This is a genomic window from Anaerococcus sp., assembly GCF_030825785.1.
Taxonomy (GTDB): domain Bacteria; phylum Bacillota; class Clostridia; order Tissierellales; family Peptoniphilaceae; genus Anaerococcus.
On record NZ_JAPJPG010000002.1, the window covers coordinates 1 to 57,671 of the forward strand.

Here is a 57,671-nt window from a genome sequence, read left to right on the forward strand (position 1 = left end):
GAATACTAGCTATTATTTCTTACTTTATTTGTTACTCCTTCTGTACTGAAAGAGTTGACATAGAAAGAGAATCAGCTGGTCCAAAAGAAAACGCCCTTAAGGGAATCGGAAATGTAATTAGTAAAAGATCTCTACTATCAATCATAGTAGTATCTATATGCCTCCTTCTTGGGATGCTTTTAGTTGGCTCAATGAATATATATGTATATTCTACCTACTTCCAAGATACAACTGGAATGGCTCTAGCTGGTCTTTGTGGTACAGTTCCAATGCTATTTACAGCTCCAATGGCTATGAAGCTTGGACAAAATATAGGTAAGAAAGAAGCATCATCTATTGGACTAATAGGTGCAGGTGTAACTTACTTTATACTTTTCATCTTAAAACTTGAAAATATGTATCTATTCCTAGCTGGAACTGTAATAGCTTATATCTTCCTAGGAATATTTAATACCCTAACTTGGGCCATGATTACAGACGTAATCGACGACTTGGAAATCAAAAATGGAGTAAGAGATGATGGAAAAGTTTACGCTATTTACTCATTTGCAAGAAAGTTAGGCCAAGCCTTTGCTGGAGGACTTGGTGGATTTGCAGTAGCTTCAGTAGGATATGTTGCAGGAGCTGCGAGTCAAACAGCAGAAGTTGCTCAGGGAATATATAATGTAGCAACACTAATACCAGCTATAGCACTAGGACTTGGTGGCTTAGTAGTCTTTTTAATATATCCACTCAATAGAAAGACTGTAGAGAAAAATAATAAGACTCTAGCAGAAAAGAGAGCTCAATTATAATAACTTAAATTTTTAATTAGCAAAAGCTAAGAGCTAGAAATTAACGAAAGACCTCCAAGAAATTGGAGGTTATTTTTCCAATATCTTAGGGTAAATTTATAAGGAAATAGGAGGAAGATATGACAGAGCAATTAAAACTAGAAGTAAGAAATAAAAAATTAATCGAAAATGAAGGATTTGAGTTTAAAGATTTAAATGGTAATGGTATCCTCGACCCATACGAAGATTGGCGTCTTCCATCATCTGTCCGTGCCAAGGATTTGGCTTACAGGATGACTATAGAAGAGCTTTGTGGCAATATGATAATTAAGTCTCAAAGAATGGGTCTTGCCCAAGAAGATAAGGAAAAGACAAGTCACGATAGTATTCTTGATGAGGAAGTTTACGAGGATAAAAATATCTTTATAGGTCAGATTAACCACGGTTCAACAGGACACATAATTGACAAAAACCTACGCCACTTTATCTTAAGGGATAACTTCTCAGAAGAAGAAATAGCAAAGTGGACTAATGCTATGAACGAAGTAGCTGAAAGCTCAAGATTAGGTATTCCTGTTATTATTGCCTCAAACTCAAGGAATGAAAATGCTGAAAGAACCTTTGGTATGAACGATGCTGTAGGAGTATTTACTACCTATCCATCAACCCTAGGACTTGCTGCAGCTTATCTTGGAGATAAGGCTAGAAACTACCATCCTGACGGAGATTATGAATACTCAATCTTTAAGGAGTTTGGAGAAATAGCAAGAGACGAATGGAAATATTCTGGTCTTAGAAAAGGCTATATGTATATGCTTGATACTGCTACAGATCCTAGATGGCAAAGATTTTATGGAACCTTGGGTGAAGATACAGACCTTATTACAAAGGCAGGAGAAGACTTAATCGAAGCCTTTCAATCAGATGAGCTAAACAGCGAATCAGTTGCCCTTACCATGAAACACTTCCCAGGCGGTGGAGCTAGGGAAAATGGCTTTGACCCACACTACAAGGAAGGAAAATTCAACGTATATAGAACACCCGGTTCGCTAGAGAAGTATCACCTTCCACCATTTAAGGCAGCTGCTGAGAAAAAGGTTTCATCAATTATGCCTTACTACTCAATTCCTGCCCACGATAAGTCAGCAGTCCAAAACTATAAGGGAAGTAAGATTCCTTTCGAGCCAGTAGGTTTTGCCTTTAACCAATACTTTATCCAAGATATCCTAAGAGAGGATATGGGCTTTAAGGGCTATATAAACTCAGACTCAGGAATTTTAGATAACATGGCATGGGGCATGATGCACCTAGAAAAACAAGACCGTGCAGCTTGTGCTATAAATAATGGAGTAGACCTTATATCTGATACCAACGAAGTAGAATGGATAATAAAAGCCTACGAAGAAGGTAAAATTAGTCGTGAAAGATTAATCGAAGCAAATATCAGACTCCTTACAGAAATGTTTGACCTAGGCCTATTCGATGACAAAACTTATGTTGACCCACAAAGGGCAAAAGACTTTGTAGCAGATGAAGATAATAAGAAAAAAGCCTACTCTGCCCACCAGAGATCTGTAGTACTTCTCAAAAATAAAGAGAATACCCTACCTATGAAAGATAAGGCTAAAGTATATGTAGACTACCTCCACAAGGAAGCTGATAAGGCAGAAATATTTAGAAAAGAAGCTATCGAAGATCTAAAAGAAAGAGAAGATATAGAACTTGTAGAAGATGCTAAAGAAGCAGAATATATTTTTGTACAAATCACACCAAAATCAGGTAACTATTTTTCTGCAACCCCAGGCCTTCTAGAGCTTGATCTTTGTGAAAACAAAACAAATAAGGCGATAGATGGTACACAATACTCAGAAACGACTGTAGCAAATATTGATAAACTAGAAGAATTTAGAAAAATTGCCGATGAGAATGGGGCTAAAGTTATAATTTCAGTAAACTCTACCATGCCTTGGCTATTAGAAAAGGCAGAGAAAAACTCAGATGCCCTCTTGGCTCATTTTGAAACCTTCACATCCGCTCAAATGGATGTCCTTAGTGGAAAATTCGCCCCAACAGGCAAACTACCATTCACCTTCCCAAAAGGAGAAGAAGTAATAGCTGTAGATGAGGATGGAATCTGCATAAGTCCTAACGACGTACCAGGCTACGATAAGGATAAATATATGCCAAAAGGAATGACTTACGCTTACCTTGATGAATGCGGCAATCAATATAAACTCGGATTTGGATTAAGCTACTAAGATTATAGATTAGCAATGAAGGAGCCAAGATGCTTAAGAACTTCATAAAGAAAATACCAGCGGGAAATATGATGGTTCCTTTGATATTTGCTGCTTTAATCAATACATTCGTTCCTAGTATCTTGCACTTTGGTGTTTTTACTGAGGCGCTTTTTACAAGCCATGGGATGAAGACTTTGATGGGGATCAATTTGCTTGCGGCAGGTTCTCAGGTCAGGATTTCCTCTGTGGGGGAGATTTTTAGGAGATTTTCTTTTATGGCTCTAGCTCGAATAGGAGCGGGTTTAATAATAATTTTTCTAGTTTCTTCTATTTTTGGCAGGGAGGGAATATTTGGTATTTCTATCCTTGCCCTGGTTTGTGCTAGTCTTAATCACAACAACTCTGTCTTTATTACTTTAAACATCGACTACGGGGATGATTGTGACCAGGCTTTGGCAGGCTTTACTAGCCTTATTACAGGACCCATGCTTTCTATGCTGGTCCTTGGCATGTCTGGTATTGCAAATATTCCTATAAGAGCTATGATAGATGCTCTTCTTCCTGTATTTATTGGTATGGTTCTTGGTAATATCGATAGGAATATTTCAAGCTCTCTTAAGCTTGCCCAAAAGGCCATTATTCCCTTTTTAGGGTTTTCTATGGGTTCTGCTATTAATCTGACAGATATTTATAGGGCAGGATTTTCTGGAATAATTCTTGCTTTTATAGTGATTTTTGTAATAGGCTCTCTTACTGTTCTGGCAGATATTTATATTAACAAGAGACCAGGCCACGCTGCTTGGGCTCTTTCCTCTACTGGAGCCAATGCTGTTGCTGTGCCACAAATTATAGGAGAGATTGATCCTTCTTATCTTCCGCTTGTAGGAGTGGCGACAGCCCAGGTGGCATCATCTGTAGTTATTACTATAATACTTACACCCCTTATCACTTCTTGGTGGGCTAGGGGAAGAGTAAATAATAATTAGTAAAGATTGCCTTAAGCAAGTATTCACATGGATTTTATAAATTATTTTAAATTTTTATTAGAAAAAAATTGACAAAGTAAAGAGATGGTCCTATAATATAGTCAACAGTAATTATTTAGAAAAATTATGAAAAAAAGAGTAGGCTTATAGAAGAGTACAGAGAGTTGGAGTTAGGTGAGATCCAATCTTTGAAGTAAGTTCGAAAATCATTTTTCTTTTGCACGTCTGAACTAAGTAAGATGTGTCGCCATGGTTGGCGTTATCAAAACCCGGCATTGTTTGATGCTTGAGAGCTTATATTTTTATATAAGAATAAAGGTGGTAACGCGGAATTTTCGTCCTTTGTCTATTTTAGACAAGGGACTTTTTTAATGGAAAAGTATTGTTAATATATTTTATGGAGGAAATAATGAAAAAATTATCAAGAAGTCAATTTTTACAAGTGAGCATAATGCTTTTCGGTCTGTTCTTCGGAGCAGGAAACTTAATCTTCCCACCTTTATTGGGTAACATGGCAGGAAAAGCAACATTTATTTCTCTATTAGCCTTTAGCGTTACCGCTGTAGTATTTCCTGTATTAGGAGCCATAGTAGTAGGAAAGACTAATGGTCTATCTAACTTGGCTAATAGGGTAGGACCAGTATTCGCCCTAGTTTTCACAACAGCTATATATCTATCAATAGGACCAGGACTCGGTATACCAAGGGCGGGATCAGTTCCTTTCGAAATGGCCATAGCTCCATACATACCAGAATCTTTCAATATGAATATAGCAAGATTAGTTTATACTTTTATCTTTTTCGCAATTGCCCTAGCTATATGCCTAAGACCAAGTAAGCTTGTAGAAAGAGTGGGGAAATTCCTTACTCCAGCCTTACTCTTATTGATAGCGTTTATGTTCTTTAAGATAGTTACAATGGATAAGAGTGTAGGAGCTCCTACAGGAGATTATCTAAAATCTCCAGTGACAAAAGGATTCCTCGCAGGTTATGATACAATGGATGCCGTAGCAGCCCTTAACTTTGGCTTCGTAATAGCCCAAGCTATAAAAAGATTTGGTATAGATGACGAGAAGAAAGTTACAAAATATGAGGTGAAGGCAGGGCTTGTCGCAGGTAGCGTATTGTTTGTAGTTTACTGGATGCTATCAACTATAGGTATGATAGGAAGTGCTAAGTTTGTTGGTCTTGAAAATGGGGCCCAAGTTCTTACTGAATCTATAAAACTTGTCCTAGGAGATTTCGGTCTAGTTCTACTGGCCTTTATATTCACCCTAGCTTGTCTTACAACTTGTGTTGGCCTAATAAGCTCTGGTGGAGAATATTTCGAGAAGTTATTTAATGAAAGACTATCCTACAAGGCTTGGGTTTGCGTGTGGAGTCTATTCTCATTCATAATGGCAAACTTCGGTCTAAACAAGCTCTTAGAGTTTTCTGTACTATTATTACAAATAATATATCCAGTTGCCCTAGTTCTCATAGTTATGGGCATAAGCCAAAGCTTCCTTAACTTTACTAGAGAATCCTACCTTGCAGGAGCTGCTGTATCAGTTGGACTTCCTTTAGTAGAAGTAATGGATAAAACCTTCCACCTAAGCTTAGGACCTGTAACAAGGCTAGTACAAGGCCTACCAATGTATGAGGCAGGACTTTCTTGGCTCTTACCAACCCTAATAGTAGTAGAACTTACAAGCCTATTAGTAAAAGTTTTTGCTAGAGAAGTAGAAGTAGAAAAAGTTAGACAAAAATATTAAAAGAAAAAGAGTGCGCATCTTAAACGATGAGCACTCTTCTTTCTTTGCACTTACTTAGCAAAATCAGAAAGTTCTACAAAAACAGGCATGCCGTTTTCGTATCTTTGCTCTACCTCTCCTTGGATAAGAGGGAGGGCGTAGGCTGTGATTTTTTCTCTTAGGATTTTTCTATCTTTGAGCCAGGCTTCTGGGATTTTCATCTCCTTGTTGGCGATTAGGTCTGGTTCTACCTCTGTGTAGAAGACTTCGTAGGATTTTCCTTCTTTTCTTCTAAGAACTGGAATTAGATTTGTCTTATCAAGACCGAGCTTTAGGGCCAAGTAGCCTAGCTTAAAGGCCTCATCCGAGTCGGTTTTTGAGATGTGATTGGAAGTTCTTTGGACTATGTTTAGCTCCACTGCCCTTGATTTAACGTCGAGTTTATCTCTAAGATAGTCTGCAAGTCTTTGGGCAACACCACTTACTATAGGGTGGTTGAAGCCATCATCACTATTGGAAAACATAGGCTTATCAAGGAAGGAATCTGTATCACGGAAGCCTTCTGCCATAGCTATTATGAGGTTTTTCTCGTACTTTAGTTTATCCTTGACCTCTTCTTCAATTTCCTTTAGGGACTTGCTCTCTTCTGGGACGTAGACTAGGTTTACTAACTCCTTATGGTAGCCGAAGTCTGCCAGAAGGGATGAAGCAGCAAGCCAGCCTGCGTGGCGACCCATTATTTCTACTATTGTAACAGATTCGAGGTCGTATATATCGACATCGGACCTGATAGTTCTTAGACTTTGGCATATGTATTTGGCAGCAGATCCAAAACCTGGGGAATGATCCATACCATTTAAGTCATTGTCTATGGTTTTTGGACAACCTATAACATTAATTCCTTCAATATTATTAGCTAGAATATAGGCGTTTAGCTTCTTTACTGTATCCATTGAGTCATTGCCGCCTATGTAGACAAAAACATTTATTTCTTTTTCTAACAAAAATTCAAAAATCTTCTTGTAAATATCATCGTTGAGGTCTTCTGGAAGCTTGAACCTGCAAGATCCTAGGATAGAAGAAGGACGAGCCATTAGCTTTTCCTTAACACCTTCTCTAACAAATTTTTTCTTATCTACTTCTAGAATATCTTTGTTAATAATTCCCTCAATTCCATGAAGACTTAGGTAAATATTGTCGAAATTATTATCAATCCCTCCCTGGATTACTCCAGCAAGAGATGAGTTGATAACACTGGTAGGCCCACCGGATTGGGCTATGATACAATTCATAAATTACTCCTTTTACTTAAATTCACTACTAGTATACAGAATTTCTTCCTATTTTGAAAGTCTTCCTACAAAATAAACTTTTCTATATAGGAGGCTATCCCGTCTTCGTTGTTGGAAAGAGTTACATAATCGGCAATTTCCTTTATCCCCTCTACAGCATTTCCCATAGCAACACCGATTCCTGCTGCTTCAATCATAGAATAATCATTCATCTCATCTCCGAAGGCTATGGTGTTTGCTGGGTCTGTCTTGTAATAATCGGCAATTTCCATAAGGCTCTTTCCCTTATTGATTCCCTTTGGCATAATCTCATAATACCAAGGAGTTGACTTAACTTGCGTACTCACATCGCCGAATTTCTCGTAGATTTTCTGTGATGGAGGATCAATCCTTGAAGGATCCTGGGAAAGAAGGATATTATTTGGCTCAAAATCAATATCATCTATCAAATTCTCCCTTAGGACAATCTCCATATTATTCATACTAGCCGTCTCATGAAGCCAATATGTGTCCATACTATTGGTAAAAATCTTTCCCTCGTTGTAAATCATTATATCTATATAGAGATCCCTAATAAAATCGAGAAACTCCTTTATAAAATCTAGACTTAAAGTGTGGTTAGCTATAATCTCTCCTGTATGATAGTCAGTAATCCTTCCACCATTAAAGTTTGATAGAAAGCCTCCGTAAGTGTCAAAATCAAGCTCTTTGGCTATAAACTCAGTCCCAGAATAATCTCTCCCAGAAGCTATAACAAGTTTATGACCAGCTTCTCTAAGCTTAATTAAACTATCCTTAGTCCTTTGAGTGATCTTCTTATCATCATTAAGAAGAGTCCCGTCTACATCAATTGCAATGATCTTTTCCATATCAATTCCTTTCTTTTCTATTATAATTATAAGATAAATAAAAAGAAAGTCCAAAGATGGCTATAAGAAAACTAATAGGGAGGAAAGGAAATCCTTCGACTGCGCTCCACTACGCCCGAAATAAGAGGGTGAGAGAGGAATCGAGTAAAATCTAGGACCACCCTACCCTTGCTTCGACCGAAGTGGAGAAGCCTCTTGTGATATTTTTAGAATCATATAATGCCTTCTATATTTTATTTCTTTACTTAAATTTATTTCCTCATTCTTTGCCATAAAATATAAGGGTGGCAAACTCCTAACACAAGAAAACAAATGCAAAGGGAAAATGTTTGTGTGGAGGTTTAAGTCTAAATTTCTTATAATAATATCGAAGGGTGATTAAATGATTGAAACAAGAACTAAAGAAATCTTCGATTATCTCACAAGTGACTATGGATGTCATAGTTCAGAGGAGATAGGAGAAGAATTGGAGTTAAGCTCCAAAACTGTTCAAAAAGAAATCGGAATACTAAACTCATTTATAAAAGATAAGGGGGCGATAGTAGAATCAGAGTCTGGGAAAGGATATCAATTTAGAATCTTAGATGAAGATAAATTTAAGAATTTCTTAAAGCATGATTGGTTCAAATATGCTTATTTTCAACAAGAAAATCCCAACAAAGATTTTAGGATAGAAAGCATAATGAAGCTCTTTCTTTTTTCGAATTCCTTCATCAAACAGCAAGAGCTAGCCGATATGTTTTATGTATCCCTATCTCAGATTAACAAGGATATTAAAAAGGTAAGGAAGCTCCTTAAAGCTTATAATATCGAGCTAATAAGCAAGCCCTACTATGGGATGAAGATTAAGGGAAGTGAAAAAGACATAAGGCTTGCCATAAGAAATGAAATTGGAGAAGACCCCGCTATCTTTGCTAGGGACAGCGACAAGGAACTTTTCACACGAATTCAAGCTATAATTGCAGATGTAGATTTCCCTGAATCTTTCTATATGCCTTACGCCAACTTCAAAAACTTAGTTGTTCATATCTATATATCTATCCTTCGCATCAAAGAAGGAAAATATATAGACTTATCTGATGAACTTTCCAAGAGAGTTATCTCCTATGATGAATTTAATATAGCAAATATGGTGGTCAAAGAATTAAGTAAGAAACTAGACCTGACATTTCCTGAAGACGAAATTCTATATCTAACCATGCACCTCATAAGCAAGAATGCTGTTACAAATTACGAGAAAGTCTCTCCGGAAATATCAGAGCTTGCCCAGATAATGATTGATGAGATATACAAAGTAACTAAGTATGATTTTAGATCTAATATAGACTTATTCTTTGCCCTTTCCTTGCACATTGGTCCTCTTATTGAAAGACTACGATATGGGCTAACTATGAAAAATCCGATACTTGAAGATATCAAGAAAAATCAAATAGCCTTTATGCTAGCTACTATTGCTACAAATCCAATAAGTAAGATTTATAAAAAGAAGGTATCAGAAGATGAGATCGGATATATTGCCCTACACATAGCAAGTGCTATGGAGAGAAACTTTTTAGAAAAAAGAGATATCTTGGTAGTTTGCGGATCAGGTAATGCATCAGCTCAAATAATGAAAACACAAATAGAAAGAAGATATAAGGAAGAGATCAATAGCATAACTCTTACAGATATTAGCAAACTTGACCTATATAACCTAGATAAATTTGATTTTATAGTATCTTCCATAGAAATAAAGGAAAAAACTCGAACACCTATTGTCTATGTAGATGTTATATTTAAACAAAAAGATTTTGACTTGATTGAAGATGCTATAAATATTGACGGCATGGTTGAAATCAATAATATATTCATCAACTCTATATTTGTTAGAGATATTGATATAAAAGATAGAGGTGAAGCTTTAGATAAATTGTCGGAAATTGCATCTGAAAAAATAAATCTTTCAAATGATGAGATAAGAGATCAATACGAGAAAAGAGAGAAGATGGCATTTACCGCTTATGGAAAAGTTGCAATCCCTCATATTCTTGAACAAGTCGAAGAAGAAAGCTTTGCAATCATTCTAATACCAAAAGAAAGTATCAAATGGAATGATGAAGATGTTAGCCTTATCTATTCCCTATTTGTCAAAAAAGATATGGGAGGTATGAATGCCTACTATGAAAAGCTAGGAGATTATCTAAATAACGATGAACTCATAGAAGAATCAATTAAAACAAAGAATAAAATCGAATTTATGAATATATTTTTAGGAGGAAAGAATAATGGATGATGAAAAATTGTATGAATTGGCCTTTCAAATCATAGTTCATGCAGGCGAATCGAGAAGCTTATCTAGTGAAGCTATGGATGCTGCAGAAAACTTTGACTTTGACAAGGCAGAAGAGCTTTTAAAAAAGGCAAACTACGAGTTTCTAGAATGTCACCAAGTTCAAACAGATCTTTTGACAAAAGAAGCTAACGGTGAAAAAGCAGATATAAATATTATCTTGGTTCACTCACAAGACCACCTAACAATGGCAACAATGGCAATGGACAATGCCAAAAGATGGATAACATTGAACAAAAAATTACAAAAAATGGAGGAGAAATAATATGAAAAATGTAATGTTGATATGTAACGCAGGAATGAGTTCTTCAGTAATGGCAAAAAAGACTACTAAGTTTTTGCAAGAAAAGGGTGAAGATATACAAGTAGACGCAACAACAATGGCATCTGCTGATAAAGTATTTACATCAGATAAGTATGATTTAGTATTAGTAAGCCCACAAATTAGAATGAAATTTGATGAATTTAGCAAAAAAGCAGAAAAAAATAACAAGAAAATAGCTCAAGTTCCATTCAATGCCTACGCACCAATACCATCAGGTGTAGAAGCTATGGCAAAAATTGTTCTAGAAAACATCTAATGGCTAAAATAAACGATAAGATAGAGAAAAGTTTTAAGATACGAAGGTACACCCTTCTTAGATATCTAAACGCTTTACTTTTCTTTATGTGTTTACATTGGAGTATAGGATTATTTGTCTATGAAAAATATCTACAATTACTTACCCCAGTAATCATTATGGTTTTAATCCTTGTTACAGTAAAAGACCAATATGAGTCATTTACTGATAAGAAAGTAGATATTAGTAGATCTAAAAAAATATACTTTATTATCGTAATCGGACTTTTGCTAGTGGCATTTGTATCTATTAGTAATTATAAAGTATTTTTCCCATATCTTGGGCAAAGAATGTATTTTTATATCATTTATTTTCTAATGATTGTTATAGCTGTTAGTTTATATATAAAAGCCAAGAAGATATATGAAAATACTGATTCGACATATAAAAAGTATATAGAAGTATTAGATAAAGATTATAGTAAAATCAAAAATTTAAAAAGAAAGTGAAGGAAATTATGTTTGAATTTTTAGAGAAATATTTGATGGGGCCTTTGACTAAACTGTCTCAATATAAATTAGTTAGAGCTATCCAATCTGCAGGTATGGCATCCATATCTTTTGTGACAATTGGTTCCCTATTTTTAGTATTAAACGTTTTGCCTATGGTTATTCCGGGGCTAGAAGGCTTTTATGCAAGCACTTTTGATAAAGTTACTCCTTTATACATGTTAGCAAATGTTGCTACTATGGGAGTGATTGCCCTATACTTCTTGTTGGTTATAGGTTTTGAATATACCAGATTTATAGCAGAGGAAGAAGATTTAGATTTAAGTCCTATTACAGGAATGCTTTTATCATTGTTTGGATTCTTTATGCTAGTTCCTCAACTAGTAAAAGGACCTGAAGGCATATCTAAAGTAAATGATGCAGAATCAGGAATAATAAATGGTTGGGCTATAGGAGATGCTCCAGCTAGATTTGGAGCTACAGGTATATTTACAGCAATTATAGTTTGTTTTGTAACTATAAATATTTATAAGTTCTTTATAAAAAGAGATATCAGAATAAAAATGCCAGATTCTGTTCCAGAAGGTGTTGCCAACTCATTTTCTGCCTTGATACCAGTAATAGTAATTGCAATATTATTTATACTTGTAAATGGAATACTCGTATCACTTGGAACTGATATATTTGGACTAATTGCTATACCATTTGGTTTTGTAGCTAACCTAACAGGATCATGGATAGGAATGATTATAATTATACTTTTTATCCAAGCTTTATGGCTTGTTGGTATTCACGGTGCAACTATAATAGGCTCAATACTTACTCCAATTTATCTATACAACATGGAATTAAATGGATCAGGATCTCACATACCTCTAGCAGGTGAGTTCATGAATGCCTTTTCATATAATGGTGGATCAGGTGCTACACTTGGTTTAGTTATAATGATGGCTTTTCTTGCTAAATCTCAACAGTTTAAATTATTAGGTAGAGCTTCAATAGTACCTGGAATCTTCCAAATAAATGAACCAATCATATTTGGCTTACCTATGGTTTACAACCCAAACTTTGCAGTTCCATTTTTATTATCACCAATGGTATCAGGAAGTATTGCTTATTTTGCTATCTCATCAGGTTTAGTAAGACCAGTTATTGCTCAACAACCTTGGCCAACTCCTGTAGGAATAAATGGATTTATAGCAACAGGTGGAGATTGGAAAGGTTTAGTTCTATCACTAGTATGTGCTGTTGTTAATGCTTTGATTTACTATCCTTTCTTTAAAAAACGTGATAACGAACTTTATAAAGAAGAATTAGAATCTGAACAATAAATTAATAGGAGGAGAAATGACATTTAGAGAAAATTTTCTATGGGGAGGCGCTACTGCTGCCAACCAATGTGAAGGAGCTTATGATATAGATGGAAGAGGTCTTGCGAATGTGGATTTGTGTCCAGTAGGAGCTGATAGAGAGGCTATTATAACTGGTCAAAAGAAGATGTTTGACTTTGATGAAGACCACTTTTACCCTGCTAAGCACTCTATAGATATGTATCATTCTTACAAAGAAGATATAGCTTTGTTTGCTGAAATGGGTTTTAAGGTTTATAGATTTTCTATAGCTTGGACTAGGATTTTCCCAAATGGAGATGAAGAAAAGCCAAATGAAAAGGGACTTGCGTTTTATGATAGTTTGATAGATGAGTGTCTAAAGCATGACATAGAACCTCTTATAACTATAACTCACTTTGACTTTCCAATGCATCTTGTAAAAGAATATGGCGGTTGGAGAAATAGAAAAGTAGTTGATTTTTATCAAAATCTCGTTACTGCTATATTTACTAGATTTAAAGGTAAAGTTAAATATTATCTAACCTTTAATGAAATCAATGTTATCTTGGCAGCTTCATTTATGGGCGCAGGTTTATATTTCGAAGAGGGTGAAGATATTGAAAAAACAAGAGCTCAAGCTATCCATCATGAACTAGTTGCAAGTGCTTATGCAACAAAAATAGCCCATGAAATTGATCCAGAAGTAAAAATAGGCTGTATGCTTGCTGCAGGAACTTATTATCCAGCAACTTGCAAACCAGAAGATGTATTTGCTGCTCAACAAGCTAATAGAGAAAATTATTTCTTCGTAGATGTTCAATCAAGAGGCTACTACCCACAATATAAATTAAACGAGTACGAAAGAAAAGGCATAATGCCAGAAATGTGTGAAGAAGATGAAAAAATCCTAAGAGAAAACACAGTAGATTTCATTTCCTTCTCATATTATACAACTAGAACTATATCCCATGATGCGAGTAAATATGATTCTGCAAACTTGATGAAAACTGTAGATAATGAATATCTTGATAAAACAGAATGGGGTTGGCAAATCGATCCACTTGGTTTTAGAACAACTATAAACGAAATTTATGATAGATACCAAAAACCATTATTTGTAGTTGAAAATGGTCTAGGAGCCAAAGATAATCCAGATGAAAATGGTTATGTAGAAGACGATTATAGGATTGATTATCTAAGAGATCATATAAAGGCTATGAAAGATGCCGTAGAAATAGATGGAGCAAATATCTTAGGATACACAACTTGGGGACCAATAGATCTAGTTTCCGCTGGTACAGGCGAGATGAGTAAACGTTACGGATTTATATATGTAGATCGTGACGATTATGGAAATGGTAGTCTAAAGAGAAGCAAGAAGAAATCATTTGATTGGTATAAGAAAGTTATAGCATCAAATGGAGAAGATTTAGACTAGTTAAATCTTAAAGGAGATTAAATGAAACATACTTTAGGTATTTCAGTATACCCTGATGTTAGTCCATTAGAAGACATAAAAAAATATATAGAACTTTCATCTAAGTACGGATTCAAAAAGATTTTCTCATCTATGTTTTCTGTAGAAGGCAGCAAGGAAGAAGTACTAGATTATTTTGAAGAATTGATAGCTTTCTCACATAAACACGGCATGATCGTGGATTTGGATGTAAATCCAGACCTATTTAAAAGGCTAGATGCGAGTATAAATGATTTATCAGTTTTTTCTGAAATTGGTGTCGATATACTTAGAATGGACCAAAGTTTTGGTAAAGACAAAGACTTTGAGCTCATGAACAATAAATATGGAATAGATATTGAATTTAATTCTAATATCAAGGTTGTCGATGGACTAGCTAAAGCTGGTGCAAATCCAGAAGATATCCTTGTTTGTTACAACTTCTATCCTCAAAGATATACAGGCTTTGGTTGGGATGTATTTAGAGAAATGTCATCTGAACTAAAAAGCTATGGTGATGTCAATATTGGAGCTTTTGTTAGCTCAAATAATTCCAACACTCATGGAGTTTGGGACTCAAAAGATGGGCTACCAACAGTAGAAAGTCTTAGGTATTTTCCTATAGATACTCAAGCGAGAATTTTACTTGCCACAGGTCTAATCAATGATATTATCATTGGTAATGCCTACGCTAGTGAAGACGAATTAAAAAGCTTAAAAGAAGTTTACGATAATCATTCATTTGATATTTGTAATGAGGGCTTAAAAGAAAGTATCGAAAGTGGAACTTTTACTGTGAATTCATCACAAGTAATCCAGCTAAAACCTGAGCTTTGCGAGAAGGTAAGTGATGTAGAAAAGGATATACTCTATAACTTCGCACCTCACATTTCGATTGAGAGGAATAATGAATTTATCTGGAGATCGAGGATGTCAAGGATAAAAGATGAAAGGTCTATTGAACCTAGAACTTCAGATAAAAAATACTTTGACCGAGGAGATGTTTTGATAGTTAATGACAACTATAGACACTATGCTGGTGAAGTTGAAATAGCTTTAGGAAAAGTTGAAAATGATGGAGAAAGAAACTTGGTAGCTAGAATAAAGGAAGATGAGCTAATGATGCTCGATCTGATTGATTCCGGTATTTTGGTTAAGTTTATTAAATAAATTACCTGCCTGCGGAATATAAATATGTATGCCGCAGGCTTTTTAGGAGATACTATGAGAAAATTATACTTAGTTCGTCACGGACAAACTTTATTTAACCTAAGAGGAAAGACTCAGGGTTGGTGCGATTCTCCTCTTACAGATCTTGGTATTGAGCAGGCTAAGATAACTAGGAGATTTTTTGAAGAAAATAATATTAGAATTGATGAGGTCTATTCATCTACATCAGAGAGGGCTATTGATACAGCGAATATTATAACCGACCTTCCTATTCACCCACGAAAAGGACTTAAGGAGTGGAATTTCGGCAAGATGGAAGGTGAGCCAGAAGATCTTCAAAAGGTTCCAAGGCTCCCTGGCCAGATGACTCACGGGAATTTCTTCGTGCCTTTTGGGGGAGAAAGTGACAAACAAGCTTATGATAGATTCGCAAAAGAGATTGATGATATTATTTCAACTACGCTTGCTTCAAATATTCTTGTTGTGGCTCATGGAGGGGTACTATGGCTGTATTATCTATCCAAGACGGAGGAGCGTAAGGCAGAAGATAGCAAGTATTTTGGAAATTGTTGTATCTTAGAGTTTAATATTGGTGATAATAATGATGTATGTTTTTATAGGATTTACAATCCCGATATTAGATGATAATTAAAGGAAGATAATGAGAAAGATTCAGAGAAGGGATTGGGCTGTGCTTGGGCTTGCCCTCTTCCACACGACTCATATTGCTACAAATCAATTTGCCCCTAGTATTATAGATGATCTTGGTCTATCAATTATTACGACCGAGATTATTCTAAGTCTTAATGCTATTAGTGCGACTATTTTCTTGCTTTTGGCAGGAGAGATTAATGAGAGGATTGGAATGAGAAAGTCTACTATCTTGGGGCTTTCTCTTGTAAGTATAAGTGGGCTTATTCCTCTTGTTTTTAGAAATGAGCTTTCTATTATTCTAAATAGGCTGATCCTTGGTACTGGTGTGGGGATTTATGCGACCAATTCGTCGACTTATATAGGGATTTTTAATAAAGGAGCAAAGAAGGCTAAGCTTATGGGCTACAGAAACGCTTTCGAGATGATAGGACTAATCATGGCTATACTTCTTGCGGGTGTGATGGGAAAGGATGATTTGTACCTAAGCTTTGCCATTTATCCTTTAGCCCTAATTCCTCTGATATTTTTCTTAAGGAATGTTTCCGACCTTCCCCGAGCCAAGAAGGAAGATTCGGGGAAATTTAGGGTTAATAAGTTCGTAATTTTCTATATAGCCCTTTCCATGGTTACTATAATGACCAACAATGCTATGAATTTGAGGTTTCCTACTGTTCTTGCAGTAAATGGCGTTTTGGGAGAATCGATTAGTCTATATACGATTTTCATAATGTTTGTGGGTATGGTTGGAGGATTCGCCTTTGGTAAGTTTTATGATATATTTGGCAAGAAGTCCTTAAATATTGCAATCCTAATGATGATTGGAGGAAGTCTTCTGATAGCTATAAGAGATGATTCTATTATTCTTCTAGTCTTAGGCCTTGCCCTTGCGACCTTCGCCCAGTCAATCTGTATATCCTATGCGGTAGGAGATTTGGGAAATCATATAGGGCCAAGCCATATTTCCAAGGCGACAGGTCTTATGTTTGCTGGAAATAATCTTGGGGCTATGGCTTCTCCCTTCGCCCTTGTTCTTTTCAAGAACTTGCTAAATACTGAAAATCTCACTAGGGTTTTTCTAGGCTTTGCAGCCCTTTTAGCCTTGTTTTTGATCTATGACTTAATTTTTCTTAAGGAAAGTAATTAAGAGGACCCTGCGGGGTCTTTTTCTCTATCGTATAATAATAGCAAGTGTTTTACTATAATATAACAGAAGGAAGGTATAGGATGGATCTTAGAGAAATTCCAATTTTTAAGAATCTAACAGATGGAGAGCTAAGAGAAGTAGAACTTCTTAGCCAAACTTACGAGATGGTCTATCCAAAGGGCAGCCATATTTTCAATAAGGGCGAGGTCAAGGAGGATTTTTATTATCTCAAAAAGGGCAGCGTCAAGGTCTACAAGATTGACCCAGAGGGTAAGCGATATATCATTGCAAGCTTCAACAAGTCGGCGATTTTTGGAGAGGTCTATGCTTATCTTAAAAAGCCCTACGATTTTTGGGCTGAAGCCGATAAGGATAGCGAGATCTTCGTAATAAAGGATTTTAGAAAGCTTATTATGACGACAAGTTCGAAGAATCTACGCTTAAACTTCATAGACATCCTTGCTAAGAAAAGCCTCAAGTTATCCAAGAAAAACCAAATCAACTCCCAAGCCAATCTCAAACAGAAAATCGCAGCCTTCCTCCTTGATAATGAAGAAGGTGGGCTAGTTCATTTATCTATTTCTAGAGAAGAGCGGGCCGACTATCTCGCAACAACTCGCCCCTCACTTTCTAGGAGCTTATCTAAAATGGATAAGGATGGGCTAATTGAAGTTTGCGACAAGGAAATAAGCATCATAGATAGAAAATCTTTGGAAGCCTTGATTTGACAAGCTAGAGGACTTACTTATTTATATATTGCTATGAATCAATAAGCTAATGCCAGACTTATACCTATAAGAATCTGGCTTTTTTTATTTAGTAACTTCCTACTATATGTATAATAAATAACTATATTTTCTTTCAAATTATCTTAGAATATAAAATTTTAAGAAAATGTGAAGATTAAGCCTTGTAAAAAATTCGCATATGTATTAAAATATAGTTAGGATAATAGGTAAATTATAAATTTTGTGTAATTTGCAATTTATATAAAAAAATACATAACAAGGGGGATTTTATGAAAGGTAGATTAAAAGAATTTGCTTTAAAGCTATTCGCATTGACTTTGGCTATAACTATATCAATACCAAGCAATGTCTATGCTATTGGCCTGTCAAAAAACAAGAATAAGCAAATGCCAACATCCATCAGAATCGCTGATAATAGCGAATACGAAGATGAGTATGTTGAAGAGAGTGAAACTAATGATGATACAAGCAATGGTATCGTTTTATCCGAAACTGACAGGAGAGCTTACAAGATAAGCCACAAGGCAAGTCTAAACGATTATCATGACGGAATAATATATACTATAAAAGTAGAAAAGATCAAAGATACCGATCATGACCCAGAAAGAAAGATGACCCTTTCTCTTGCCACAAACAAGAACCAAAGCCTAAGAGACATCAGTGTCAAGGAAGTAAGGGACCTATCAGAAGATGGGGCAAATATCGATTATAGGGAGGAGAAAAGCGACAAAGACGGTCTAAATTCTCTAGCTATCACAAGCCCAAGTGTAGAAGGTTCCATCGAATACGTCCTAGAAGCTCCAATCGATAAAGAAGTTATAGATACCAAGAAGCTTTATTCCTTCGACATGTCCTTGGATATTGATGGATATAATATCGACCTTCAAAGAATTTCTCATAAATTTATAGAGTATGAAAATGAAGACGATCCTGATCTTAATGAATTGAGACTAACCAGTGTCAAAGAAAAGGAAGACGACCTAAGACAAATCACCTACATCAAAGAAGATGAAGACGGAAAAGATGATAGGATTGTCTACACAGACTACATCCTATCCAAAGATAAGGCTGATGAAGAAAGCAAATCCTTAGAGAAAAACAAAATCGAATATAAAATATCCCTAGATAATATAAAGAAGGAAGATGCAGAAATCAAACTTGACTACTACAAGGCAGGTGAGAAAGGATTTGAGCTTCAAAGAGAATTCTCAACCAATATCCCTTACCAAGAAAAGATTGACCTAGATGTCCCAGTAGGATATCTACTAAAACTTAGCCTAGTAGGAAAGGTAGACAGAGCTAACACCAAGACCCAGAACTATGGGGTAAATGGAAGAGAAGTAAAGAGCCCTAGATTTGTTAAGGAAGAAGAAAAGTCTAACGAAGACGACGACGAAGACCCTGCGGAAAATACTGAGGTCCAAAGTAAATCTAAGGAAGAAAAAGAAGCTGAGGAGAAAAAGGCTCAAGATAAGAAAGAGTCACAAGAAAAACCTAAGGCAGAAGAAAATAAAAAGACTGAAGTCGAAAAGAAAGCTAGCTCAGATAAGAAGACTGAGATAGAAGAAAATAAATCAGCCAACAAAGAAGATAAAAATAACAAAGAGAATAAGGCGGAAGATAAATCTGAGGCAAAAGAAAAATCCTCAGAAGAGAACAAGGATCAAGAGACAAAAGAAGAAAACTCCGACGAGATAAAAGAAGAAACAAGCGAAAATAAGCCTGAAGAAAAAGAAGAAAAAACTTCTAACAAAGATTCAGAAAATACCGACAAGAAAGCAGACGAAAACGAAGCTTCAAAGAAAGAAGAAAATAAAACCCCTGCCACAATAGAAGAAAAGAAAGAAAAGAAAAAAGAGTTCGACCAACTAGTCGAAGATAAAAAAGAAGAAGCAAAGGAAGACTTAAAAGATGCGCCTCAAAAGAAGGGCCTACTTGAAGGAGTAAAGAGCTTCTTCGGCCAAACTGACCTCCAAAAGGCAGACAAGGAATTAAAAAAGGCCCTAGCTGACGAGTCAAACGGCCTAGCAGAAATCCAAAAGCTACTAACAAGCTTTGGAGAAAAATACAAACTTTCTAAGGCGGACCAAGCCAAGCTTATGGATGACAATGGCCCTGCTATCAAAAAGCTAATAGAAAAAGATGCCGACAAGAACTTTAGTCCACAAATGCTTGTGGCTGCTACGGAATCAAATGATCTTACTGCTGCAGAAAAGGAAAATCTAAAGAAAAAGAAATTTATAATTAGAACAAGATTTGATGCTTCAGTAAAAAATGGAAATATTCCTACGACTCAAACATTTACTATCAAGCTAGATGATAAACTCACAGTAAATAATTCAACAAGCCTAAAAGCTATAACAGATAAAGATGGAAATATTATTGCAAAACCAACTTATGATAAAGCTACAAATTCTATAACTTACAAGTTGGAAAATGAAATAACTAAAGATTTACAAATACCGCTAGAAATTCCTGTTGACTATAATGTGGAGAACATAAAAGTTGATTCTAATGGTAATTTCACAGTAACTAACACAGTATCAGGCATTGGAGTGGAGGCACCAAAAGATCTTCTTCCACAAAAGATCGACAGAAATGGTAACCCAGCAGGATCAATCATAGAACCAGGAAGAGATGATGTAATCCAAGTAATAGACGGTAAAAATGGCGATTATAAAGTAGATACTGATTCTAACGGAACTCCAGTTGTAGAAAATGGAGAGATGAAAGGAATTAATTGGAGCATAAGGATAAGCTCTAACCAAGATTTGAAAGCACTTGGATTAAAACTAAACCTAACAACAGTTGAAGGTTCAGGACTTGGGGAAATTCAAAATGCTAAATTAAATGGTACTGAATTGAAAAATGCTGATTTTGCAGATCAATTAGAAGGAAAACTAGGAATAGTCGATTCAAAACACCATAATTTAAATTCTCCATCACAAGAACTTGTATACACTTTCTATACACCAGTAACAAATAAACAAGATTCATATATGCTTGATATTTCGGTCTTATTAAAAGAAAAGAAAAAAGCCGGAGCAGTGAGACTTGTTCAAAAAGAAGGTTATTCCCAAGATAGAATTGACACCGCTACACCAACTAGAGTTGGTATTAACAACAGAACTACAATTCAAGGGGAATTCACATCAAATAGTACAGCTAAGTGGATAATTACAGATGGAATTTCATCAGGAGATGGAAATTTAGGTCTTCCTCTTGAAACTAGAACTCTAGATAATCAAACATTTAAAACTGGCAAATCTGCCGTTTATGGTTTAGATGAAAATGGTAACATGGTTGTGAAGACTGTTAATGGTAGTACTGATGGTAGTGCCGTATTAAATAGTGTGCCTTCTAAAAACGAAAATCCGTCAGGTTACCAAGCAGTAGGAAACATTGCAGTTTATGAATTAGATACAATTTTAACAAACCCAGTCCAACCAAATAACTACAGCATTTCTGGAGTTTCTATATCAAGATTCAAAGACCTTCCTATAGACCAACACTGGAATCTTCCACAAGGCTATGAAAAAATGCCTGCCCAAGACATAAATGTTGTTGACAAAAGTGGAAATAATTTAGGAAGTGCTCATGTAGATGCACAAGAAACTGGCAAACAAAGAATTATCACAGTTCCTAATGTTAAGTATTGGAATATAAATGAAAAAGGCGAAGCTAGTTTTATTGATCATAAAATAAAACAAACTTTCCTTACAGAAAATGTAACTATAGGAACAAAAAAATATAAATACAACGAAAATACAAGTTACTATAACTACAACGACAAGAACCACTTCATACTAAACTCACTAATGGAGGTTGATAATAAAAAGCCAGCTACTTTTAAAATAGTAAAAGTAGATAGCGAAACTGGTGATAAGCTTCCAGGAGCAAGCTTCCACTTATTGGGAACTGGAGTAAGTGTAGTAACAGATGCGAACGGTGAAGCCACATTCACAAATATTCCACCTGGAACTTATACATTCCAAGAAACAAAAGCACCAACCGGCTACAAGTTAGATGGGGAAAATAAGACCATAAGTATATCAGATAATGGTGAAGTTAATGTATCTGGTAAAAACGCTGATTTTTCACAAGCGGCAGGTAAAACAGAACTAGTAGAACATAACAATTATCCAAACTATCCAGACTACATGAATGCTATGCATTATGGAAAAGTTGACGCTAGTGGTAATGTAGAATTCTACCTATACCTAAAACCAATAGCTCCAAGACGAGGTGGAGTAACTGATAGAAATACAAGACTTGATATTTCCATACCAGGTGTAAATATTACAGATGTAACAGCCTACGATGTGTCTCCAGGATATAGGCAAAATGTCAAATACAGTATGGAAAAACAAATTGCTGATCAGTATATTTCCATGCTTGGAAACAATGTTATTAACGGATCACACAATAACAAAATAACTGGCACTCCAAATAAACCAGATGCTTACACAGGCAGAACTGGTTATCAAATCTACTTCCCAAAAGAAAGATTTGCAGGCGACTGGGGATTTTTGGTAAAGGTTAAGGCTAATATTGGTCAAAACAATTCAGCAAGCCTATATTACGATTGGCTAACCAATGAAGATACAGCAAATCAAGCTAATCTTCAAAAAATTGTAAGATTAAGCAAAAATCCAAGTGGGGCAGATGATAAGCCAACAATAACTATTAAAAATACTCCATTTAAGAAAAAACCAATAGAAATTTTCAAATTTGCCAATACTTTTACTAATGGTAAGAGGGATAGACTTTCTGGAGCTGAATTTGTATTAAAAGATAGCGAAGGAAACACTATTAGAAATGCATTTACTGACGAAAATGGTAAGGCAAGTTTTGGAGAATATCCAGAAGGAAGATATACTATCGAAGAAGTTAAGGCTCCAGACGGATATGAGAAAAACGGTGTCTACTTCGAAGTAGAAGTTAACGAGTCTCAAGAAGTAAGATACACTGCACGTTTTGAAAATTCATCAGCTACACCACAACCAGGTCAAGATTACTTTATTGATAAAGGAGAAGAAATTGGTGGAACTAGTAAAAATATAGTAACTAGTGTTAACCAATGGCTTGACTACAACGAAGGCCAATCCTACAGTCGTGGTGAAAGACCAAAAGTTTGGGAAGCTTATAGGTACGAATCTTTAAAATATCACGCAGATATCACTTTATCTAGATCATCTAAAGGTGATAGATTTGAAATTCAATTTGACCCTAACCTTGACTTCACGCAATACTTTACAGGTTTTCCAAAACTTAGAATAAAGGGAAAAGATGTAGCAGATCCATATTTCAACTATGAAACTAATCTATTAACTTATGTATTTAATGAAAATACTGATGGAGGAGCGGCAACAGCTACTATTGACCTTATAGGTATGATACCAAGTAAATATTATGCCAAGAATACTGGCACTTATCCATTTACTATAACAGTACAACCAAACCAAACAGGTATATCAGGTCAAAAATTAGACAAAAACATTGAAGCTTTCTTCGACGCCCATGATTCAGGTAACAACGAGCCTGTACAAAACTACTACTTTAGAGAAATCTATGAAGAAAACGGAGAGTATTATGTAGATGTAATATCCTACTACAACGTAATAGGCGATAGAAATCCTTATAAAAAAGTTAATCCTAAAACACTTAACTATAACTGGATAACAACTAAATTCCAAGGAGGAAATATTACTGATTGGGTAGGAGAAGGTACTGAGCCAAGACAAGTCCTTGATAGGGTAAAAATCTACCGTACCGAGGCAAATGTTAGAGTAATAAATAATGATTTTTTAGTTAATGACTATATGCCACTATCCATGGGTTTTAGGGCAGAACAAGAACCTAATATTTATAGGCCAGTTTTCAATGCTTCAGTTGATCCAAATCAAAATGCGACCATATCACAAAATGGTATTACATTGATTTATGATAAGGGTCAAATTAATCCAAATGGAAAACTGATAGATGATAAAAATCAACCACTTAAGATAAAAATGCCTAGCATTAATAATGGTGAAGGTTATGTTATTGAGCAAAGATTTAAGATCCCAGATATAGATGCTTTCAATAATAAATGGAGAGCCTTTGTTATGAACAACGGCAACCTAAAATCAGCCTTCGCAAGTGGAGCCAACAAAAGTTTTGCAAAAGGAGATCAAACTGGTGGAGAAACTCCTAAATATTATAAAGAAGATGTCGGTGTAATAAACAAGAAATACACAGCAGGACAATTTAAGATAATAAAATCAAACCAATCCAATAATAGCAAACTTGCTGGAGCTACATTTGAATTAACAGATGCTAACAACAATACCATCTATAGAACTTCAGATAAGAACGGTGAACTAAGCTTTACAAATCTTGCTCCTGGCTCATACACCCTAAAAGAAACCAGGGCTCCAAAGGACTTTATCAAGTCAGAGAAAAGATGGTCAGTAAATGTTTATTCAGACGGATCAGTTAGAATTACTCAAATAGGAATACTTGGATCTGATGAGTCATATTTTGGAAATAACGAAAATATTATCATCATGCCAGTATCCAACAAACCAAGTGGAACTAAGTTCCGTGTTTACAAGAAAGATTCTGATGGAAAAGCTCTTCAAGGTGCAGAATTTACAATCACTAAACCAAATGATAATAACTTCCAAGCAATTAAAAAATCTTCAAATCAAAATGGACTTGTAGAATTTGATTCGCTTGGAGAAGGCACATATTTAATAGAAGAAACTAAGGCACCATCAGGCTACAATAAACTTAACAAAAAATGGGTTCTTGTAATAGACAAGAATGGAAATAAAAAAGTCTATAATTATATGGGAAGTTCTGAAACAACTACAACATTAAACTCAATCCTAGAAAAACCTAATGTTAACTGGGTAGACGTTGCAGGAAGATCTCTTGACGGTTGGAATTTATATGACAACAGATATACAGGTTGGACAGGAAATAACGTCAATCCATTTAAAATGGGTACAAGAATTGTTGGTATAAATAGAGATGAAAAATATGTCATCCAAAGATATGTGATAAACCCAGAAGCAGCTAAAATAGGTGCAACTTCTGCAACAATTCACAGAGAAAAACCAGAATATCCAAACATGGATTGGTATAAAGGTGACGAAGCTTACCAAGTATACAAGCTTGATAAAGCTGTTACAGGAGTAATATCAGACATCAGACTTGCAGAATATGGTGCAACAGAAATCACAAGACAAGTTACAAAAGATGTTGATAATTCTCGCTTCGGTCAACCACAAAGACTAAAATTAAACTTCCCAGAAACTGATAAACCATTAGTTGTTGACGTTAAAGTTCCATACAAGGACGAATCTGGTGGAGTTGGTACTGGTATGGACTGGACAGAAAATGGTACAACATACTGGAAGAGTGACTACTACGAAAGAGCAAGTGTAATTAAAGAAGCATCTCCTGTAGTATCAACTGATGCTAATATCGAAGGATCATATATAGGGGAAGGATCCTTAGATGTAACAAATGAGTTCAAGACATTCGGATTCAAACTTAAAAAAGTAAAAGAGGATGCTAAAAACTCCATAATCGAAGGTGCGAAGTTTAGATTGACTGGACCTGGCGAAGGCGGAGAAGAAAGAGAAATCACAACTGGAAAAGATGGTATAATTTCCTTTGATAAACTAAGACCAGGAATATACAAACTAGAAGAAATCGAACCTGCACCAGGTTACGAAAAATCAAACGTAGACTGGACTGTAAGAATAACATCTGATGGCTCTAAGTATATCAAGGTTAATAAACAAACAGGCCTTACAGCAAATACTAATCTAGTTGATCCGAAAGCCAACGGAGCAAATACTAACACCCCAGTAAGAACTTTAGCCTACAGCAGTCTTTTAGAAAATAATAGTGATATGTTAGCTAATAAAAACTTAGCAAAAACCCCAAGCTTAAAATCTATGGAAGAATTTAACGCTGGAGAAAGATTAGACTTAGCTGAAAATACACTAGAATTTTCAGAAGAATCAATTCCTAGTCCACAAAGAGCACCAAGTGATTGGCAAAAAGTTGACCCAAATGCCTCTACTGGAAGAAGAGATAGAATTCAAGACAAGGACTTAGGAAACACAAAAATTACTGAAATCAATAAAGTTGATAAGAAATTTAGACAAGTTTTCTTACTAAAAGACTATTCTTCTACTTCAAAAAGAGAAGTTCAATTCCATAGACAGCCAGAAGAATATGGGATAAATTTAAGTGATGGCGGTAAGACTACTTATAAAATTTATACAGTAGATCCTAAATCAACTTTGGACAATCCAATAAAAATAAAAGATGTTACAAAGGCTTGTACACAAACTTATCCAACACCAACTGGCAAGAAACAAAGGATTAGGTCTGAGATCCCAGCTACAATTAGAGGACCTTTGTATGTTGAAATAGAAACATCATATAATCCTCAATTTGGAGTTGGCTTGGGCGTTGATTATATTTATTCTAAGGGCTCAGGTCCATGGGGAGACACTTTAAGTCTATGGATTGCTGACTCTTATGATTCTGAAACTTCAATAAATAAAAAACTAGTTTCTTCATTTGATCTGAATATTACTAATGGAGCAAATGGAAAAGTTACAGCAAATAAAACTACTGATCTTAAGCAAGGTGAAAATGTCACACTAAATGTAAATCCAAGTGATGGATACGAACTTGACAAACTAACAGTAGCTGGAGTAGATGTAACAAAGAATGTGGCAGATGGAAAATATTCATTCACAATGCCAGCAAGTGATGTTGCAGTATCTGCTACATTTAAAGCAAAATTATATTCAGTTTGGACACAAAGTGTAGAACATGGTTCTATTAGTGCAAGTCCAAATAGTAATCTAAAAGCTGGAGATAAAGTTACTATAACAGCTAAGCCAGATCCTGGCTATAAGTTAGAAAAGATAACTTATAACGATAATAAGGGACAAGAGCAAACTATAAATCTTCCAGCAGCTGGAGATATCACATTTACAATGCCAGCCTACAGCGTGGCACTAACAGCTCACTTTGTAGACGCACGACCAAGTTATGAGGTAAAAGTAAGTCAAGTTCAAACAGGCGGAAGTATAAGTGCAAATCCAACAAGTGCAAAAGAGGGAGACACGGTTTCATTATCTGCTACTCCAAGTGAAGGCTATCTATTAGATAAATTTGTTGTAACATATGCCAACGGAAAAACCGTTGATGTGAATGAAAATAACCAATTCACAATGCCAAAATCTGATGTTACAGTTACAGCAACATTTAAGGAAAAACCAAAGAATGTTTATCCAATAAGTGTAGAATCATCAGAAAATGGTAGCGTAAGCGTAAAAGCTAGTGCAAAAAATGGAGAAGAAGTTACAGTAAATGTAAATCCAGATGAATACTATGAACTAGCTAGCCTAACTTATAACGGTAATCCTATAACAAAAGATGGCCAAGGAAATTATAAGTTTACAATGCCAGATCAAGCTGTAAGCATTGCTGCTTCTTTTAAACAAAAAGAAATAACAGGGCCACAAGAAGGTGAAATTGCTATACCTAGTGATGGCGAATTAATAAAAATCACTAACAAGCAAACAGGTCTTGATCTTAAAATATTCAAGAGAGATTCCAATAGTAGACCTCTTGAAGGTGGTAAGTTCACTTTAAAGAAAACAACAGATGAAAACTATACAACAGAAGATAAAACTTTTACAAAAATAGAAGGAATCTCTGGCACAGATGGTAAGTTAGTATTTACTGATAGTGAAGGTAAAGAACAAACCCTAGCCTTACAACCTGGTTACTATCTATTAGAAGAAACAGAATCTCCATCAGGATACAAAAAAGCTCAAGCTCCTTGGAAGATTCACGTATATGAAGATAAAGAAACTAACCAATTAAAGGCAGACTACCAAGGACCAGATGAAACTCCAAATTCTTTTGTAAGTTCTGATAAGGCCTTGGATAATTCTGGAAATACTACTGGAATAAAAACAACTAATAGCGGTATTAAATACGCAGCTCGTATGACTCATATCAATACAGAAGGTAAGACTTATATCCAAAGAATCTATATTGATACTAGGGAATATAATGGTCCTGTCAATGTTCAAATCAAACCAGTAATAAAAAGAGAAGAATTGGACGCTCCAGGTCAACCTCCAGTAACTACAAAAGAAGGTGTAAAGACTGCTTATAGATCAACTTACAAGATAACTGGTCTTAACGGAGATCCAGATAAAGCAAAACTAAATGACATCTTTAGAAACTACACTATAGCAAACGACGATGTATCAGTAGTAAACACAGCTAGATGGAGACCTTTTGATTGGGGCTTTGACGAAGACCAATTAAACCTTGACCCAGGCGTTTACTATATTGATGTGGAAGGTTTCTATGACGACAATATTACAAAAGAAGATATTGGCAAAATAGAAATGAATGTTGATTTCATGACACCAAGATACTTCTGGCAAGCAGATGGTTTATACCAAAACGGAAGTCAACACTATAAACTTGGAGGCTCCTACCAAGCAGGAGCAGAAACTTTTGGCTCTGTATACCAAAAAGACCAATATGTAAATGGTGTTCTTAAGAAAAAAGGAACTCCTACACCTTGGGGAGCATATAAACCTAATGGACAAAAATATCCTAACTGGTTGAGCAAAGAATTTTATGACGGATATGGAAATAAAAGATACGCTGGTATAGTTGCAGTGCCTTCTAATGGTACTGATGCAATCATTGACTCAGTTACAACAAGTATAAGCATCAAACCATTATATACTTCTACTAAGACTACTCAGGTTGGGCCAGAAGGTATGGATATAGTAAATGACGAAGAAACTTATAACATCACCTTCTCAAAACACGGTCGTGATGATAAAGATGAAGATATAAATAGTGAAGAAGTTACAAAGAGAAGACTTGAAGGGGCAGTATTCAAGCTTCAAGAATTCGTAATCAATGGCTACAAGGATGTAGAAGGTTCCACTATATCATCAGCCTTTAACGGATACTTTGGATTTAGAGGATTAAAACCAGGTAGGTATCAACTTATAGAAGTAAAAGCTCCAGAAGGCTACAAGCCAATAAATGGACCGCTTCTACAATTTACAGTCGAAACAATCAAGACAAACTCTGGTAAGATTGTAGATCCAGGGAGCGGAGAAGTTGTTGATATCAAATCTATTAATGTTAAATTCTCAGAAAATGATACTAAAGTTTACAAATTAAGCGACTTAAACATGGTTAATCCAGATGATTCTAACAAAATCATAAAAGTAAGCAGCGTGGATTCGAAGAAGATTAACGTTAAGAATAGTAAAATTGTAAACCCTACTACAAATACTATAGTTAATCTAAATGATTTAATTATTGTAACAGCAGATAATCACGAATATCCTATCAAGCAAATTAAAATTGTTGATGGATCAAGCGGTTACATTTCACTAGAATATGACAAAGCAAATGGGGTTTACCAATACGTTCCAGAAAAATCAACATCAGAAAAAGACGGTAAGCTAGTTGACTTCGTAACAAGCGCTACTGCCAAAAACATGGGTAAAATCGTAAACGAGAAACCAGGTAAGGGTGAAATCACAGTTAAGAAAGTTGACCAAGAAGGTAATGCAATAAATGCCACAGAGCAATTACCAGGCGCAAAGTTTAAACTAACCAACAAAGAAACAGGAAGACATGAAGAAAAAACAGTTGGCCCAGATGGTACACTTAAATTTACTGGCTTAAATATAGGTAACTATAGACTTGAAGAAGTAAAATCACCTGACGGATATATCAACAACAAGCAAGTTTGGAACTTCACAGTAGGTGGTGAGGGACTTGACCCTTATGCAGGAGAAGCACCTGCAAAAAGAAAAGATGTATCAAAAAGTATTAAAATATCTGAATCTAAACTAAGTGTGTTAAATCCAGAAAGTAAAAAAGAAGGTTTACTATCTGATTATCAAAAAGAGATACACCCACACCTAGGAGAAGTATTTGAATTTAATAACAAATACACTATTGATTCTAATTTAAGGATTAATCCTGGAGATTATTTTGTACTAAAATTAAGCGATAATATTGACCTTCACGGAGTAATGGAAAATCATATTACTAACCTTGATATAATTGCAGATGGAGTAGGTACAATTGCTAAGGCTGATTATAATAGAAAAGAAGGCACAATAACTTATACTTTCACTGACTATGCTGACACTTATAGCCTAGTAGAATTTTCTAATAAGCTAAAAGCATATATCAACCTAAACAAAGTACCAAGTAATAGCACTGAAAGTATTGGGCGTGGAGTTATCGGTCACGACATGATAACAAACAGTATTAATGTCGTATATGATTCAATGACTGCAAGAGAAAAATCTCAAGATCAATATGGAAATTGGTATGAAATGACCCAAAATCACCTAAATCTTGGATCAAAGATTATTAAATTTAATCCTGATACAGGTGAGTTTGTTCATTACTACTATGTAAATAGAGATAGAAGTAATACTCCAAGGTCAAGATTCTATTACTCACCTGACCAAGATATTGAAAACATGAATATCGAATATTACAAACTCAATGGTAATGTAAACCTTGATGAGTTAATGCCTTTATCATTTGGTGTAAACGAAGATAACCCTAGACTTTCTGCACCTGTACAAATAAGATCAAGGTCATATCTAGGTGCAGGTCAAGAAGAAAGCATTAGTTTTAATAATGGATTAAATAATAATTCATCATATATCTTCAAAGTTACAGGAAAAGTAAGTGGAGAAGATAAGTCGTCCTATGTTGCGCATGGCAAGCTTCAAATGATAGATTATCCAGGCCGTTACGTTACAAGGTGGGATGGCCACTATGCATATGAAAATGACGCCACTGCTAAAGCAAACCTAGAAATTCAAGCCGTAAACCCAGAAAATATAATAAAATTCAAAAAAGTTGACCAAGATGGCAATGCTCTAAAAGGAGCTACATTCCAACTTCAATATAAAAATAATGAAGGACAATGGGTAGTAGATACATCTAGAGATAAAACATCTGGTAAAGACGGAGTATTTGAATACACTATGCTTAAACCAGGTAGCTACAGGGTAATGGAAATATCTGCCCCAGATGGATATAAAAAGGCAGAAGATCCAGTAGCAGTATTTGATGTAGATGAAAATGGTAGAATCATTAGAAAAGATAACATCATAAAACCTGTAAGTGGCACATCAGAAGACGCTTCAAACAATGAGGAAGAACACGCCATAAAACCTATTGAAATAGTAAATAAGAAAGAGCAAAAGATAAGCTTTGTTAAAGTCGATGCAAATAACAAAGAAACAAAACTTGAAGGTGCAGAATTTAAAGTATTCTATAAGAAAGAAAAAACTGGAGAATATTCTGACACTGAGCTTAAATTATATCAAAATGCTAATGGAGATAAGTTAGTCTTAAGTAAAGATGAAACTGCTCCAACAGGATATAATCCAGTAGATAAGTTTACTACAGGAAAAGATGGTAAGATTGAGTTTACTTTCCATGAAAATGGCTACTACGCTCTTAAAGAAGAAAAAGCTCCATCAAGTTATATAAAACCGAGAGACTATGTCAAAGAATTTGTTGTTAAAGATGGCAAGGTTCAAGAAGAAAAATACAAGACTTCGATGGATGTTAAGAAAACAACTGGATTTAGTATGGCTAATGATGTATTCCAAAAATCATACACTACTAATATGACATTGAGATTTAATCCAAATCATGAAGATATAACTTATGTGAAAGATAAATCTACAATAAAATTGTCAGATTTACCACTTAAGTCTGAAATTTGGGATAATAACTTTAACCGTAAGCAAGCTATTAGTATGACAGCTTATCTAGTAGACGGTGATAATAAAGAAACTACTACAAAGACTTATACTTTAGATTTAACAAAAGATTATAAATCTGGCGATAAAGCTTCAAAGACTATTGATCTTTACTCCTTAGTAAAAGAATTAGAGAAGCAATCTACTGATGGAGATATTAAATCTAATAAGACTATAGTATTAACAATAAGCTCATCTCTTTACCTAAATTCTGAATTAGATATCAAATCTAATATTGTAATAGGTGATAATATAAGTGAAGATAGAACATTCCACATAGGAACCAAGGGTGATGAATATGTAGAACACTCTTATTCATTCACAACTATGAGTGAATTACCTAAAGAAGATAATGGACAAGCTTATAAGCCTATCCAAATAGAAAATAAAAAACTAAGCCTACCAATGACAAGTGGTTTAGGGGCTTGGATTGGATTTACTATTATTGGACTTGTTGTAATGTTAGGAGGAGTTTTAATCTACACTAAGAAGAAAAAAGAGCCTTTAAGCTAATAGTCTAAAGACAAAGGAAAAACCCTAGTCTTCCAAATAATGGAAGCTAGGGCTTTCTTTTGCCTAAAATTAGGCGTATTATTTATGTTTTCTAGGGGCAAAAATTGATATAAGAGCGAAGACGCCAAGGATGAATTGATACCAGAAAAAAGGAATAAGCTCAAAGGGAGCTAGGGCTCCTCCGGTAAAGCTAGCCGCTATGAGGACCTGGGCTGAGTAGGGGATAATCCCTTGGAATACACAGGAGAAGATATCTAGGAGGGAAGCGCTACGCCTTGAATCAATCCCGAATTCTCTAGACATCTTCTTGGCTATTGGCCCTGAGATTATGATTGCTACGGTGTTATTGGCGACACAAATATCCGCTAAGGATACGAGGGCTCCTATGCCAAGTTCACAAGTCTTAGTGTCCTTGGCGAAGATTTTAATCTTTGATATTATCCAATTGATTCCCCCTTCTTCTGCTACCATCTGGGACAGGCCCCCTATAAGCATAGATAGAAGGAAAATCTCAAACATTCCTGTAAAGCCTTCCCAGATAATTTGGGATATATCTATAATGGAAGATCCTCTTAGGAGCAAAAGAGCTGAGGAAAGTCCAATTGCTCCAGTAAGTACGACAAATACATTGACTCCCATAAGGGCAACTATTAGGACAAATAGATAGGGGATAATTGATAAAAGATCGTAAGTAAGGTCTGTCGGACTTGTCGTAACTTCCGTTGATCCGAATACTAGAAGGAGGATAAGAGTTAGGATAGCGGCGGGTATGGCGATTTTAGCATTCATCTTAAACTTATCCTTCATATCACAGCCTTGACTCCTGGTTGCGGCTATGGTTGTATCGGAGATTATGGATAGATTGTCCCCAAACATTGCTCCGCCCACCAAGGCTCCAAGCATTAGGCTAAGGCTTATACCGCTAGTATTAGCAAGCCCTACTGCGATAGGGCCAAGGGCGGTGATAGTGCCTACAGACGATCCCGTAGCTATTGATATAAATGAAGCTATGAGAAAGACTCCTGCTGTAAGAAAGCCTGTTGGGATAAATGAAAGTCCTAGGTTAACTACAGAATCCACCCCGCCAGATGCCTTGGCAAGGGAGGAGAAGGCTCCCGCTAGTAGGTAGATCAAGCACATAATTATAATATTAGAGTCTCCACAACCTGAAACGAGGGTATCGAACTTATCTTCTACACTTCCTTTAAATAGAAAAAAGGCTGCGATGATTGCGACAAAAACTGCTATAGGGGCTGGTAGTTGGTAGAAGGCCATCTCGACTCCACGAACCTGAAGGACTAGACCTGTGATTAGGTAAAGGGCTACGAAGATTGCAAAGGGGATCAAAGCCTTGGCTGAAATTTTATTATTTTCTTTCATGATGTTTCCTCTCGATTTATGATAAGTGTAAGCTATAAGCTCTTATATTCTCTAAACACTCTAACACAAGTATGTAAAAATTTCAAAATTACTTGAGAAATAATTATAAGGTGTATTTATTTTATTAAATATAGGGATGTCTCGACTTCGCTCGGAATAAGGTGTGTGGTGTTGCTTACAATTACATTGTGCAAAATTTTTCCCTTACTTCGACCTTGTGGAGAAGTCTCTTGAGATCAATGTAGTTTCTTAGATATACTTTATCTTTAATTATACATGTCGTCTTAGACTGTAGACCTCTCGTCACTTCGCTCTGTCGAGGTGGTAACTCAGTGAGATGTATCAACTACGCTCGACGGTAGTTTGCGGGCTCCGAAACAAGCCCGTCCAGCTAATAGAGGATCTGAGAAACCTCACGCCTCATATTAAAAGTGCAAGTGATTAAAAATTTTTAATAATAGTAATTCACACAATTATCACCATCTCGAAGGAGGCACGACTGAGAGATCTACAGGCTATGATGACACGTAGCTATAAAAGTTTAAATTATCTACGTAAATAACTAAATAACAAAATCTTAAATAAAGCACGTCCCAATGTTCTGTAGACCTCTCACCTATGGTTCGAGGTGGCGGAATGAGGAATATATAGTATATGTCAAGAGATATCCAGGCTACGCTCGACACAAGGGTGGTATGACCGACTTAATGGGTGTGTTCGACATGGGTAAAGCTTTATTAATCAATTTTCTTATCAATATATTATTGTCCCAAAGTGGGTATAATTATCTATAATATACGAATTTTCTTAGAAAGGGTAGTTATGAATTTTGAATATTATTTAACCTATTTTTTTATCTATGCCTTTATAGGCTGGATACTTGAAGTTTCCTTCAAGGCAATGAGGAGAGGAGTTTTCGTCAATAGTGGTTTCCTTAATGGACCATATTGCCCTGTATACGGCTTTGGGGCTGTGGCAGTCTTGTACTTTTTAAGCTTGGTGGATTCTTCTAACAAGCTAGTTCTCTTAATTGCTTCCATGTTTATAGCAAGTTTGATCGAGCTTATCACAGGATTTGTTTTGGAGAAGCTTTTTCATATGAAATGGTGGGATTATTCTGACAAGGTCCTAAATATAGGAGGCTACATATGCCTTGAGTTTTCTCTAATATGGGCTGCACTTTGCTTTATCTTATATGAAGTAATTCATCCCCTAATAGCTCAATTAGTAAGTCAGTTTTCTACTAGATTTCTTTTAGGATTTGACCTAATCTTTGCCCTAGTCCTTTTTGTAGATCTACTTGCTACTGTCAATATGATTTTAGGTGTCAACAAAAAGTTCAGGGAGATTGAAAAGTCTTCTGCTAGGATCAGGCAAGTTTCAGATAAGATAGGAGAGAGGGTCGCAGAAAGAAGCTTAGACCTTAAGGATAGGAAAGAAGCTTTTGAAAGCAGCGAGCTTGGCCAAAGTCTCGATAGCAAAGGTGAGAGGTTAAGGCTTGATTTAAGGAAAGTTTTTGATAAGAAATCCGAGAGAAGGATTATCAGAGCTTATCCAAATCTTAGGGCTAGAATTGAGGAGAAACTTAAAGACTTGTAATTAGTATTGGGTATTAATCAAAAAAGGGGGATATTCATGAAATTAAATGAGAAAAGAGAAATGCACTTTAGTGATTTTAAAAGAAAAGACCTTGCCCAAAGAGTGGCAAGGCTTGCCAGGATTTGCGAGAACTTGGAGATTCCAATACTAATCATGGTTGACGGTTTCGAGTCATCTGGCAAGGGCTATGTGATAAATGATATAAGTAGGGAGCTTAATCCTAAGTATTTTGACGTAGAAGTCTTCGAGAAGGATGAGGCCTACGACGATAAGTTCCCAACTATGAAGAGGTTTTTTGAAAGCACACCCCGTAATGGTCATATCAAAATCTTCGCCAAATCCTTCTATTATAGACTCTTTGATGATATAGATATAAAGGAAGATCTCTTAAATGAGAGGATAGAGTCTTTGAGAAAGCACGAGAAGATGCTCTACGATAGCAAGATGATAATTGTAAAATTCTTCCTCGATGTGAATCAAAAGGAGCAGAAAGAGCGTATCGAAGAGCTTAAAAAGTCCAACAGGAAGAGCTTTTATATATCGAAAGAAGACAAGAAGGAAAATGAGAACTACGAAGCCTACAAGGTCCACTTCGAGAAGGTCCTAAATGCGACAAACTTCGAAACAAGTCCTTGGCATATCATAGATTCCAACGATAAGAAAAAAGCTAGCAAGGAGGCCTTGGGCATCCTTCTTGATGAGATAAGTATGGGGATTGAAAGGGTCGAGATTCAGAAAAAAGATGAGGAAAACCAAGAGAGAAGTTACAAAAAACATGTCAAAATCCTTGAAAAAATCGACCTAGAAAAGACTATAACAGACGAAGAATATGATAAGGAGAAAAAAGACCTCCAAAAACAAGTGAGGGATATGGCCTTCGAATACTACCAAAGAGGGATCTCTACTGTCCTAGTATTTGAGGGGGTAGATGCTGCAGGAAAGGATGGTGCTATAGAAAGGCTTGTCAAAAAGGTAGATCCAAGACTCTACAAGGTAAATGCAATTTCTGCTCCTACGAAAGATGAGCTAGCCCACCACTACTTGTGGAGGTTTTACAAAAACCTACCAGAAGACGGCTACTTGGGAATATTTTCTAGGTCCTGGTATGGGAGAGTCATGGTAGAAAGGATAGAAGGTTTCACAAAAACGGTAGAATGGAACAGATCCTACGAAGAAATCCTAGACATTGAAAAGGAAATCTATGATCACGGAAGTCTTATCCTTAAATTCTTTGTAACCATAGACAAGAACGAACAGCTTAAGAGATTTATGGCAAGAGAAAACACTCCAGATAAGCTCTACAAGATAACGGATGAGGACTGGAGAAATAGAGAAAAATGGGACAGATATATCGAAGCAATGAATGAAATGCTAGATAGGACAAATGTAGATTATGCTCCTTGGGTTATAGTAGAGGGTAAGCAAAAGAAATACGCAAGAATAAAGGTAATGAAAGAATACCTAAAGAAGGCCGCTGCCCACTTGGAGATGCTCGATAAGAAAAATAAGAAATAAGCTTTATATATAGAAGACTATTTTGATTTAAGAGATTTAAAAATTACCAGGGATCTCTCGACTCCGCTTCTCTCCGCTAGAGATAAGGGTGGAGCTTATCTCCAGGCTATCTATATAGGGGGATGTTGACACGTAGGCAAAAGTCAAATCCACCCTTATTTGACTAGGGAAAAGCCATTGAATTAGCTATTTGTGCGAAAGCATGGAAAAGTTACTGAGTAACAAGCCAGAGTACGGAGTTACAAATACCCCTTATCCCTAATGGTTCTGGCCACAGCGAACAGAGTGAGCTGATGGCAGACCTTAATCGAGGCTTGGCGAGGTGAAGGTCTTTGGCCTGAGCCCGCAAGCTACCGTCGACCGAAATGGAGGGATCTCTTTGTTTGATTTAAGACATTAAAATTTTACCAGAGATCTCTCGACTTCCCTTCGCTCCGCTCGAGATAAGGGGGCTGTCAGATCCTTAGACTGTAGACTAAAAAAATCCACCCTCATTTCGACCGAAGTGGAGAAATCTGCTTATGTATCTACTATATATAATATAATTTTAGGATTGATATAAAGTTTTTACGAAAAAACTTAAGAAAAAATTTGTAATTTATAATAATCCTAGTATATTAGAAGACAGCTAGTTAAAAGCTATGAGATATAACTACCGATTTGTTTATAGGTCGTTATTTTTTTGGCTTAAAAAGTTAAGAAAATACTTGATTTATTAATGTTTTTGAGGTAGTATATATAAGTGCTGTGAAGTGAGATGTTGCTTATGTTTTAGGCCAAAGGCATGAGGAAACTTTCACCTAGCAAGTTTAGGAATGATCCTAAGCGATTTCCAAATAATAGTATCAAACGCCCGGATGGGCGTAAAGAAAGAGAGAGGAAAAATGGCTAATCAAAAGATAAGAATTAGACTAAGAGCATACGATCACGAAGTAATCGACAGCTCAGCAGAAAAAATCGTAGAAGCGGTTAAAAGATCAGGAGCCGAAGTAAGTGGACCAATTCCATTACCAACAGAGATAGAAAGAGTTACTATCCTAAGAGCGGTTCACAAATACAAGGACTCAAGAGAACAGTTTGAACAAAGAACACACAAGAGATTGATCGACATCATAGGCCCTAATGCAAAGACCTTAGACGCACTTAAGAAATTAAACTTACCTGCAGGTGTCGACATCGAAATTAAACTATAACTGTAATTAGGATGATTGAAGATAATCGTATCAATAAGAATTGATAGGATCATCAATCCGCTGTAATTAAGGAGGTACTCAGTGAAGAGTATATTTACAACAAAAGTAGGCATGACTCAAGTCATCGACGAAGATGGAGTTATTACTCCTGTTACTGTCCTAAAAGCTGACGAGAACGTAGTTGTACAAGTTAAAACAGTAGAAACTGACGGTTACAACGCAATCCAAGTTGGTTACATGGACAAGAAAGAAAAGAATGTAACAAAACCAGTAAGAGAACACTTCAAAAAGGCTAACGCTAGCACAAAGAGATTCCTAAAGGAAATCAACTTTGGAGATGAAACTCCAGAATTAAATCTTGGAGATACAATAACAGTTGAACAATTTGAAGCTGGAGACATAGTTGATATTGTTGCTACAAGCAAGGGTAAGGGAACTCAAGGTGCTATCAAAAGATGGAACTACGGAAGAGGTCCAGCAAGCCACGGTTCAAAATCACACAGAGTTGCAGGTGCAAGAGCTGCAGGTTCTGACCCAGCAAGAGTTTTCAAAGGTAGAAAAGGTTCAGGAAAGATGGGTAACGAAAGAGTTACTGTCCAAAACATTGAAGTTGTTAAAGTAAGTGTTGAAGATAACTACATCTTAGTTAAAGGTGGAGTTCCAGGACCTAAAGGCGGACTTGTTCAAATCAAACAAGCTATCAAAGCCTAATTAAGGAGGAATAAATGCCTAAAGTAGATATTTTAAACATTAAGGGAGAAAATGTTGGTTCTTTAGAGCTAAACGAAACTCTATTTAATACTGAAATAAGCGAACATTCAGTTTATGAAGTAGTTAAAAACCAACTAGCAAATAAAAGACAAGGTACACAATCTGCGAAAACTCGTTCAGAGGTTCGTGGTGGTGGACGTAAACCATTTAGACAAAAGGGAACAGGACGTGCTCGTCAAGGTTCAATCAGAGCTCCTCACTACACAGGCGGTGGAGTTGTATTTGCACCAAAGCCAAGAGATTATAGCTACAAAGTTCCTAAGAAGCTAAGAAGAAAAGCATTATATTCAGTTCTTACATCAAAAGTAGTTGATGGAGAGCTAATCGTACTAGATGATCTAAAACTAGAAAACAACAAGACAAAAGAAGCAGCTGCAGTACTAAATGCAGTAGATGCTGGCAAGAAAGCTTACGTTGTTACAGCTGAAAATGACAATGACGTATACAGATCATTTAGAAATATCGAAGGCGTAGATGTAGCATCAGCAAGCCTTATTAATGTTTACGACTTAGTAAGACACAACAAGTTAGTTATCACAAAAGATGCGATTGCTAAGCTTGAGGAGGTATTTATCTAATGAGATCACCTTACGAAATAATCAAAAGACCAATAATCACAGAAAAAAGCATGGAAATGCTTGACGAGAACAAGTACACCTTTGAAGTAGACAAGGATGCAAACAAACCAGAAATTAAAGCTGCAGTAGAAGCTATTTTTGACGGAGTTAAAGTTAAAAATGTAAGAACTATGAACTATACTGGAAAATCTGTAAGAACAAGATACGGATATGGTAAAAGAGCTGACTGGAAAAAAGCTATCGTTACTTTAACAGAAGATAGTGCAGAAATTGAATACTTCGATGGACTATAAGGAGGGTTTAAATGGCTATTAGAAAATTAAAACCATCTTCAAACGGTCATAGAAATATGTCTGTTTCAACATTCGAAGAAATAACTACAGACAGACCAGAAAAAAGTCTTACAGTTGATCTTAAATCTAAAGGTGGTAGAAACAACACAGGTAGAACAACAGTAAGATTCCGTGGTGGCGGAGTTAAGAGAAGATATAGAATAATCGACTTCAAAAGAGATAAAGATAATATCCCAGCAAGAGTTAAAACTATAGAATACGATCCAAATAGATCTGCAAACATCGCCCTAGTTGCTTACGCTGACGGTGAAAAAAGATACATCCTTGCTCCAAAAGGACTTAAGGTAGGAGATGTAATCGAATCAGGATCTGAAGCAGATATCAAGGCAGGTAATGCTCTTGAACTTAAAGATATACCAGTAGGTACAATAATCCACAATATCGAGCTTAGAGCAGGTAGAGGCGGAATCCTTGTAAGAAGTGCAGGTGTTGGTGCTCAACTTATGGCCAAAGAAGGAGACTTCGCAACACTAAGACTTCCATCAGGTGAGATGAGAATGATTCACCTAAACTGCAAGGCAACTATAGGAGTTGTAGGAAACTCAGAGCATGAACTTATCAGAGTTGGTAAGGCTGGAAAGAGCAGATATATGGGAAGAAGACCTCACGTAAGAGGATCTGTAATGAACCCTGTTGACCATCCACACGGTGGTGGTGAAGGTAGAACACCAATCGGTAGACCAAGCCCAATGACACCATGGGGCAAGAAAGCTATGGGTGTTAAGACAAGAAACACTAAAAAACAATCTGAAGCTTACATCGTAAGAAGAAGAAACGAAAAATAGGGGGATATAATGGCAAGATCTATAAAAAAAGGACCATTTGTCGATGATCATTTAATGAAGAAAATTGACGAATTAAATGAAAAAAATGAGAAAAAAGTTATAAGAACATGGTCAAGACGTTCTACAATATTCCCTGAATTTGTAGAACACACTATCGCAGTTCACGATGGTAGGAAGCATGTTCCAATATATATAACAGAAGATATGGTAGGACACAAGCTAGGCGAGTTCGTACCAACAAGAACATTCAGAGGCCACGCTAAGAAGGCTACTGAAGCTAAAAGCAAAATGAGATAGGAGAGAGTAATGGAAGTTAAAGCAATAGCTAAATATCAAAGAATTTCTCCTCTTAAAGTACATTATATAGCTAGAGAAATTAGAGGCAAACAAGTAGACGAAGCACTTAATATCTTAAGATTTACTAACAAAAAAGGTGCTAGACTTCTTTCAGACGTACTAAAAAGTGCAATTGCCAATGCTGAAAACAACAACGGACTTGATAGAGCTAATCTTTATGTCAAAAAAGCTTACGCTAACGATGCACCAACAATGAAAAGATGGCATCCAAAGGCTAAAGGAGCTGCATATCCAATACTAAAAAGATCAAGTCATATCGGCGTAGTACTAGCAGATATAGAAGATACGGAGGAATAAGATGGGCCAAAAAGTAAACCCAAAAGGATTTAGAGTAGGTGTTATCAAGGACTGGGATTCAAAATGGTTCGCAGACAAGAAAGATTTCTCAGATCTATTAGTTGAAGATTATAACATCAGAAAAATAGTTAAAAAAGAAGTATACGATGCGGGTATTTCTGATATAGAAATAGAAAGAGCAGTAAACAACCTTAAGATTACAGTATTTGCTGGAAAACCAGGAATGGTAATCGGAAAAGGTGGATCTGGAGTTGAAGAACTTAAGAAAAAACTTGAAAAAGTTGCTCCAGGAAAGAGAATCATCATCAATGTTGAAGAGATCAAATACCAAGATCTTTCTGCTCAACTTGTAGCTGAAAATATCGCAAGCCAACTTGAAAACAGAGTGGCATTTAGACGTGCTATGAAACAATCTATCCAAAGAACAATGAGAGCTGGCGCAAAAGGTATCAAGACAATGGCATCTGGTAGACTTGGTGGAGCTGATATGGCTAGAAGCGAAGGATATTCAGAAGGAACAATCCCACTTCAAACACTAAGAGCAAACATTGACTACGGATTTGCTGAAGCTGATACAGAATACGGAAAGATTGGTTGTAAAGTATGGATCTACAAGGGCGAAGTTCTTCCAGGAGAAAAAGCTCAAAGAGAACCAAAGATGAAACAACCAAGAAACAACAGAAGAAGAAGAAATAATAGACGTCCAAATAATAAATAAGGATATCGCTATTTAAAGAATTAGGAGAGAATTATTATGTTAATGCCTAAAAGAGTTAAATATCGTAGACAACATAGAGGCAGAATGAAAGGTTACGCTCACAAAGGTAATGAACTTGCTTATGGTGAGTACGGTCTTCAAGCAGTAGAATCTACTTGGATGACAGCAAACCAAATCGAGGCTGCTCGTCGTGCGATGACAAGATATATCAAAAGAGGCGGAAATATTTGGATCAAAGTATTTCCAGACAAGCCAGTTTCAAAGAAACCAGCAGAAGTAAGAATGGGATCTGGTAAAGGTGCTCCAGAATATTGGGTTGCTGTAGTAAAACCAGGTAGAGTATTATTTGAGATGAGTGGTGTTAGTGAAGAGGTTGCTAGAGAAGCTATGAGACTTGCAGCGCAAAAACTTCCAATCAAGACAAAATTCATCCAAAGACTTGAAGTTACAGGTACGGAGGAATAAGGATGAAAGTAGCAGAAATCAGAAATTTATCAGACCAAGATTTAGATAAACAATTATATGATTTACAAAGTGAGCTTTTCAATCTTCGTTTTAGACTTGCAACAGGACAACTTGAAAATCCATCAGCTATAGGTTCTGTTAAAAGAGATATAGCTAGAGTTAAGACAATCCAAACAGAAAGAAAGCTTAATTTAAATAGGGAGGCTTAAGTTTCATGGAAAGAAATAGAAGACACGTACTTAAAGGCGTTGTCGTATCTGATTCAATGGATAAAACTATATCAGTTTTAGTTGAAGAAAAGATCCAACACCCAGTGTACAAAAAAAGAATTAACAGAAGCAAGAAATACAAAGCTCATGATGAACTAAATGAGGCTAAAGTTGGCGATACAGTTGTAATAATGGAAACAAGACCACTATCTAAAACAAAAAGATGGAGACTCGTTCGCGTAAGCCAAGCAGCAGAAATTGTTTAATTAGATATAGGAGATTATTATGATACAACAAGAAACTCGTATGAGAGTTGCAGATAACTCCGGAGCAAGAGAACTTTCAGTAATCAAAGTTCTTGGAGGAACTGGAAGAAAATATTCTAATATCGGAGACGTTGTGGTTTGTTCAGTTAAAAGTGCAACACCCGGAGCAGCGGTAAAGAAAGGTGCTGTTGTTAAAGCCGTTATAGTTAGATCAAAAAGAGGTCTTAAAAGAAGCGACGGATCATCAATTAGATTTGATGAAAACGCAGCAGTCGTTATCAAAGACGACTTAAGCCCAGTTGGAACAAGAATTTTTGGACCAGTTACTAGAGAGCTAAGAAGTGAAGGATTCATGAGAATCATCTCACTTGCACCGGAAGTATTATAGGAGGATTATATGCACATTAAAAAAGGCGATAAAGTCCAAATAATATCAGGTGAATATAAAGGACATGTAGGCGAAGTAGTAAAGGCCCTACCAAAAGAAGGAAAAGTAATAGTCGAAGGTGCAAATATTAGAATTAAACACCAAAAGCCAACACAAATGGGGGCTGAAAGCGGAAGACTCGAGAAAGAATGTCCAATCGATGCTTCTAAAGTACTTCTATACTCAGAAGAACTTAAAAAAGGTGTTAGAACTAGAGTAGAGTTTGTAGATGGCAAAAAAGTTCGTGTATCTACTAAAACAGAAGAAAAATTCGACTAGTTCAAAGGAGATATTATGACAAGTAGATTAAAAGAAAAATATCAAAACGAAGTTGTTGGCAAACTTACTGAACAATTCGGATACGAAAATGTTCACCAAGTACCAAAACTTACTAAGATTGTTATAAACGTAGGACTAGGTGAAGCAAAAGATAACCAAAATCTTCTAAATGCTGCAAAAGATGAACTTGCATTAATCACAGGTCAAAGACCAATAGAACTAAAGGCAAAGAAATCTGTAGCTAACTTCAAACTTAGAGAAGGTCAAGCAATTGGTACAAAAGTAACTCTAAGAAGAGAAAAAATGTATGACTTCTTGGACAAACTTATCTCAATTTCTCTACCACGTGTAAGAGACTTCAGAGGAATTAATCCAAACAGCTTTGACGGACGTGGAAACTATTCATTAGGTATCAAGGAACAACTAATCTTCCCTGAAATCAAATATGATGATGTAGACTTCCTACATGGTATGGATATCAGCATAGTTACTACAGCTGAAACAGACGAAGAAGCAAAAGCATTCTTAGAATTAATGGGAATGCCATTTAGAAAATAATTAAGGAGCAAAAATGGCTAAAAAGTCACTAAGAGCTAAACAACAAAGAAAACAAAAATTCTCCACAAGAGAATATACAAGATGTAAACTTTGTGGAAGACCACACGGCTACTTAAGAAAGTATGGAATCTGCCGTATTTGCTTTAGAGAACTTGCAAATAATGGACAAATTCCAGGAGTAAGAAAAGCAAGCTGGTAATTAAGGGGGAATAATATTATGATGACAGATCCAATAGCGGATATGCTAACAAGAATCAGAAATGGTAACAAAGCAAACCATACAAGTGTTTCATTACCATCTTCTAATGAGAAAAAAGCTATTGCCCAAATTCTGCTTGATGAAGGCTTTATTACAGGATTTAACGTAGAAGAAGACGGCAAACAAGGTATACTTACAATTGATTTAAAATATACTGAAAATGGTGAGAAAGTAATCTCAGGTCTAAGAAGAATTTCAAAACCAGGACTTAGAGTTTATGTAAAAGCAAATGAAGTTCCTAAGGTACTTGACGGACTAGGAACAGCAATCATTTCAACATCAAAAGGACTATTAACTGATCGCGCTGCAAGAAGTGAAAATGTAGGTGGCGAAGTTATTTGTTACGTATGGTAAGGAGATATATATGTCAAGAATAGGAAAACTTCCAATTGAAATACCTTCTGGAGTAACAATAGAAATTAACGATCGCACAGTAAATGTTAAGGGACCTAAGGGCGAAGATAGCCTTGAAGTTTCAAAGAATGTAGGACTAGAATTAAATGAAAATGAACTTTCAGTTACAATTCCAGAAAACTACACAAAAGCACAAAACGTCGATCACGGATTATACAGATCTCTAATTAACAATCTTGTAGTTGGAGTATCAGAAGGATATAGCAAAACACTTCAAATCGAAGGAACAGGATATAGAGCAAACAAACAAGGAAAGAACCTAGTAATGAACTTAGGATTCTCTCACCAAGTAACAATGCCAGATCCTGAAGGAATCGAAGTAGAAGTGCCAAATGATAGAACAATTGTAGTTAAGGGAATTAACAAACAATTAGTAGGTCAACATGCTGCAAACATCAGAAACTGGAGAAAACCTGAACCATATAAGGGCAAGGGAATCAGATACGTTGATGAGCATGTAAGACGTAAAGTTGGTAAAACAGGTAAGTAGGAGATAAGTAATGGCTAAAAAAACAAAACAAGAAAAACTTTTAACTCGTAAAAAAAGAGTAAGAGCTAAAGTAAGCGGAACTCCTCAAAAACCAAGACTAAGCGTATATAAATCAAACACAAACATTTATGCCCAAGTTATTGACGATGTAAATGGAGTTACACTAGCAAGTGCAAACACCCTACAAGAATCAGTAGCTGACGGAGCTAAAAATAACGCTAATATAGAAGCTGCTAAAAAAGTTGGCGCTGCTATCGCAAAAGCTTGTGCTGATAAGGGAATCGAAACTGTAGTATTTGACAGAAACGGCTACCTATATCACGGAAAAGTTGCTGCCTTAGCTGAAGCGGCAAGAGAAGCTGGTCTTAAATTTTAATTGAGGAGGTATTAGATGAATTATTTATTAAGAAGTGAAGTAGAAAAGCTAAACCTCGAAGACAGAGTAGTTGCTATAAACAGAGTTGCAAAAACTGTAAAGGGTGGACGTAACATTAGATTTTCAGCCCTAGTAGTTGTTGGAAATGGTAATGGTTATGTTGGAATCGGAACTGGTAAGGCTACAGAAGTACCTGAAGCTATTAGAAAAGCTAGTGAAGATGCTAAAAAGCACATGATTAATGTTCCAATAGTAGGAACTACAATTCCTCACAGAATTCACGGAGCAAAAGCAAGCGGAAAGGTTCTCTTAATGCCTGCTAAAGAAGGTACAGGAATCATCGCTGGTGGCCCTGTTCGTGCTATCTGTGAACTTGCTGGATATAAAGATATCAGAGCTAAAAACTTAGGTTCATCAAACCCAAGAAACATTATCAATGCTTGTATCGAAGGTTTCGCTAGCATGAAGACTGTTGAAGAAGTTGCAAAACTTCGTGGCAAATCGGTAGAAGAATTCGATTATTAAGGAGAGTAAAATGGCGAAACTTGAAATCACATTAAAAAGATCTTTTATCGGTAGAAAAGATGGACAGATCGCAACATGTAAAGCACTTGGCCTTAAAAAAATCGGTCAAACTGTTACAAAAGAAGATAATAACGCAACAAGAGGAATGATCAATAAGGTATCATTCATGGTTGACGTTAAAGAATTAGACTAAGGGGTGTAAGATGAAACTACATGAATTACAACCTAATGAGAAGTTAAAAAAGGGCAAAAGAAAAGGTAGAGGTCCAGGTAGTGGAAACGGAACTCGTGCAGGACGTGGACAAGACGGACAAAACTCAAGAAGCGGTGGTGGAGTAAGACCAGGCTTCGAGGGTGGCCAAATGCCTTTATACAGAAGACTTCCAAAGAGAGGTTTTAGAAACATCAACAGAAAGTATTACGAAACAATCAACGTTGAAACACTAAATGCTTTTGAAGATGGAACAGAAGTAACACCAGAATTATTATTTGCAAACAAATTCTTAAACAAAAACAAAGCTAAAGCAGGTGTTAAGATTCTTGGAGATGGAGAACTTAACAAAAAGCTTACAGTAAAAGCTCACAAATTTACTAAATCAGCGGTAGAGAAGATCGAAAATGCTGGCGGCACAATCGAAGAACTCGAAACTAAAAAATGGGACAACCCATCTAAAAAAGCTTAGCAGAAAGCATGGTGAGCAATGCTAGATATAATTAAAAAAGCAGCAAAGGAAGAAGAAATAAGAAAAAGATTTTATTTCACTCTTCTAATGCTAGTAGTATATAGACTAGGAAATAATATTCCAATACCATTTATTGATACAAAAGCGCTAGCAGATGCATACAACAATATCCAAGGAACACTTGTAGATTACCTAAACATGTTGACAGGTGGAGGACTTTCCACACTTTCAATATTTGCTCTAGGAGTACAACCTTACATCACCGCATCAATCGTAATGCAGCTACTTTCAGTTGTAATACCAAGACTTGAAGAGTTATCAAGAGAAGGTGAGCAAGGAAGAAAAACAATCCAAAAGTATACAAGATACGTTACAATTGCTCTTGCGATATTCCAAGCTATAGCCATTACAAATGGTCTATACGGAGCTGCATTATCAAGCGCTACAGGTTTCCAAAAAGTTGTAATGAACATAGTCCTAATCGGTGGTACTATGTTTGTAACATGGATGGGTGAGACCATAACAGAAAAGGGACTTGGAAATGGTACAAGTCTTATCATCTTTATGGGTATTATAGCATCCTTCCCAAGGACAATAGCTAGATGGAGACAAGGACTACACTATGATACAACTAGCATAGTATCCATTATCATAATGGCTATTATCATTGTACTAATAGTTCTCGCTGTAGTTGAAATATCTGAGGGAGAAAGAAAAGTACCAATCCAATACGCCAAAAGAGTAGTAGGACGTAAGATGTATGGTGGTCAATCAACCCACATTCCTGTCAAGGTAAACATGGGTGGAGTAATGCCAATCATCTTCGCATCAGCAGTACTTGCCATTCCATCAACTCTATCATTATTATTTGGTGGAAATGGACAAAACTCAATTGCGAACTTCTTCCAAAACTCAGTACTTGGATTTGCGGTATATCTTCTAATCCAAACTGTACTAATCCTAGTATTCGCATACTTCTACAATCAAATCCAATTTAACACTGTAGAATATGCAAAACAACTACAACAAAACGGTGGTTTCATACCTGGAATTAGACCTGGTAAGCCAACTAGTGATTTCCTAGCAAATGTATCAACAAGAATTACATTTATAGGATCAATCGCCCTAGCTTTACTAACAATAGTTCCAGCAATTGCATCAAGAGTTTTAGGTCTACAAATATCCTTCGGTGGTTCATCAGTTATCATCGTAGTTGGTGTAATAATAGAAACTGTTAAACAAATCGAAGCAATGATGACAATGAAACAATACAAAGGCTTTTTAAACAGGTAAGAGATGAATATTATTTTATTAGGCCCTCCAGGAGCTGGTAAGGGTACATTAGCAAATAAGATCATAGAGAAAAAAGACGCAGTTCAGATAGCTACTGGAGATATATTTAGATATAATATCTCCAACAAAACTGAACTCGGAGTCAAAGCGAAATCCTATATGGATAGAGGAGATCTCGTACCAGATGAACTAACAATAGATCTAGTATGGGATGCCTTCGATAAGCATAAAGACGAAAGCAAAGAAGGAAAGATCATTCTTTTTGATGGATTTCCAAGAAACCTTGACCAAGCAAGGGCTCTAGATCAAGGTATGGAAGAAAGAGATCAAAAAATAGATCATGTCGTATATTTTGATGTAGCAGAAGAAGTTCTAATAGAAAGAATCGCTGGCAGAAGAGTGTGCACCAATTGTGGAGCAACCTACCACGTAAAGAACAATCCTCCAACAAAAGAAGGAATATGTGATAGATGTGGAGAGGAACTTATCCAAAGAGATGACGATAAGGAAGAAACAGTCAAAAATAGAATTGATGTCTACAAGGAGCACACAGCCGTACTAATTGATTACTTCAAGGAAAAAGGTATATTATTTAGTATTGATGGCACAAATTCTCCAGACGAAGTCTTTGAAGAATTTTTGAATAAATTAGGAGAATAATTCTAATTTATGCTAATAAGAAAAAACGAAGTGATAGGATCTTCGAGAAATTAGTTGTTAAATGTCTTATTGATATAAGACAATTTGAAATGGCGTTCAATAGACATGAGGACAAGAAAAGGAGGTTCTATCGATGTCAAAAAAAGATGCTATAGAAGTTACAGGAGTTGTTACAGAAGCACTACCAAATGCAATATTTAAAGTTGAGCTTGAAAACGGACACGAAATCCAAGCCCACATTTCTGGAAAGCTTCGTATGAACAGCATTAGAATACTAGAAGGAGATAGGGTAACAGTAGAACTATCTCCATATGATCTAAGTCAAGGTAGAATAACTTGGAGGAAGAAATAGCCCCATAATCCTGGGTGAAGGATTTGAAAAATCCTTCATTTCGAGACTACTCCGTGGAGGGTCTTCCCAGAGCCAGACGGGCTAGCTTAAAACTAAGCGAGAAAGGCTTATAGCCTTTCGAGAGGATAACATCGTGGGTGGAAAATCGTAAGATTTTTCATTAAGATACACTTCAAGCACTACCCATTCATTAAGAATAATCGGAAGATGAGGAGTCAAAATGAAAGTTAGAGCATCAGTTAAAAAAATGTGTGATAAATGCAAAATTATCAAAAGAAACGGTAAAGTTATGGTAATTTGCGAAAATCCAAAACATAAACAAAGACAAGGTTAGGAGGGGCTAATGCCAAGAATAGCTGGTATAGATTTACCTAGAGAAAAAAGAGCAGAAATTGGACTAACTTATATATATGGTATAGGTCGTTCAACTGCAAACGAAATACTAAAGAATGCAGGAATCAATCCTGATACAAAAATGAAAGACCTTACAGAAGAAGAATTAGGTAAAATCCGTGAAGAGTTAAACAACTACCACATCGAAGGAGATCTAAGAAGAGATATCTCAATGAACATTAGAGCTCTAAGAGAAATCGGTAGCTACAGAGGATTAAGACACAAAAACAATCTTCCTGTAAGAGGACAAAACACAAAGAACAATGCAAGAACCAGAAAAGGTAGAAAGGGTTAAGGAGATATATGGCTCAAAGAAGAAAAAGCACTTCTAGAAGAAGAGTTAAGAAAAATGTTGAACGTGGCCAAGCTCACATTAACTCAACATTTAACAATACAATGGTGACCCTTACAGATATGCAAGGTAATGCACTATCTTGGGCATCTGCTGGTCAATTAGGATTTAGAGGTAGCAGAAAGTCTACTCCATTTGCAGCAAGCGAAGCAGCAGATGTTGCAGCTAAGAAAGCTATCGACCAAGGACTAAAAACTGTAGAAGTTTACGTTAAAGGACCTGGTTCAGGAAGAGAATCAGCAATCAGAAGTCTACAAGCTGCAGGACTTGAAGTTACAATGATCAAAGACGTAACACCAATTCCTCACAATGGATGTAGACCTCCAAAAAGAAGAAGAGTTTAGAAAGGCGCGATTATGGCAGTATCAAAAGATCCAGTATACAAAAAAGCAAGAGCTTTGGGAATTTCTCCAGCATACCTAGGATATACAGGAGAAAGCAAAAGAGCTCTTCCAAATAGAAGAGGAAAACTTTCCGAATACGGAATGCAACAAAGAGAAAAACAAAAAGCTAAATTCATCTACGGAGTAAGTGAAAAACAATTTAGAGGATACTACGAAGCCGCTTCTAAAATGAAGGGACAAACAGGTGAACAACTTATAATCCTTTGTGAAAGAAGACTAGACAACATCGCTTATAGATCAGGTCTTGCTAGAACAAGAAGAGAAGCTCGTCAAATCGTAACACACGGACACCTAACAGTTAATGGTAAACAAGTTGACATTCCTTCATACAAGGTAGAAGAAGGCGATGTAATTGAAGTTCGTGAAAAATCTAGATCAAACACACTATTTAAAACTATCAAAGAAACAAATGCGACATTTGGTGTAGTTGAATGGCTATCAAGTGATTTAGAAAACTTAAAAGTAACTGTAGACAGATTCCCTACAAGAGAAGATATCGACATCCCAGTTGAAGAACGTATGATCGTAGAGTTCTACTCTAAGTAGGCATAAATAAAGTTAGAACTAAGGAGTTACCATGATCGAAAAATTAGATACGAATATAAAGATATTGGATATAGACGAAGAAGAAAATTACGGTAAATTCGCCCTATATCCACTTGAGCGAGGATATGGTACAACCATTGGAAACAGTATGAGAAGGGTGTTATTATCATCCTTACCTGGTTCTAGCGTCTCAAAAATACTTATAGAAGGAGTACTTCACGAATTCTCCACTATAGATGGAGTAGTAGAAGATGTTCCTGAAATAGTTCTAAATATTAAGGGTCTAGACGTTACAAAACATGTAGATGAAGATGTAACATTGTTTTTAGACATTGAAGGACCAAAGATTGTAACAGCAAAAGATATCAAAGCAGATAGTTCTGTTGATATAGCAAACCCTGACCACTACATTGCAACAGTTAACGAAAAATCAAGACTATTTATAGCCTTGGATGTTACAGATGGTAAGGGTTATAGAGTATCTGATGATAACAAAAAAGAAAGCGACCCAATAGGTGCTATCGCAATTGACTCATCATTTACTCCAGTTGAGAAAGTAAACTTCACTGTAGAAAATACAAGAGTTGGCGAATCAACCGACTATGACAAACTACTTATGGAAGTTTGGACAAATGGAACTATTACACCACAAGAAGCCTTGGCAGAAGGTTCATCAATTCTAATTGAAAACTTCTCCTTCTTCAATGAATTGCCTAACCAACAATTCCCACCAGAAGAGGAAGTAGAAGAAATAAAAGAAGTTGATGAAGAAGATAACTTATCTGACGAATTGGCAATGACAATAGAAGAATTAGACCTTAGTCTAAGATCATTTAATTGTCTAAAAAGAGCAGGCTTCGATAGAGTTGGCGATATAATTAAAGTTAGTGAATCTGAGCTAAAAGCAATCAAGAACTTCGGTAAAAAGTCACTCACAGAAGTAATAGAAAAGCTAGACGAGTTAGGTCTAAGCTTAAAAGATGAATAGGAGGTAAGTATGGCCGATAAAAGAAAACTTGGCAGAAGAACTGACCACAGAAATGCTATGCTTAGAAACCTTGTGCAATCACTATTAGAAAACGGTAGAATCGAAACTACTGTAACTAGAGCTAAAGAAGCACAAAAAATGGCTGACAAAATGATTACACTAGGAAAGAAGAACACACTTCACACAAGAAGACAAGCAGCAGCTTATTTATACAAGGCAGAAACTGTTCAAAAATTATTTAACGAAATAGCACCAAACTATGAAGATAGAAATGGTGGATACACAAGAGTACTAAAACTAGGACCAAGAAGAGGCGACGGATCAGAACGTGCAATTCTTGAATTAGTATAAAATACTTAGAAATAAGTATAAAATAACTTCTAGCATCTTTGAGAGATTGAAGGTGCTTTTTTTTTGTCCAAAATTATGGGTAAGATTAACTTAAGGAGGAGATATGAATTATAGACTAATAATTTTTGATATGGATGGACTAATGTTTGATACAGAGATCATGTATTACAATTCTTGGTTTGAAGTCTCTAACAAATACGGCTTTCACTTTAACGAGGAATTGAGAAAGAGATTTACAGGCAAGAATGAAGAAAGTATCAGAGAAGAACTATTTAAAATCCTAGGCACTAAAGAAAAAGTGATTAGCTTAAGAGAAGACCTAGAAAGCATTAGGGAAAATTACTTTAGAACTTACACAAAATCTCTCAAAAAAGAAGGACTAGAAGACTTATTATACTACGCAAGAGAAAACAATATAAAATGTGCCCTAGCTTCATCAAGTAATAGAGAAAAGATAGACTTTCTCTTAGAAAAAGAAGAGATAAGGGATTTCTTTGACTATATTATTTCAGGAGATGAGGTAAGTAAAAGTAAGCCCGATCCAGAAATTTTTATCAAAGCCAAGGAAAAGTTTGAGGTAAAATATAGGGAGGCCCTAATCCTAGAAGATTCCTACAATGGCTATCTTGCCTGTAAGAACTCTAATATGAATTATCTTATAATTCACGATTCAAGTTTCGATAAATACTTTGAAGCTGATAGGGAAGCTAGGAACTTAAGAGAAGCAATAAAGCATTTGAAATAATTATTTGATTTTTTCAAAAAAATATTGAAATAATTATTTATTGTGCTATAATTTAACTAAGAAAAGCTTTTCATATAAGGAGTCTCTATGACTTACGCAATAATAATCAAAGAAAGGTCAGGAGATTTCACACCTTCTGACAAAAAAATCGCTAGATATATTCTGGATAAACCCGGTGAGGTAATAAAAATAAACTCTCAAAATCTTGCGGATTTAACTGGAACGTCACAATCAGCCATAATAAGATTTGTTCAAAAAATTGGATATAAGGGATACACCTCCCTCAAGCTTGATATAGCAAAAAGCTTAGAAAATGATGAAATAAACCTTAAGTCAGAAGTGATTTCGGCGAATGATGAGGTAGGAGATATAATAGAAAAAAGCAAAAACAATGTAATATCATCAATAGAAAAAACTTACGCTCTAATAAATGAAGAGCTAATTACGAAGGCAATTGATAGTATTATAAGTGCTAACTTCGTCTACTTAACTGGAATTGGATCATCAGGACTAGTGTGCGAGGATTTTGTCTATAAACTTCAAAGATCAGGAAAGAAAGCCTTCTATGAGACAGATGCACATACAAATTTAAGTTTACTGACGAATATCAAGGAAGACGACCTATTAATTTGTATTAGTTATACTTCCCTTTCGAAAGAAGTATTGATAGCTGCAGAATATGCTAAAAGAATAGGTGCAAAGATAATTAGCATTACGAAAGCTGGTCGAGGAAAACTCGCTAATATGTCAGACATCTTAATACCTCTCCCTGAAATTGAAAAAAAGATGAGATACGGTGCAATTTCATCAAGATTTGCTTCACAAATAATAACAGATATCTTATTCTATGGCTATATATCAAAAAATATGGACGAAGTAGTTAGAAATCTTAAAATTTCTAAACAGTTGACTGATAAATTAAAATAGGAGTTTTTCATGAACAAAAGAATATTTCTTATAGCTGTCTTTACTTTCTTAATCCCTTTTACTTCAAATGCTGATAATAAGGAAGATAGCAATGATATAGTTGAATATGATTATAGTTTTCCTACAAGTATTGATGAATTTGATGATTCTATTTTGACCAATTCATCTCAAAAGTTCTATTACGATGATGACCTTGAGGATCAAATCAATGTTAGTAACTATGATAATGCAGATGTTTTTGTAAATGGTAAAGCTGCAAAATCTAATGATGAGGCTAAAGAGCTTATTCAAGAAGGAAAAAATTCTGTAGACATTTTAAATGTAAAAGAAAAAGTCGACGTAACGATTAAATCTGGAAAGGAAGAAAAAGGCTTTAGTAAGATAGATAATGAATTGGATGAAAAAGTTACTGATCTGATGGAGACACTACTTGATGAAGAAGTAAAGGAAAATTTTTCAGGAGGTCAGATTAGCGTAATTAGAGATAATGAAGAAATATATGATTATAATTTTGGATATGTAAATAATTTTTATAAAAATGGAGAAGCCATACCATTGGATGAAAGAGTTGAAGTTGATGAGAATACTTTATTTGATCTTGCAAGTAACACTAAGATGTATGCCACAAATTATAGCTTACAAAAGTTAGTTTATGAAGGAAAAATCAACATTGATGATAAAGTATCTAAGTATTTTCCAGAATTTAAGGATGACGAAAAAAGTCCCATAAAGGGTAAAAATGAAATGACCATTAGGGATATACTCAGACATCAAGCTGGTTTTCCTGCAGATCCTCAATACCATAATAACAATTATGACAAGGATGATGGTAATATCAATGGGGTCAACGATTTATTCTCCCAAGACAGGGAAAAAACATTGGATATGGTAATGAGAACACCATTATCATATGAGCCAGGTTCAAAGTCAGTGTATTCGGATGTAGATTATATGCTCCTTGGATTTATAGTAGAAAAAGTCACAGGGCAAAGATTAGATAATTATTTTAATGAAAATTTTGCTAAGCCATTAAATCTCAGATATACTCTATTTAATCCTTTAGAAAATGGATTTAATAAAAATCAGATAGCTGCAACTGAATTAAACGGAAATACAAGAGATGGAGCAGTTGATTTCTTAAATATTAGAAAGGACACCATCCAGGGTGAGGTTCATGATGAGAAAGCTTATTATTCTATGGGTGGAGTAAGCGGTCATGCAGGATTGTTTTCTAATTCTCGAGAATTAGCAAAACTTGCAAATATTATGCTAAATGAAGGTTGGTATAAAAATATTAGATTTTGGGATAAGAAAACTCAAGATGAATTCACTAAGGCAAGTGAAGTTAACCCATCTTACGGTTTAGGTTGGAGGAGGATGGCTGATGGCAAATATGCTTGGGCTTTTTCTAACCTAGCAAGTTCGAATACAATTGGACATACTGGCTGGACAGGTACTCTTACAGTTATAGATCCTTTGGAGAGAATGACCTTCGTTTTATTAACAAATAAAAAGAATGGTTATGTGTTAGATAATAAAGAAAATCCTAATTATTTCTATACCGATGCTTCTATGAGTGGAGGTTATGGTGCAGTTAGCACTCTAATTTATAAATCTCTCCAAGATAATTCAAAAGAGCTAGTTATGGCTCTAGCAAATGAATTACAGATTGGACAAGAAAGAATGCTAAAAGATAGGGAAGGTTATCTTGAGGAGGCTGAACTAAATGATTATCAAGCTATAAAAAATACAAATCAAATAATTAAAGACAAATACCAAATTGCAAGCGAAGATGGTAAGAGTGTTGATGATAATAAAGCTGATTATGATATTTTAGAAAATACTTACAATGAATCAAAGTTTGCCGAAAAATCCAATCCTAAAACAGGAATTAATGGCTTAATACCATTAGTTGGACTCGCAATTTCTTCAGCTTTTGCCTATAGGAAAATAAAGAGATAATTATGCTTGGTTTTTCTTTATATTTTGATAGGGACTTTGATTTAGAAAATGAAATAAGTAAGTATGAGGGCTTTGATATTTTATTTACTTCGATTCATTATCCAGATGAAGATAATACTTTCGAAAAGTTCTTGGACCTTTGCGATAAATCCATTGACAAAGACTTTAGGATTTGCGTCGATCTAAATAAGAATGTCCTTAGTAGGAATTCAAAACTTATGGATATGGACCTTATACTAAGGCTTGATTATGGTTTTACCACCAAAGAGATAGCTGAACTAAGTAAGAACAATAGAATTTCAATAAATGCTTCTACAATTGATAGGGAATATTTAGATGAAATTTTAGCTTTCGGAGCGAATACGGATAATATCCTAGCCATTCACAACTACTATCCTCTTGAATTTACAGGTCTGGGAGGAGATTATCTTAAGAAGAGAAATAATCTATTTAAATCACTAGGAATAGAGGCTATAGCCTTTGTACCTGGTAGTGAGAACTTGCGTGGTCCAATTTATAGGAGCCTACCAACCCTTGAAAGTCAGAGACTTAAATGTCCTTACCTAAGTTTTGTAGAACTTAATAGAAAATACGGGATGGATTCTATAATAATAGCCGAAGGAGTTGATGATAGAAATATTTCCTACATTAGAGATTTTCACAAAGATAAAAAGATAAGTCTTAAAGTTAAGATGAATGATGAATTTAACTATATAAAAGGCTTTAAACAAAGGATGGATCTTAGCGAATATATCCTAAGAAATGAGAGAGAGTATAGGAAGGTGGAAGCGGCTTCTTCCTTCTATGCTAAAAGAGGAGATATACTAATCCTAAACGAGAAGGCCGGAAGATACAGCGGAGAGATTGAAATTTGCAAGAGAGATTTAGGTCCTGTAGAAGAGAGAAATCTTATCGGCGAAGTGGATGCTAAACACATTGAATTAATTGATTATATAAAAGGAGGTGATGAGATTGTCTTTAACAGAAGATAGAAATCCCCAAAGCGCAAACTTAGACCTGAAAAGTGTTAGAGAGATATTGGAGATTATTAATAAAGAAGATAGGACGATTGCAGGAAGTGTTGGGCAATCCTTGGAGGATATTGAAAAGCTTACAGAAGAAGTAGTAAAGACTTTAAGAAATGGTGGTAGACTATTTTATCTAGGAGCAGGAACTAGCGGAAGGCTTGGAGTTCTCGATGCATCTGAGACTGTCCCAACCTTTTCTGTAGATCCAAAGCTTGTAACAGGTCTTATTGCAGGAGGAGACTATGCCCTCCGTCATCCTATAGAAAACGCTGAGGATAGCTTAAATTCAGGAGAAGAAGATTTGATTAAGGAAAATCTTACGTCCAAGGACTTTGTTATAGGAATTGCCGCTAGCGGTAGAACCCCTTACTGTATAGGAGCTGTTGAGTATGCCCAAAAAATCGGTGCCAAGACTGGATCTATCGCTTGTAACAAAAATGCCCTCATTTCTAATCACGTGGATTATCCAATAGAAATAGAAACTGGAGCGGAAGTTCTTACAGGTTCGACTAGGATGAAGGCAGGAACTGCAACTAAAATGGTTCTCAATATGATATCGACTACAGCCATGGTTAAGATTGGCAAGGTCTATGATAATCTTATGGTTGACTTAAGGCCGACTAATGAGAAGCTTATAGATAGGGCGAGAAAGATTATAGTTGAAGTAACAGGAATTTCCTACGAAAGGGCAGGAGAAATATTAGAAGAAGCTAATAGAGAAGTAAAACCTGCAATAATAATGGCAAACAAGAACATAAGTTATGAGAAAGCCCTAGAGATATTAAAAATGAATCAAGGCTTTATAAGAGAGGATTTGTGATATGACAAACAATGAATTAGCCAAATTATTGATAGAAGATTTTGGTGGATCAGGAAACTTAAGAGAAGTCATCAATTGTATGACTAGAGTTAGGGTAAAAGTAAATAACCCCGACCTAATTTCTTATGAAAAAATCAAATCAAGAGAGGGAGTTCTTGGCCTTGTAGAAGGAGAGCAA

At 35.7% G+C, this 57,671-nt stretch carries 56 protein-coding genes and 1 other annotated feature (1 of these 57 running past the window's edge); of the genes, 53 read left to right on the forward strand and 3 right to left on the reverse strand.

What is annotated here, in order from left to right:
* The 4 genes from RCH56_RS00370 to brnQ all read left to right on the forward strand — a co-directional run.
* Positions 1-794 (forward strand): MFS transporter (locus tag RCH56_RS00370; RefSeq protein WP_306483016.1); only part of this gene is annotated, 794 nt, incomplete at its 5' end.
* Between the two features lie 119 nt (positions 795-913).
* A complete protein-coding gene (locus RCH56_RS00375; RefSeq protein ID WP_306483017.1) occupies positions 914-3,031 on the forward strand; it encodes a glycoside hydrolase family 3 N-terminal domain-containing protein in 2,118 nt (705 codons plus the stop codon).
* Positions 3,032-3,060: 29 nt separating this feature from the next.
* The gene (locus RCH56_RS00380; protein ID WP_306483018.1) at positions 3,061-3,999 is read left to right on the forward strand and encodes a 2-keto-3-deoxygluconate permease; all 939 of its coding nucleotides are present in this window, start codon (positions 3,061-3,063) and stop codon (positions 3,997-3,999) included.
* A 117-nt stretch (positions 4,000-4,116) separates the two neighbouring features.
* Positions 4,117-4,345, forward strand: a binding site (T-box leader).
* Positions 4,346-4,408: 63 nt separating this feature from the next.
* Positions 4,409-5,752 (forward strand): branched-chain amino acid transport system II carrier protein, encoded by a 1,344-nt coding sequence (gene brnQ / locus RCH56_RS00385; RefSeq protein WP_306483019.1) that lies wholly within the window; start codon positions 4,409-4,411, stop codon positions 5,750-5,752.
* A 50-nt stretch (positions 5,753-5,802) separates the two neighbouring features.
* Here brnQ and RCH56_RS00390 read toward each other — a convergent pair whose 3' ends face one another.
* Both RCH56_RS00390 and RCH56_RS00395 read right to left on the reverse strand, forming a co-directional pair.
* Positions 5,803-7,023, reverse strand: coding sequence for a diphosphate--fructose-6-phosphate 1-phosphotransferase (locus RCH56_RS00390; protein ID WP_306483020.1), 1,221 nt, complete (start codon positions 7,021-7,023; stop codon positions 5,803-5,805).
* 65 nt (positions 7,024-7,088) lie between these two features.
* Positions 7,089-7,892, reverse strand: a complete 804-nt coding sequence (locus RCH56_RS00395; RefSeq protein WP_306483021.1) for a Cof-type HAD-IIB family hydrolase — start codon at positions 7,890-7,892, stop codon at positions 7,089-7,091.
* A 382-nt stretch (positions 7,893-8,274) separates the two neighbouring features.
* Between RCH56_RS00395 and RCH56_RS00400 the strand changes: the two genes are divergently transcribed.
* The 11 genes from RCH56_RS00400 (at position 8,275) to RCH56_RS00450 (ending at position 32,175) form a co-directional block, all read left to right on the forward strand.
* Positions 8,275-10,164, forward strand: coding sequence for a BglG family transcription antiterminator (locus tag RCH56_RS00400; protein ID WP_306483022.1), 1,890 nt, complete (start codon positions 8,275-8,277; stop codon positions 10,162-10,164).
* Positions 10,157-10,486, forward strand: coding sequence for a PTS lactose/cellobiose transporter subunit IIA (locus RCH56_RS00405; protein ID WP_306483023.1), 330 nt, complete (start codon positions 10,157-10,159; stop codon positions 10,484-10,486). Before RCH56_RS00400 ends, RCH56_RS00405 begins: the two co-directional genes overlap by 8 nt.
* 1 nt (position 10,487) lies before the next feature.
* The gene (locus RCH56_RS00410; protein WP_306483024.1) at positions 10,488-10,802 is read left to right on the forward strand and encodes a PTS cellobiose transporter subunit IIB; all 315 of its coding nucleotides are present in this window, start codon (positions 10,488-10,490) and stop codon (positions 10,800-10,802) included.
* Entirely contained in the window at positions 10,802-11,290 is a 489-nt protein-coding gene (locus tag RCH56_RS00415; RefSeq protein WP_306483025.1) for a hypothetical protein, read from the forward strand. Before RCH56_RS00410 ends, RCH56_RS00415 begins: the two co-directional genes overlap by 1 nt.
* An 8-nt stretch (positions 11,291-11,298) precedes the next feature.
* The gene (gene celB, locus RCH56_RS00420) at positions 11,299-12,621 is read left to right on the forward strand and encodes a PTS cellobiose transporter subunit IIC (protein WP_306483026.1); all 1,323 of its coding nucleotides are present in this window, start codon (positions 11,299-11,301) and stop codon (positions 12,619-12,621) included.
* Positions 12,622-12,637: 16 nt separating this feature from the next.
* Positions 12,638-14,059 (forward strand): 6-phospho-beta-glucosidase, encoded by a 1,422-nt coding sequence (locus RCH56_RS00425; RefSeq protein ID WP_306483027.1) that lies wholly within the window; start codon positions 12,638-12,640, stop codon positions 14,057-14,059.
* A gap of 21 nt (positions 14,060-14,080) precedes the next feature.
* Positions 14,081-15,247: a MupG family TIM beta-alpha barrel fold protein gene (locus RCH56_RS00430; RefSeq protein ID WP_306483028.1), complete on the forward strand. Its 1,167-nt coding sequence runs from the start codon at positions 14,081-14,083 to the stop codon at positions 15,245-15,247.
* A gap of 54 nt (positions 15,248-15,301) precedes the next feature.
* Positions 15,302-15,892: a histidine phosphatase family protein gene (locus tag RCH56_RS00435; RefSeq protein ID WP_306483029.1), complete on the forward strand. Its 591-nt coding sequence runs from the start codon at positions 15,302-15,304 to the stop codon at positions 15,890-15,892.
* 16 nt (positions 15,893-15,908) lie between these two features.
* Positions 15,909-17,045, forward strand: coding sequence for an MFS transporter (locus tag RCH56_RS00440; protein WP_306483030.1), 1,137 nt, complete (start codon positions 15,909-15,911; stop codon positions 17,043-17,045).
* An 80-nt stretch (positions 17,046-17,125) separates the two neighbouring features.
* A complete protein-coding gene (locus RCH56_RS00445; protein ID WP_306483031.1) occupies positions 17,126-17,773 on the forward strand; it encodes a Crp/Fnr family transcriptional regulator in 648 nt (215 codons plus the stop codon).
* Positions 17,774-18,063: 290 nt separating this feature from the next.
* The gene (locus tag RCH56_RS00450; RefSeq protein ID WP_306483032.1) at positions 18,064-32,175 is read left to right on the forward strand and encodes a SpaA isopeptide-forming pilin-related protein; all 14,112 of its coding nucleotides are present in this window, start codon (positions 18,064-18,066) and stop codon (positions 32,173-32,175) included.
* A 78-nt stretch (positions 32,176-32,253) separates the two neighbouring features.
* Here RCH56_RS00450 and RCH56_RS00455 read toward each other — a convergent pair whose 3' ends face one another.
* Positions 32,254-33,555 (reverse strand): Na+/H+ antiporter NhaC family protein, encoded by a 1,302-nt coding sequence (locus tag RCH56_RS00455; RefSeq protein WP_306483033.1) that lies wholly within the window; start codon positions 33,553-33,555, stop codon positions 32,254-32,256.
* 822 nt (positions 33,556-34,377) lie between these two features.
* Between RCH56_RS00455 and RCH56_RS00460 the strand changes: the two genes are divergently transcribed.
* The 38 genes from RCH56_RS00460 to RCH56_RS00645 form a co-directional block, all read left to right on the forward strand.
* Complete coding sequence (locus RCH56_RS00460) at positions 34,378-35,154, forward strand: putative ABC transporter permease (protein WP_306483034.1); 777 nt, start codon at positions 34,378-34,380, stop codon at positions 35,152-35,154.
* Positions 35,155-35,190: 36 nt separating this feature from the next.
* A complete protein-coding gene (locus RCH56_RS00465; protein WP_306483035.1) occupies positions 35,191-36,669 on the forward strand; it encodes a hypothetical protein in 1,479 nt (492 codons plus the stop codon).
* A gap of 884 nt (positions 36,670-37,553) precedes the next feature.
* Complete coding sequence (gene rpsJ / locus RCH56_RS00470) at positions 37,554-37,862, forward strand: 30S ribosomal protein S10 (protein WP_004834653.1); 309 nt, start codon at positions 37,554-37,556, stop codon at positions 37,860-37,862.
* An 81-nt stretch (positions 37,863-37,943) separates the two neighbouring features.
* Positions 37,944-38,573 (forward strand): 50S ribosomal protein L3, encoded by a 630-nt coding sequence (gene rplC, locus RCH56_RS00475; RefSeq protein WP_306483036.1) that lies wholly within the window; start codon positions 37,944-37,946, stop codon positions 38,571-38,573.
* Positions 38,574-38,587: 14 nt separating this feature from the next.
* Complete coding sequence (gene rplD / locus RCH56_RS00480) at positions 38,588-39,211, forward strand: 50S ribosomal protein L4 (protein ID WP_306483037.1); 624 nt, start codon at positions 38,588-38,590, stop codon at positions 39,209-39,211.
* Positions 39,211-39,504 carry a 50S ribosomal protein L23 gene (gene rplW / locus RCH56_RS00485; protein ID WP_015778489.1) on the forward strand — a complete coding sequence of 98 codons (294 nt, stop codon included), beginning with the start codon at positions 39,211-39,213 and terminating at the stop codon, positions 39,502-39,504. Before rplD ends, rplW begins: the two co-directional genes overlap by 1 nt.
* A gap of 11 nt (positions 39,505-39,515) precedes the next feature.
* The gene (gene rplB, locus RCH56_RS00490; RefSeq protein ID WP_306483038.1) at positions 39,516-40,349 is read left to right on the forward strand and encodes a 50S ribosomal protein L2; all 834 of its coding nucleotides are present in this window, start codon (positions 39,516-39,518) and stop codon (positions 40,347-40,349) included.
* Between the two features lie 9 nt (positions 40,350-40,358).
* A complete protein-coding gene (rpsS, locus tag RCH56_RS00495; RefSeq protein ID WP_105301614.1) occupies positions 40,359-40,646 on the forward strand; it encodes a 30S ribosomal protein S19 in 288 nt (95 codons plus the stop codon).
* Between the two features lie 9 nt (positions 40,647-40,655).
* The gene (rplV, locus tag RCH56_RS00500) at positions 40,656-41,003 is read left to right on the forward strand and encodes a 50S ribosomal protein L22 (RefSeq protein WP_015778486.1); all 348 of its coding nucleotides are present in this window, start codon (positions 40,656-40,658) and stop codon (positions 41,001-41,003) included.
* A 1-nt stretch (position 41,004) separates the two neighbouring features.
* Entirely contained in the window at positions 41,005-41,721 is a 717-nt protein-coding gene (rpsC, locus tag RCH56_RS00505; protein ID WP_306483039.1) for a 30S ribosomal protein S3, read from the forward strand.
* Positions 41,722-41,757: 36 nt separating this feature from the next.
* Positions 41,758-42,186 (forward strand): 50S ribosomal protein L16, encoded by a 429-nt coding sequence (gene rplP / locus RCH56_RS00510; protein ID WP_306483040.1) that lies wholly within the window; start codon positions 41,758-41,760, stop codon positions 42,184-42,186.
* Positions 42,187-42,188: 2 nt separating this feature from the next.
* Positions 42,189-42,395 (forward strand): 50S ribosomal protein L29, encoded by a 207-nt coding sequence (gene rpmC / locus RCH56_RS00515; RefSeq protein WP_015778483.1) that lies wholly within the window; start codon positions 42,189-42,191, stop codon positions 42,393-42,395.
* Between the two features lie 5 nt (positions 42,396-42,400).
* Positions 42,401-42,661 (forward strand): 30S ribosomal protein S17, encoded by a 261-nt coding sequence (gene rpsQ / locus RCH56_RS00520; protein WP_015778482.1) that lies wholly within the window; start codon positions 42,401-42,403, stop codon positions 42,659-42,661.
* Between the two features lie 19 nt (positions 42,662-42,680).
* Positions 42,681-43,049, forward strand: a complete 369-nt coding sequence (rplN, locus tag RCH56_RS00525; RefSeq protein ID WP_306483041.1) for a 50S ribosomal protein L14 — start codon at positions 42,681-42,683, stop codon at positions 43,047-43,049.
* 9 nt (positions 43,050-43,058) lie between these two features.
* The gene (rplX, locus tag RCH56_RS00530) at positions 43,059-43,367 is read left to right on the forward strand and encodes a 50S ribosomal protein L24 (RefSeq protein WP_015778480.1); all 309 of its coding nucleotides are present in this window, start codon (positions 43,059-43,061) and stop codon (positions 43,365-43,367) included.
* A 15-nt stretch (positions 43,368-43,382) separates the two neighbouring features.
* A complete protein-coding gene (gene rplE, locus RCH56_RS00535; protein WP_015778479.1) occupies positions 43,383-43,925 on the forward strand; it encodes a 50S ribosomal protein L5 in 543 nt (180 codons plus the stop codon).
* Between the two features lie 13 nt (positions 43,926-43,938).
* Positions 43,939-44,124, forward strand: coding sequence for a type Z 30S ribosomal protein S14 (locus tag RCH56_RS00540; protein WP_004836723.1), 186 nt, complete (start codon positions 43,939-43,941; stop codon positions 44,122-44,124).
* Positions 44,125-44,142: 18 nt separating this feature from the next.
* Entirely contained in the window at positions 44,143-44,538 is a 396-nt protein-coding gene (rpsH, locus tag RCH56_RS00545) for a 30S ribosomal protein S8 (RefSeq protein WP_306483042.1), read from the forward strand.
* Positions 44,539-44,548: 10 nt separating this feature from the next.
* The gene (rplF, locus tag RCH56_RS00550) at positions 44,549-45,088 is read left to right on the forward strand and encodes a 50S ribosomal protein L6 (protein WP_306483043.1); all 540 of its coding nucleotides are present in this window, start codon (positions 44,549-44,551) and stop codon (positions 45,086-45,088) included.
* Between the two features lie 10 nt (positions 45,089-45,098).
* On the forward strand, positions 45,099-45,464 hold the full coding sequence (gene rplR, locus RCH56_RS00555) for a 50S ribosomal protein L18 (RefSeq protein ID WP_306483044.1): 366 nt from the start codon (positions 45,099-45,101) through the stop codon (positions 45,462-45,464).
* 15 nt (positions 45,465-45,479) lie between these two features.
* A complete protein-coding gene (gene rpsE / locus RCH56_RS00560) occupies positions 45,480-45,989 on the forward strand; it encodes a 30S ribosomal protein S5 (protein WP_306483045.1) in 510 nt (169 codons plus the stop codon).
* A gap of 10 nt (positions 45,990-45,999) precedes the next feature.
* Positions 46,000-46,182, forward strand: coding sequence for a 50S ribosomal protein L30 (gene rpmD / locus RCH56_RS00565; RefSeq protein WP_015778474.1), 183 nt, complete (start codon positions 46,000-46,002; stop codon positions 46,180-46,182).
* Positions 46,183-46,192: 10 nt separating this feature from the next.
* A complete protein-coding gene (gene rplO, locus RCH56_RS00570; RefSeq protein WP_306483046.1) occupies positions 46,193-46,672 on the forward strand; it encodes a 50S ribosomal protein L15 in 480 nt (159 codons plus the stop codon).
* 18 nt (positions 46,673-46,690) lie between these two features.
* A complete protein-coding gene (gene secY, locus RCH56_RS00575; protein WP_306483047.1) occupies positions 46,691-47,965 on the forward strand; it encodes a preprotein translocase subunit SecY in 1,275 nt (424 codons plus the stop codon).
* Positions 47,966-47,968: 3 nt separating this feature from the next.
* The gene (locus tag RCH56_RS00580; protein ID WP_306483048.1) at positions 47,969-48,625 is read left to right on the forward strand and encodes an adenylate kinase; all 657 of its coding nucleotides are present in this window, start codon (positions 47,969-47,971) and stop codon (positions 48,623-48,625) included.
* 133 nt (positions 48,626-48,758) lie between these two features.
* Complete coding sequence (infA, locus tag RCH56_RS00585; RefSeq protein ID WP_015778470.1) at positions 48,759-48,977, forward strand: translation initiation factor IF-1; 219 nt, start codon at positions 48,759-48,761, stop codon at positions 48,975-48,977.
* Positions 48,978-49,197: 220 nt separating this feature from the next.
* Positions 49,198-49,311, forward strand: coding sequence for a 50S ribosomal protein L36 (gene rpmJ, locus RCH56_RS00590; RefSeq protein WP_004818043.1), 114 nt, complete (start codon positions 49,198-49,200; stop codon positions 49,309-49,311).
* A gap of 9 nt (positions 49,312-49,320) precedes the next feature.
* Positions 49,321-49,665 (forward strand): 30S ribosomal protein S13, encoded by a 345-nt coding sequence (rpsM, locus tag RCH56_RS00595; protein WP_306483049.1) that lies wholly within the window; start codon positions 49,321-49,323, stop codon positions 49,663-49,665.
* Positions 49,666-49,673: 8 nt separating this feature from the next.
* A complete protein-coding gene (rpsK, locus tag RCH56_RS00600; RefSeq protein ID WP_306483050.1) occupies positions 49,674-50,066 on the forward strand; it encodes a 30S ribosomal protein S11 in 393 nt (130 codons plus the stop codon).
* Between the two features lie 12 nt (positions 50,067-50,078).
* The gene (rpsD, locus tag RCH56_RS00605; RefSeq protein WP_306483051.1) at positions 50,079-50,672 is read left to right on the forward strand and encodes a 30S ribosomal protein S4; all 594 of its coding nucleotides are present in this window, start codon (positions 50,079-50,081) and stop codon (positions 50,670-50,672) included.
* Positions 50,673-50,703: 31 nt separating this feature from the next.
* Positions 50,704-51,660, forward strand: coding sequence for a DNA-directed RNA polymerase subunit alpha (locus tag RCH56_RS00610; RefSeq protein WP_306483052.1), 957 nt, complete (start codon positions 50,704-50,706; stop codon positions 51,658-51,660).
* Positions 51,661-51,669: 9 nt separating this feature from the next.
* Positions 51,670-52,011 carry a 50S ribosomal protein L17 gene (gene rplQ, locus RCH56_RS00615; RefSeq protein WP_015778465.1) on the forward strand — a complete coding sequence of 114 codons (342 nt, stop codon included), beginning with the start codon at positions 51,670-51,672 and terminating at the stop codon, positions 52,009-52,011.
* 103 nt (positions 52,012-52,114) lie between these two features.
* Positions 52,115-52,756, forward strand: coding sequence for an HAD family phosphatase (locus tag RCH56_RS00620; protein WP_306483053.1), 642 nt, complete (start codon positions 52,115-52,117; stop codon positions 52,754-52,756).
* A gap of 87 nt (positions 52,757-52,843) precedes the next feature.
* The gene (locus tag RCH56_RS00625) at positions 52,844-53,683 is read left to right on the forward strand and encodes a MurR/RpiR family transcriptional regulator (RefSeq protein WP_306483054.1); all 840 of its coding nucleotides are present in this window, start codon (positions 52,844-52,846) and stop codon (positions 53,681-53,683) included.
* 9 nt (positions 53,684-53,692) lie between these two features.
* The gene (gene pbp4b, locus RCH56_RS00630) at positions 53,693-55,645 is read left to right on the forward strand and encodes a penicillin binding protein PBP4B (protein WP_306483055.1); all 1,953 of its coding nucleotides are present in this window, start codon (positions 53,693-53,695) and stop codon (positions 55,643-55,645) included.
* Positions 55,646-55,647: 2 nt separating this feature from the next.
* A complete protein-coding gene (locus tag RCH56_RS00635; protein ID WP_306483057.1) occupies positions 55,648-56,637 on the forward strand; it encodes a MupG family TIM beta-alpha barrel fold protein in 990 nt (329 codons plus the stop codon).
* The gene (gene murQ / locus RCH56_RS00640; protein ID WP_306483058.1) at positions 56,612-57,493 is read left to right on the forward strand and encodes an N-acetylmuramic acid 6-phosphate etherase; all 882 of its coding nucleotides are present in this window, start codon (positions 56,612-56,614) and stop codon (positions 57,491-57,493) included. The genes RCH56_RS00635 and murQ overlap by 26 nt, the downstream gene beginning before the upstream one ends.
* A gap of 1 nt (position 57,494) precedes the next feature.
* On the forward strand, positions 57,495-57,671 hold the 5' portion of the coding sequence (locus RCH56_RS00645; protein WP_306483059.1) for a PTS transporter subunit EIIC. The gene runs 1,263 nt beyond the window's last position; only the first 177 of its 1,440 coding nucleotides appear in the window; it begins with the start codon at positions 57,495-57,497; its stop codon lies off the right edge, out of view.

Coding starts and splice junctions, on each gene's coding strand:
- rplB (WP_306483038.1), top strand. CDS start 39,516: ATGGCTATTAGAAAATTAAAACCATCTTCAAACGGTCATAGAAATATG.
- RCH56_RS00405 (WP_306483023.1), top strand. CDS start 10,157: ATGGATGATGAAAAATTGTATGAATTGGCCTTTCAAATCATAGTTCAT.
- rplD (WP_306483037.1), top strand. CDS start 38,588: ATGCCTAAAGTAGATATTTTAAACATTAAGGGAGAAAATGTTGGTTCT.
- RCH56_RS00445 (WP_306483031.1), top strand. CDS start 17,126: ATGGATCTTAGAGAAATTCCAATTTTTAAGAATCTAACAGATGGAGAG.
- rpsJ (WP_004834653.1), top strand. CDS start 37,554: ATGGCTAATCAAAAGATAAGAATTAGACTAAGAGCATACGATCACGAA.
- rplF (WP_306483043.1), top strand. CDS start 44,549: ATGTCAAGAATAGGAAAACTTCCAATTGAAATACCTTCTGGAGTAACA.
- RCH56_RS00610 (WP_306483052.1), top strand. CDS start 50,704: ATGATCGAAAAATTAGATACGAATATAAAGATATTGGATATAGACGAA.
- RCH56_RS00625 (WP_306483054.1), top strand. CDS start 52,844: ATGACTTACGCAATAATAATCAAAGAAAGGTCAGGAGATTTCACACCT.
- RCH56_RS00375 (WP_306483017.1), top strand. CDS start 914: ATGACAGAGCAATTAAAACTAGAAGTAAGAAATAAAAAATTAATCGAA.
- RCH56_RS00430 (WP_306483028.1), top strand. CDS start 14,081: ATGAAACATACTTTAGGTATTTCAGTATACCCTGATGTTAGTCCATTA.
- RCH56_RS00415 (WP_306483025.1), top strand. CDS start 10,802: ATGGCTAAAATAAACGATAAGATAGAGAAAAGTTTTAAGATACGAAGG.
- RCH56_RS00410 (WP_306483024.1), top strand. CDS start 10,488: ATGAAAAATGTAATGTTGATATGTAACGCAGGAATGAGTTCTTCAGTA.
- secY (WP_306483047.1), top strand. CDS start 46,691: ATGCTAGATATAATTAAAAAAGCAGCAAAGGAAGAAGAAATAAGAAAA.
- rplV (WP_015778486.1), top strand. CDS start 40,656: ATGGAAGTTAAAGCAATAGCTAAATATCAAAGAATTTCTCCTCTTAAA.
- RCH56_RS00465 (WP_306483035.1), top strand. CDS start 35,191: ATGAAATTAAATGAGAAAAGAGAAATGCACTTTAGTGATTTTAAAAGA.
- RCH56_RS00450 (WP_306483032.1), top strand. CDS start 18,064: ATGAAAGGTAGATTAAAAGAATTTGCTTTAAAGCTATTCGCATTGACT.
- rpsS (WP_105301614.1), top strand. CDS start 40,359: ATGGCAAGATCTATAAAAAAAGGACCATTTGTCGATGATCATTTAATG.
- rplW (WP_015778489.1), top strand. CDS start 39,211: ATGAGATCACCTTACGAAATAATCAAAAGACCAATAATCACAGAAAAA.
- RCH56_RS00390 (WP_306483020.1), bottom strand. CDS start 7,023: ATGAATTGTATCATAGCCCAATCCGGTGGGCCTACCAGTGTTATCAAC.
- rplX (WP_015778480.1), top strand. CDS start 43,059: ATGCACATTAAAAAAGGCGATAAAGTCCAAATAATATCAGGTGAATAT.
- rpsC (WP_306483039.1), top strand. CDS start 41,005: ATGGGCCAAAAAGTAAACCCAAAAGGATTTAGAGTAGGTGTTATCAAG.
- RCH56_RS00425 (WP_306483027.1), top strand. CDS start 12,638: ATGACATTTAGAGAAAATTTTCTATGGGGAGGCGCTACTGCTGCCAAC.
- rpsK (WP_306483050.1), top strand. CDS start 49,674: ATGGCTCAAAGAAGAAAAAGCACTTCTAGAAGAAGAGTTAAGAAAAAT.
- murQ (WP_306483058.1), top strand. CDS start 56,612: ATGAGATTGTCTTTAACAGAAGATAGAAATCCCCAAAGCGCAAACTTA.
- rplR (WP_306483044.1), top strand. CDS start 45,099: ATGGCTAAAAAAACAAAACAAGAAAAACTTTTAACTCGTAAAAAAAGA.
- rpmC (WP_015778483.1), top strand. CDS start 42,189: ATGAAAGTAGCAGAAATCAGAAATTTATCAGACCAAGATTTAGATAAA.
- rpmJ (WP_004818043.1), top strand. CDS start 49,198: ATGAAAGTTAGAGCATCAGTTAAAAAAATGTGTGATAAATGCAAAATT.
- RCH56_RS00620 (WP_306483053.1), top strand. CDS start 52,115: ATGAATTATAGACTAATAATTTTTGATATGGATGGACTAATGTTTGAT.
- RCH56_RS00380 (WP_306483018.1), top strand. CDS start 3,061: ATGCTTAAGAACTTCATAAAGAAAATACCAGCGGGAAATATGATGGTT.
- RCH56_RS00540 (WP_004836723.1), top strand. CDS start 43,939: ATGGCTAAAAAGTCACTAAGAGCTAAACAACAAAGAAAACAAAAATTC.
- rpsM (WP_306483049.1), top strand. CDS start 49,321: ATGCCAAGAATAGCTGGTATAGATTTACCTAGAGAAAAAAGAGCAGAA.
- celB (WP_306483026.1), top strand. CDS start 11,299: ATGTTTGAATTTTTAGAGAAATATTTGATGGGGCCTTTGACTAAACTG.
- rpmD (WP_015778474.1), top strand. CDS start 46,000: ATGGCGAAACTTGAAATCACATTAAAAAGATCTTTTATCGGTAGAAAA.
- infA (WP_015778470.1), top strand. CDS start 48,759: ATGTCAAAAAAAGATGCTATAGAAGTTACAGGAGTTGTTACAGAAGCA.
- RCH56_RS00435 (WP_306483029.1), top strand. CDS start 15,302: ATGAGAAAATTATACTTAGTTCGTCACGGACAAACTTTATTTAACCTA.
- rplE (WP_015778479.1), top strand. CDS start 43,383: ATGACAAGTAGATTAAAAGAAAAATATCAAAACGAAGTTGTTGGCAAA.
- RCH56_RS00395 (WP_306483021.1), bottom strand. CDS start 7,892: ATGGAAAAGATCATTGCAATTGATGTAGACGGGACTCTTCTTAATGAT.
- RCH56_RS00635 (WP_306483057.1), top strand. CDS start 55,648: ATGCTTGGTTTTTCTTTATATTTTGATAGGGACTTTGATTTAGAAAAT.
- RCH56_RS00455 (WP_306483033.1), bottom strand. CDS start 33,555: ATGAAAGAAAATAATAAAATTTCAGCCAAGGCTTTGATCCCCTTTGCA.
- rplO (WP_306483046.1), top strand. CDS start 46,193: ATGAAACTACATGAATTACAACCTAATGAGAAGTTAAAAAAGGGCAAA.
- pbp4b (WP_306483055.1), top strand. CDS start 53,693: ATGAACAAAAGAATATTTCTTATAGCTGTCTTTACTTTCTTAATCCCT.
- rplN (WP_306483041.1), top strand. CDS start 42,681: ATGATACAACAAGAAACTCGTATGAGAGTTGCAGATAACTCCGGAGCA.
- brnQ (WP_306483019.1), top strand. CDS start 4,409: ATGAAAAAATTATCAAGAAGTCAATTTTTACAAGTGAGCATAATGCTT.
- RCH56_RS00400 (WP_306483022.1), top strand. CDS start 8,275: ATGATTGAAACAAGAACTAAAGAAATCTTCGATTATCTCACAAGTGAC.
- rplP (WP_306483040.1), top strand. CDS start 41,758: ATGTTAATGCCTAAAAGAGTTAAATATCGTAGACAACATAGAGGCAGA.
- rpsQ (WP_015778482.1), top strand. CDS start 42,401: ATGGAAAGAAATAGAAGACACGTACTTAAAGGCGTTGTCGTATCTGAT.
- rpsH (WP_306483042.1), top strand. CDS start 44,143: ATGATGACAGATCCAATAGCGGATATGCTAACAAGAATCAGAAATGGT.
- RCH56_RS00460 (WP_306483034.1), top strand. CDS start 34,378: ATGAATTTTGAATATTATTTAACCTATTTTTTTATCTATGCCTTTATA.
- RCH56_RS00580 (WP_306483048.1), top strand. CDS start 47,969: ATGAATATTATTTTATTAGGCCCTCCAGGAGCTGGTAAGGGTACATTA.
- RCH56_RS00440 (WP_306483030.1), top strand. CDS start 15,909: ATGAGAAAGATTCAGAGAAGGGATTGGGCTGTGCTTGGGCTTGCCCTC.
- rpsE (WP_306483045.1), top strand. CDS start 45,480: ATGAATTATTTATTAAGAAGTGAAGTAGAAAAGCTAAACCTCGAAGAC.
- rpsD (WP_306483051.1), top strand. CDS start 50,079: ATGGCAGTATCAAAAGATCCAGTATACAAAAAAGCAAGAGCTTTGGGA.
- rplQ (WP_015778465.1), top strand. CDS start 51,670: ATGGCCGATAAAAGAAAACTTGGCAGAAGAACTGACCACAGAAATGCT.